Origin of the sequence: Embleya sp. NPDC005575 (genome assembly GCF_040605455.1) — a bacterium.
Taxonomy (GTDB): domain Bacteria; phylum Actinomycetota; class Actinomycetes; order Streptomycetales; family Streptomycetaceae; genus Embleya.
Genome location: NZ_JBEXCV010000029.1, coordinates 1 through 55046 on the forward strand (window position 1 = coordinate 1; position 55046 = coordinate 55046).

Annotated in this window: 54 protein-coding genes, 1 tRNA gene and 1 pseudogene (1 of these 56 running past the window's edge); 28 read left to right on the forward strand and 28 right to left on the reverse strand. The window is 70.5% G+C overall.

Going from position 1 to position 55046, the window contains the following annotated elements:
- Positions 1–683: 683 nt before the first annotated feature.
- The 4 genes from ABZS54_RS12780 to ABZS54_RS12795 all read left to right on the forward strand — a co-directional run bounded on the left by ABZS54_RS12780 (position 684) and on the right by ABZS54_RS12795 (position 3598).
- Positions 684–953: a hypothetical protein gene (locus ABZS54_RS12780; RefSeq protein ID WP_355534087.1), complete on the forward strand. Its 270-nt coding sequence runs from the start codon at positions 684–686 to the stop codon at positions 951–953.
- 102 nt (positions 954–1055) lie between these two features.
- Positions 1056–1508 carry a hypothetical protein gene (locus tag ABZS54_RS12785; protein WP_355534089.1) on the forward strand — a complete coding sequence of 151 codons (453 nt, stop codon included), beginning with the start codon at positions 1056–1058 and terminating at the stop codon, positions 1506–1508.
- 130 nt (positions 1509–1638) lie between these two features.
- Positions 1639–2688: a 5'/3'-nucleotidase SurE gene (locus ABZS54_RS12790; RefSeq protein WP_355534091.1), complete on the forward strand. Its 1050-nt coding sequence runs from the start codon at positions 1639–1641 to the stop codon at positions 2686–2688.
- 40 nt (positions 2689–2728) lie between these two features.
- Positions 2729–3598, forward strand: a complete 870-nt coding sequence (locus tag ABZS54_RS12795) for a fused MFS/spermidine synthase (protein ID WP_355534092.1) — start codon at positions 2729–2731, stop codon at positions 3596–3598.
- 28 nt (positions 3599–3626) lie between these two features.
- Here ABZS54_RS12795 and ABZS54_RS12800 read toward each other — a convergent pair whose 3' ends face one another.
- The 6 genes from ABZS54_RS12800 to ABZS54_RS12825 form a co-directional block, all read right to left on the reverse strand.
- Positions 3627–4268 (reverse strand): ABC transporter permease subunit, encoded by a 642-nt coding sequence (locus tag ABZS54_RS12800; protein ID WP_355534093.1) that lies wholly within the window; start codon positions 4266–4268, stop codon positions 3627–3629.
- A complete protein-coding gene (locus ABZS54_RS12805) occupies positions 4205–4783 on the reverse strand; it encodes an extracellular solute-binding protein (protein WP_355534094.1) in 579 nt (192 codons plus the stop codon). The genes ABZS54_RS12800 and ABZS54_RS12805 overlap by 64 nt, the downstream gene beginning before the upstream one ends.
- A gap of 25 nt (positions 4784–4808) precedes the next feature.
- Positions 4809–5486 carry a phosphonatase-like hydrolase gene (locus ABZS54_RS12810; RefSeq protein WP_355534095.1) on the reverse strand — a complete coding sequence of 226 codons (678 nt, stop codon included), beginning with the start codon at positions 5484–5486 and terminating at the stop codon, positions 4809–4811.
- Between the two features lie 96 nt (positions 5487–5582).
- Positions 5583–6707, reverse strand: coding sequence for a TIGR03364 family FAD-dependent oxidoreductase (locus ABZS54_RS12815; RefSeq protein WP_355534096.1), 1125 nt, complete (start codon positions 6705–6707; stop codon positions 5583–5585).
- A gap of 142 nt (positions 6708–6849) precedes the next feature.
- A complete protein-coding gene (locus tag ABZS54_RS12820; RefSeq protein WP_355534216.1) occupies positions 6850–7521 on the reverse strand; it encodes a GntR family transcriptional regulator in 672 nt (223 codons plus the stop codon).
- A 93-nt stretch (positions 7522–7614) separates the two neighbouring features.
- Complete coding sequence (locus tag ABZS54_RS12825) at positions 7615–8778, reverse strand: glycosyltransferase (protein WP_355534097.1); 1164 nt, start codon at positions 8776–8778, stop codon at positions 7615–7617.
- Positions 8779–8949: 171 nt separating this feature from the next.
- On the opposite strand from ABZS54_RS12825, the gene ABZS54_RS12830 reads away from it, so the two are divergent.
- The 4 genes from ABZS54_RS12830 to ABZS54_RS12845 all read left to right on the forward strand — a co-directional run bounded on the left by ABZS54_RS12830 (position 8950) and on the right by ABZS54_RS12845 (position 11371).
- Positions 8950–9195: a hypothetical protein gene (locus tag ABZS54_RS12830; protein WP_355534098.1), complete on the forward strand. Its 246-nt coding sequence runs from the start codon at positions 8950–8952 to the stop codon at positions 9193–9195.
- Positions 9196–9435: 240 nt separating this feature from the next.
- Positions 9436–10344: an LLM class F420-dependent oxidoreductase gene (locus ABZS54_RS12835; protein WP_355534099.1), complete on the forward strand. Its 909-nt coding sequence runs from the start codon at positions 9436–9438 to the stop codon at positions 10342–10344.
- Positions 10341–10814 (forward strand): NIPSNAP family protein, encoded by a 474-nt coding sequence (locus tag ABZS54_RS12840; protein WP_355534100.1) that lies wholly within the window; start codon positions 10341–10343, stop codon positions 10812–10814. Before ABZS54_RS12835 ends, ABZS54_RS12840 begins: the two co-directional genes overlap by 4 nt.
- Positions 10811–11371: a Dabb family protein gene (locus tag ABZS54_RS12845; RefSeq protein ID WP_355534101.1), complete on the forward strand. Its 561-nt coding sequence runs from the start codon at positions 10811–10813 to the stop codon at positions 11369–11371. The genes ABZS54_RS12840 and ABZS54_RS12845 overlap by 4 nt, the downstream gene beginning before the upstream one ends.
- A 3-nt stretch (positions 11372–11374) precedes the next feature.
- Here ABZS54_RS12845 and ABZS54_RS12850 read toward each other — a convergent pair whose 3' ends face one another.
- On the reverse strand, positions 11375–11644 hold the full coding sequence (locus tag ABZS54_RS12850; protein WP_355534102.1) for a DUF397 domain-containing protein: 270 nt from the start codon (positions 11642–11644) through the stop codon (positions 11375–11377).
- Positions 11645–11846: 202 nt separating this feature from the next.
- Between ABZS54_RS12850 and ABZS54_RS12855 the strand changes: the two genes are divergently transcribed.
- Complete coding sequence (locus ABZS54_RS12855; RefSeq protein ID WP_355534104.1) at positions 11847–12284, forward strand: ATP-binding protein; 438 nt, start codon at positions 11847–11849, stop codon at positions 12282–12284.
- Between the two features lie 50 nt (positions 12285–12334).
- On the opposite strand, the gene ABZS54_RS12860 is transcribed toward ABZS54_RS12855, so the two are convergent.
- Together ABZS54_RS12860 and ABZS54_RS12865 are read right to left on the reverse strand one after the other, a co-directional pair.
- The gene (locus ABZS54_RS12860; RefSeq protein ID WP_355534106.1) at positions 12335–15868 is read right to left on the reverse strand and encodes an AAA family ATPase; all 3534 of its coding nucleotides are present in this window, start codon (positions 15866–15868) and stop codon (positions 12335–12337) included.
- The gene (locus ABZS54_RS12865; protein ID WP_355534108.1) at positions 15865–17121 is read right to left on the reverse strand and encodes a DNA repair exonuclease; all 1257 of its coding nucleotides are present in this window, start codon (positions 17119–17121) and stop codon (positions 15865–15867) included. Before ABZS54_RS12865 ends, ABZS54_RS12860 begins: the two co-directional genes overlap by 4 nt.
- 196 nt (positions 17122–17317) lie before the next feature.
- On the opposite strand from ABZS54_RS12865, the gene ABZS54_RS12870 reads away from it, so the two are divergent.
- Positions 17318–17665 (forward strand): hypothetical protein, encoded by a 348-nt coding sequence (locus tag ABZS54_RS12870; protein ID WP_355534110.1) that lies wholly within the window; start codon positions 17318–17320, stop codon positions 17663–17665.
- A 22-nt stretch (positions 17666–17687) separates the two neighbouring features.
- Positions 17688–17759: transfer RNA gene (locus ABZS54_RS12875), tRNA-Val, on the forward strand.
- A 4-nt stretch (positions 17760–17763) separates the two neighbouring features.
- Here the strand turns inward: ABZS54_RS12875 and ABZS54_RS12880 are convergent.
- From ABZS54_RS12880 to ABZS54_RS12890, 3 genes are all read right to left on the reverse strand, one after another.
- Entirely contained in the window at positions 17764–18312 is a 549-nt protein-coding gene (locus ABZS54_RS12880) for a transglycosylase family protein (RefSeq protein WP_355534112.1), read from the reverse strand.
- Between the two features lie 212 nt (positions 18313–18524).
- Entirely contained in the window at positions 18525–18827 is a 303-nt protein-coding gene (locus tag ABZS54_RS12885) for a hypothetical protein (RefSeq protein WP_355534114.1), read from the reverse strand.
- 295 nt (positions 18828–19122) lie between these two features.
- Positions 19123–19701: a GNAT family N-acetyltransferase gene (locus ABZS54_RS12890; RefSeq protein WP_355534116.1), complete on the reverse strand. Its 579-nt coding sequence runs from the start codon at positions 19699–19701 to the stop codon at positions 19123–19125.
- 199 nt (positions 19702–19900) lie between these two features.
- Here ABZS54_RS12890 and ABZS54_RS12895 point away from each other — a divergent pair, with 199 nt between their 5' ends.
- The 3 genes from ABZS54_RS12895 to ABZS54_RS12905 all read left to right on the forward strand — a co-directional run bounded on the left by ABZS54_RS12895 (position 19901) and on the right by ABZS54_RS12905 (position 24842).
- A complete protein-coding gene (locus tag ABZS54_RS12895; protein ID WP_355534117.1) occupies positions 19901–22045 on the forward strand; it encodes a bifunctional glycosyltransferase 87/phosphatase PAP2 family protein in 2145 nt (714 codons plus the stop codon).
- Positions 22046–22171: 126 nt separating this feature from the next.
- On the forward strand, positions 22172–22603 hold the full coding sequence (locus ABZS54_RS12900) for an ATP-binding protein (RefSeq protein WP_355534119.1): 432 nt from the start codon (positions 22172–22174) through the stop codon (positions 22601–22603).
- A 274-nt stretch (positions 22604–22877) separates the two neighbouring features.
- The gene (locus ABZS54_RS12905) at positions 22878–24842 is read left to right on the forward strand and encodes a phosphatidylglycerol lysyltransferase domain-containing protein (protein ID WP_355534121.1); all 1965 of its coding nucleotides are present in this window, start codon (positions 22878–22880) and stop codon (positions 24840–24842) included.
- 91 nt (positions 24843–24933) lie between these two features.
- On the opposite strand, the gene ABZS54_RS12910 is transcribed toward ABZS54_RS12905, so the two are convergent.
- A complete protein-coding gene (locus ABZS54_RS12910; RefSeq protein ID WP_355534123.1) occupies positions 24934–26364 on the reverse strand; it encodes a WGR domain-containing protein in 1431 nt (476 codons plus the stop codon).
- 504 nt (positions 26365–26868) lie between these two features.
- Here ABZS54_RS12910 and ABZS54_RS12915 point away from each other — a divergent pair.
- Entirely contained in the window at positions 26869–28014 is a 1146-nt protein-coding gene (locus ABZS54_RS12915; protein ID WP_355534127.1) for an MBL fold metallo-hydrolase, read from the forward strand.
- 133 nt (positions 28015–28147) lie between these two features.
- On the opposite strand, the gene ABZS54_RS12920 is transcribed toward ABZS54_RS12915, so the two are convergent.
- From ABZS54_RS12920 to ABZS54_RS12935, 4 genes are all read right to left on the reverse strand, one after another.
- On the reverse strand, positions 28148–29071 hold the full coding sequence (locus ABZS54_RS12920) for a universal stress protein (protein WP_355534129.1): 924 nt from the start codon (positions 29069–29071) through the stop codon (positions 28148–28150).
- Positions 29068–30561, reverse strand: a complete 1494-nt coding sequence (locus tag ABZS54_RS12925) for an amino acid permease (protein WP_355534131.1) — start codon at positions 30559–30561, stop codon at positions 29068–29070. The genes ABZS54_RS12920 and ABZS54_RS12925 overlap by 4 nt, the downstream gene beginning before the upstream one ends.
- Before the next feature lie 84 nt (positions 30562–30645).
- A complete protein-coding gene (locus ABZS54_RS12930) occupies positions 30646–31656 on the reverse strand; it encodes a helix-turn-helix domain-containing protein (protein WP_355534133.1) in 1011 nt (336 codons plus the stop codon).
- Between the two features lie 436 nt (positions 31657–32092).
- Positions 32093–32638: a nuclear transport factor 2 family protein gene (locus tag ABZS54_RS12935; protein ID WP_355534134.1), complete on the reverse strand. Its 546-nt coding sequence runs from the start codon at positions 32636–32638 to the stop codon at positions 32093–32095.
- 168 nt (positions 32639–32806) lie between these two features.
- Here ABZS54_RS12935 and ABZS54_RS12940 point away from each other — a divergent pair, with 168 nt between their 5' ends.
- On the forward strand, positions 32807–33589 hold the full coding sequence (locus ABZS54_RS12940) for a glucose 1-dehydrogenase (RefSeq protein WP_355534136.1): 783 nt from the start codon (positions 32807–32809) through the stop codon (positions 33587–33589).
- A 24-nt stretch (positions 33590–33613) separates the two neighbouring features.
- Here ABZS54_RS12940 and ABZS54_RS12945 read toward each other — a convergent pair whose 3' ends face one another.
- Positions 33614–34219, reverse strand: a complete 606-nt coding sequence (locus tag ABZS54_RS12945; protein ID WP_355534138.1) for a DUF4291 domain-containing protein — start codon at positions 34217–34219, stop codon at positions 33614–33616.
- A 282-nt stretch (positions 34220–34501) separates the two neighbouring features.
- Between ABZS54_RS12945 and ABZS54_RS12950 the strand changes: the two genes are divergently transcribed.
- The 6 genes from ABZS54_RS12950 (at position 34502) to ABZS54_RS12975 (ending at position 40381) form a co-directional block, all read left to right on the forward strand.
- Positions 34502–35683, forward strand: coding sequence for an acyl-CoA dehydrogenase family protein (locus ABZS54_RS12950; RefSeq protein ID WP_355534140.1), 1182 nt, complete (start codon positions 34502–34504; stop codon positions 35681–35683).
- 8 nt (positions 35684–35691) lie between these two features.
- Complete coding sequence (locus ABZS54_RS12955; protein ID WP_355534142.1) at positions 35692–36666, forward strand: bifunctional MaoC family dehydratase N-terminal/OB-fold nucleic acid binding domain-containing protein; 975 nt, start codon at positions 35692–35694, stop codon at positions 36664–36666.
- A complete protein-coding gene (locus ABZS54_RS12960; protein WP_355534144.1) occupies positions 36666–37793 on the forward strand; it encodes an acyl-CoA dehydrogenase family protein in 1128 nt (375 codons plus the stop codon). The genes ABZS54_RS12955 and ABZS54_RS12960 overlap by 1 nt, the downstream gene beginning before the upstream one ends.
- Positions 37790–38239 (forward strand): MaoC family dehydratase, encoded by a 450-nt coding sequence (locus tag ABZS54_RS12965; RefSeq protein WP_355534146.1) that lies wholly within the window; start codon positions 37790–37792, stop codon positions 38237–38239. The genes ABZS54_RS12960 and ABZS54_RS12965 overlap by 4 nt, the downstream gene beginning before the upstream one ends.
- A complete protein-coding gene (locus ABZS54_RS12970) occupies positions 38236–39417 on the forward strand; it encodes a lipid-transfer protein (protein ID WP_355534148.1) in 1182 nt (393 codons plus the stop codon). Before ABZS54_RS12965 ends, ABZS54_RS12970 begins: the two co-directional genes overlap by 4 nt.
- Positions 39418–39574: 157 nt before the next feature.
- On the forward strand, positions 39575–40381 hold the full coding sequence (locus ABZS54_RS12975) for a glycoside hydrolase domain-containing protein (RefSeq protein WP_355534150.1): 807 nt from the start codon (positions 39575–39577) through the stop codon (positions 40379–40381).
- Between the two features lie 67 nt (positions 40382–40448).
- Here ABZS54_RS12975 and ABZS54_RS12980 read toward each other — a convergent pair whose 3' ends face one another.
- Positions 40449–42104 carry a long-chain fatty acid--CoA ligase gene (locus ABZS54_RS12980; RefSeq protein ID WP_355534152.1) on the reverse strand — a complete coding sequence of 552 codons (1656 nt, stop codon included), beginning with the start codon at positions 42102–42104 and terminating at the stop codon, positions 40449–40451.
- A gap of 336 nt (positions 42105–42440) precedes the next feature.
- Here ABZS54_RS12980 and ABZS54_RS12985 point away from each other — a divergent pair, with 336 nt between their 5' ends.
- Positions 42441–42758 carry a hypothetical protein gene (locus tag ABZS54_RS12985; RefSeq protein ID WP_355534154.1) on the forward strand — a complete coding sequence of 106 codons (318 nt, stop codon included), beginning with the start codon at positions 42441–42443 and terminating at the stop codon, positions 42756–42758.
- Between the two features lie 240 nt (positions 42759–42998).
- Here ABZS54_RS12985 and ABZS54_RS12990 read toward each other — a convergent pair.
- Positions 42999–43703, reverse strand: a pseudogene (locus ABZS54_RS12990) (response regulator); the annotation flags it as partial.
- A gap of 182 nt (positions 43704–43885) precedes the next feature.
- Between ABZS54_RS12990 and ABZS54_RS12995 the strand changes: the two are divergent.
- Positions 43886–44458 (forward strand): hypothetical protein, encoded by a 573-nt coding sequence (locus tag ABZS54_RS12995; protein WP_355534156.1) that lies wholly within the window; start codon positions 43886–43888, stop codon positions 44456–44458.
- Between the two features lie 333 nt (positions 44459–44791).
- Here the strand turns inward: ABZS54_RS12995 and ABZS54_RS13000 are convergent, their stop codons facing one another.
- Both ABZS54_RS13000 and ABZS54_RS13005 read right to left on the reverse strand, forming a co-directional pair.
- Positions 44792–44992 (reverse strand): DUF397 domain-containing protein, encoded by a 201-nt coding sequence (locus ABZS54_RS13000; RefSeq protein ID WP_355534158.1) that lies wholly within the window; start codon positions 44990–44992, stop codon positions 44792–44794.
- Positions 44992–45789, reverse strand: a complete 798-nt coding sequence (locus ABZS54_RS13005) for a helix-turn-helix transcriptional regulator (protein ID WP_355534160.1) — start codon at positions 45787–45789, stop codon at positions 44992–44994. Before ABZS54_RS13005 ends, ABZS54_RS13000 begins: the two co-directional genes overlap by 1 nt.
- 360 nt (positions 45790–46149) lie before the next feature.
- Between ABZS54_RS13005 and ABZS54_RS13010 the strand changes: the two genes are divergently transcribed.
- From ABZS54_RS13010 to ABZS54_RS13020, 3 genes are all read left to right on the forward strand, one after another.
- A complete protein-coding gene (locus ABZS54_RS13010) occupies positions 46150–46605 on the forward strand; it encodes an ATP-binding protein (RefSeq protein ID WP_355534162.1) in 456 nt (151 codons plus the stop codon).
- Positions 46606–46734: 129 nt separating this feature from the next.
- Positions 46735–47160, forward strand: coding sequence for a hypothetical protein (locus ABZS54_RS13015; RefSeq protein WP_355534164.1), 426 nt, complete (start codon positions 46735–46737; stop codon positions 47158–47160).
- Positions 47161–47194: 34 nt separating this feature from the next.
- Positions 47195–47974, forward strand: coding sequence for a radical SAM protein (locus tag ABZS54_RS13020; RefSeq protein ID WP_355534166.1), 780 nt, complete (start codon positions 47195–47197; stop codon positions 47972–47974).
- A gap of 351 nt (positions 47975–48325) precedes the next feature.
- On the opposite strand, the gene ABZS54_RS13025 is transcribed toward ABZS54_RS13020, so the two are convergent.
- Together ABZS54_RS13025 and ABZS54_RS13030 are read right to left on the reverse strand one after the other, a co-directional pair.
- The gene (locus tag ABZS54_RS13025; protein WP_355534168.1) at positions 48326–48856 is read right to left on the reverse strand and encodes a GNAT family N-acetyltransferase; all 531 of its coding nucleotides are present in this window, start codon (positions 48854–48856) and stop codon (positions 48326–48328) included.
- 220 nt (positions 48857–49076) lie between these two features.
- Positions 49077–49856: an SDR family oxidoreductase gene (locus ABZS54_RS13030; protein WP_355534170.1), complete on the reverse strand. Its 780-nt coding sequence runs from the start codon at positions 49854–49856 to the stop codon at positions 49077–49079.
- A gap of 110 nt (positions 49857–49966) precedes the next feature.
- On the opposite strand from ABZS54_RS13030, the gene ABZS54_RS13035 reads away from it, so the two are divergent.
- Positions 49967–50176 (forward strand): hypothetical protein, encoded by a 210-nt coding sequence (locus tag ABZS54_RS13035; RefSeq protein WP_355534172.1) that lies wholly within the window; start codon positions 49967–49969, stop codon positions 50174–50176.
- Between the two features lie 177 nt (positions 50177–50353).
- On the opposite strand, the gene ABZS54_RS13040 is transcribed toward ABZS54_RS13035, so the two are convergent.
- The 4 genes from ABZS54_RS13040 to ABZS54_RS13055 form a co-directional block, all read right to left on the reverse strand.
- A complete protein-coding gene (locus tag ABZS54_RS13040) occupies positions 50354–51340 on the reverse strand; it encodes an acyl-CoA dehydrogenase family protein (protein ID WP_355534174.1) in 987 nt (328 codons plus the stop codon).
- 6 nt (positions 51341–51346) lie between these two features.
- The gene (locus ABZS54_RS13045; protein ID WP_355534176.1) at positions 51347–52534 is read right to left on the reverse strand and encodes an acyl-CoA dehydrogenase; all 1188 of its coding nucleotides are present in this window, start codon (positions 52532–52534) and stop codon (positions 51347–51349) included.
- Positions 52535–52783: 249 nt separating this feature from the next.
- Positions 52784–53692: an SDR family oxidoreductase gene (locus ABZS54_RS13050; RefSeq protein WP_355534178.1), complete on the reverse strand. Its 909-nt coding sequence runs from the start codon at positions 53690–53692 to the stop codon at positions 52784–52786.
- A 284-nt stretch (positions 53693–53976) separates the two neighbouring features.
- Positions 53977–55046 carry the 3' portion of an amidohydrolase family protein gene (locus tag ABZS54_RS13055; protein WP_355534180.1) on the reverse strand. 196 nt of this gene lie beyond the right edge of the window, so only the last 1070 of its 1266 coding nucleotides appear in the window; its start codon lies off the right edge, out of view; it ends in the stop codon at positions 53977–53979.

The window sequence follows — 55046 nt, forward strand, 5'->3', positions numbered from 1 at the left end:
ACGCTGTTGAGTTCTCAAGGAACGGACGCTTCCTTTGGTGCGGAGTCAACCGCGCCCTCCGGGCGTTTAACGTTCAAGGTGTTTCATTGTGTTTCCGTGTTTCTTTTGTTTCGCTTTCGCGTCTCCAGCTTAGCACACCGTTTCGGCGGCTTCGCTTTCCTCGCTTTCGGCTTCCACCGCGTTTCCGCGCTTTCCGCCTTCCGGACTCTAGCAGATCCTGCGACCCGCTTTTCGTCCTTTGCTTTCCGCCTTCGAAACTTTCGTTTCCCCGGCTTCCGGCTCTTCGAGCTTACCAGGTCTTTCGACCCGCTTCGCTCACCGCTTCGGCTTCGAAAATTTGTTCTTCCCGCTGCTTTCTGCGACGCCCCGAACATTAGCGGATCGCATTTCCCACCGTCTAATCGGCGGCAATTTGCGTTCCGGCAATCTGCGGGGACACCCGGGCACGGAACGACGCGTGTGATGCGCATGCGCATCACACCCGGTTCAAGTGATCGGAATGGCCACCCCGGGACCAGCCAGCGCGGGCGCCTAGGCTCGCGTCTGTCTCAGGTCTCCCTGTCGGGCAACTTGGAGGACCCTACCGGGGCCCGGGGCCGACCGCAAACCGGCTCGCGGGGGCTCCGTTTCGGGTGTTCGAACCGGAGCAGACTCCCGGCATGGTGACCTCTACCGCACGGCGAGTGAACCCGATCGCAACGGTCGTCAGCATCGTGGCCGCAGCGATCGCAGTTGTCATCGTCCTGCACATCATTTTGTTCGTCTTCGAGGCCAATCCTGCCAACAGTGCGGTGGAGACCATCGCCGACTGGTCGGACTGGCTGACCCGCTGGGCGAAGGACCTCTTCACCCCCGACAACGACAAGGCACGGGTCGCGGTGAACCAGGGGCTGGCCGCGGTGGTCTACCTCGCCGCCGGTGCGCTGATCTCCCGTCTGGTCGGCCGGGTCTGAGCGCGAAGGCAGTCGGCTCGATACTTCCGTACGGTGGCGGCGCACCACTCGTAATGATTGGTGTGGAGTACCGAACTGCACCGCCGCCGACCGGAGGGCCCCATGTCCCTGCTCACCCCGGACAGCCTGGGCGATCTCCTGGGCTTGTTCGATTTCGGGAACGGGTGTGTCACCCGAGTACAGATCGACGACCCGTTCAGCCCGGGCGGGGCCACCGCACGCGTTCTGGTCGACGCCCGGGACCGGGAGCACGGCTGGCCGTGGATTCCCGTCGAGTTCACCCTCTCGGGGCTTCGCGACTACCGGGTCGAACACGGCAAGGGTTTTTCCGGAATGCTCTATTTCGACCCGGTGCTCTCGCGATTCACCGATGAGACGTACGGCGATCTCTTCTACCTGGACTTCGATCCGGTGGACGGGCCCGGAGCTTACGAACCCGTCGACGCCGGCGACGTCGTCGGGCGATCCCAGTGCTTCTTCGCTGCCGAGACCTGCTCGTGGCGGGCCCTGCCGCCCACGGAGAGTCCCCGACTCAGACTCATTGGTAACGCTTAGATCTCAAACCTTTGACTCAGTAGGTTCTGCTTCTACGTTCACTCGCACCGGGATCGGCCGCGAGTGTTCGAGTCGTGAACACTCGACCGTCGATTCCTCCGTATTCGGTACGAAGTCGAGTCGAGGAACCATGAAGCTTCAGCGGAAGCGCTTCGCCGCCCTGCCCGCCGCCCTCGGTGCGGGTGCCCTGCTCCTGGCCCTGACCGGGAGTGCCGACGCGGCCCCCCGCCACGGCGATCACCGCCCGTCCGTTGCCGGGATGCGAATCCTGCTGAGCAACGACGACTCGATGCAGAACGCCAAGGCCGACGGGGCCGACGGCCGAGGCGTCTACGAGGTACGCCGGGCGCTGTGTGCCGCCGGGGCGGATGTCGTGGTCATGGCGCCGTGGCAATTCATGAGTGGCTTCGGTACCGCGGCCACCGGTAGCGGCGCGCTCACCGTGTCCAGGCGCACCGCGCTACCGGCCGGCTTCGAGGGCGACTGTGCCCAGGCCCCGAGCAAGGGAGCCGTCTTCGGCGTGTGCAAGGGCGACCTCCCGTGCGGCCCGACCACCCCGAGCGCCACCCCCGTGGACACCGTGCGGCTCGCCCTGCGCGGCGGGCTCGCCGCCAAGGTTGGCTGGGACAACGGCCCCGACCTGGTGCTCACCGGGATCAACTCCGGGCCCAACGTCGCCTCGGTCACCAACGACTCGGGCACCCTGGGTGCCGCCATCGCCGCGATCGACAACGGCAAACCGGCCATCGCGCTCAGCGGCGGCTTCGACATGGAGTCGTTCAAGGTGACCCCGGCCACCTACCGGGCATTCGCTGACTTCCTGCCCTCGTATGTGGCGCAGCTCAAGGATCGCAAGGCGCTGTCGGACGCATACGTGATCAACATCAACCACCCGAACGTGGTGCCGGGGAAGCAGCCCGGCCGGCCGGTGTGGACCGAGATCGGTACCGAGACCGTGGTCGCGATCCGGTATTCGGCCACGCCCGACAGCGACACCTTCACGATCGGCCAGGGCGACTGCGAGGTGCCCGGCACCTTCTGCCGTCCCGAGACCAAGCGGCACGCCGACTGGGCCGAGCTGAACAAGGGGAACATCACCGTCTCCGCGGTGACCGGCGACCGCACCCTGCGCGGCGGCGCGGACGACAGGCTGGAGCGCTTCGTCAAGACCGGCCGCTGATCCTTCACAAGAGGGCACGGACCGGCTCGATACTGGTCGGATGGCAGACAAGCAGCGTCGACGCGGTCGCGCCCCCGAGCCGGTCCGCGCCGAGGTGGGCTCCGGCAGCGTCGAGTTGGAGCCCGATCCGGATCGGGCCGGGGCATGGACGCTGCGCCTGCACGGGTCGCCGCAGTCGCACGTGGATCTGGGCGACCCGACGTGGTTGGAGTTCGAGTACGTGCGTCGGCTCGGCCACGTGGTCGACCTGATCGCGGACACCGGCAAGCCCTTGCGGGCCTTCCACCTCGGTGGTGGCGGGCTCACCCTGGCCCGTTATGTGGCGGCCACGCGGCCTCGGTCGCGGCAGCAGGTGGCCGAGTTGGACGCGGAGTTGGTGGAGTTCGTTCGGCGGGAACTGCCGTGGGAGAAGAACTGGCAGATCCGGGTGCGCACCGGCGATGCCCGCGAGGTGGCGGGCAGGGCACCGGACACGGCGTTCGATCTCGCCGTCGTCGACGTGTTCGCCGATTCGCGGGTGCCCGCGCATCTGACGTCGGCCGAGTTCGTCGGCGAGGTGGCCCGGACGCTGGCCCCCGGCGGGGTGTACGCGGTGAATCTGGCCGACGGCGGCCGGCTCGACTTCGTCCGGTCGCAGGTGGCGACGGTGCGCTCGGTGTTCCCGAATCTGCTGCTGATCGCCGACCCCGCGGTGCTGCGCGGGCGGCGGTTCGGCAATGTCGTCCTGGTCGCCTCGCACGGCGAGCTGCCGGTCGCCGAGCTGGCCCGGCGCACTGCCGCCGACCCGTTCCCGGGACGGGTCGAGCACGGCTCCGCGTTGGCCGACTTCCCCGGCGGGGCGGCCGTGGTGCACGACGCCACGGCGGTCGCGTCGCCGGCTCCGCCCGCGCGTACCTTCGGCCGGAACTGAACCCACACGCACCGCGTACGACGAACCGCTACCGCCGCCGCTTGCGCTCCTCCACCCGGCCCTTGAGCAGGCCGACGAGCAAAAGCACGATCAAGGTCGCGACCAGCAGCACCACGGTGACCGCGGAGCCGAGCAGCACCTTGCCCCGGTCGGTCAGGGTGAAGACCGAGACCGGCAGCGTCCGCCACTCGGCCGGGTAGACCATGATCGTCGCGCCTACCTCGCCCATCGACAGCGCGATCGCCAGGCTCGCCGCCGCGGTGATCGACGGGAGCAGCATCGGCAGCCGTACCCGCAGCAACACCCGGGCGGCACTCGCGCCGAGCGAGGCGGCCACGTCCGCGAAGGCCGCGTCGGTTCGGTCGAGCCCGGCCGACACCGTGGCGTACGCGAACGTCACCACCAGCACCGCGTGTGCCGCGATGACGATCCACTTGGTGCCGTTGAGCAGGATCGGGCCGTCGCTGAAGGCCACCAGCATGCCGAGGCCGACCACCACCGACGGCACCGCGACCGGCAGGTGGAAGACCGCGTCGGTGAGCCGGCGGACGAAGCGCGGCGCGGTGCGAGCGGCGATCGCCGCCCACGTTCCGACCACGATCGCGATCAGCGACGCGCCCAGCGCGGTCTCGATGCTGACCACGAGGCTGTCGTGGTTGGTGCCCGCCATGGCCTCGCGAATGTTCTCGCTCTCGTCGGCGCGGGCTTGGCCTGGTCGGGGTTGTAGATCCAGGACGCGTAGTTGTTGACCACGGCCACGAAGCGGCCCTGCGCGTCCTTCGAGGTCGCGGGCACCTTGTCGGCGCCGGCCGGCGCGTACGCGGTGAGCAGGTTCGCCTGCGCCGCGCGCTGGATGAACGGCGGCAGCGTGATCGCCACGTCGGCCTGCGGGTTGCCCTTCTCCTTCTCCATGCGCGTGACCACCTCGCCGGAGCCGGACTCCACCAGGTTGACCTTGATCCCGGTCTTCTTCTCGAAGTCCGCGAAGCGCTTGGTGTACCAGTCGGCGAGTCCGTCCACGGAATAGACGGTCACGCTGCCCGAGCCCTTGGCCGGGGCGCTGCCGGGGGCGGCGTTCGCGGCGGGCCCGGTGTCGTCCGAGCCGCTCCCGCCGGTCCCGCCGCAGGCGGTCGCGGCGAACACGACCACGGTGGCGGCGGCGGTGAGGCCGAGGATGCGTCGCATGGGAATCGCCCTTTCGAAAGACGAATCAGCCCTGGAGCAGGGCGGGGAGGTCACGGATGGAGCCGAGTACGTGGGTGGCGCCGGCCGCTGCGAGCGCGGCCCGCTCGTGTGCGCCGGTGAGCACACCGGCGGCGATGGAGGCACCGGAGCGCAGTCCGGTGAGCACGTCGAACGCGGTGTCGCCGACCACGGCAACCGCCCGCAGGTCCTCGACGCCCAGCCGCAGCACCGCGGTGAGCACCATGTCGGGGTAGGGCCGGCCGCGCCCGGCGTCGGCCGGGCACAGGGTCAGGTCGGCGAGGTCGGTCCAGCCGAGCGCGGCCAGGATCGCGTCCTGGGTGGGCCGACCGAATCCGGTGGTGAGGGCGACCTTGACGCCCGCCGCACGCAGTGCGCGGATCGCGTCCTCGGCGCCGTCGATCGGCGCGCAGCGGCCCTGGGCCACCAGGTCGGCGTAGGCCGCCTCGAACGCGAGGTTGGCGGCCTGCGCGCGCTCCTCGTCGCCGTCGAGCAGGGCCCGGAAGACGGTGATCTTGCTCTCGCCCATGGTGTCGTGGACGTAGGCGAGCTTGCGCTCGAAGTCGGCGGAGCCGATCTCGACTCCGACCGCGCCGATCGCGCGGGTGAACGCCTCGACGACGAGGCCGTCGTCGGTGACGGTGGTGCCGGCCATGTCCAGGACGGCGAGTTGATAGTGCGTCATGAGTAGTGCTCCGGTTGGGCTTTCGGCGATGGGTGGCGGACGCGGGCCGGCGCGACGGGTCCGGTGCCGCGGCCACGGCACCGGACCTGCCCGGCCTCAGAGGCCGGCGAGGTTCGCGGTGCGTTCGGCGATGGCGGGCGAGCAGGTCATCCCGCGTCCGCCGGGGCCGGTCACCAGCCAGGTCGCCGGGGCGACCTGCTCGCGGTGCACGACGCGGGTGGTGTCGGTGGTCTGCGCGTACACCCCGGCCCAGCGGCGGCGCACGGCCGGCAGCGGGCGGCCGAGCAGTTCTCGGGCCACCTCGACCAGGTGCTCGTAGGGCGCGGAGTCCACGTCGAACGTGAACGGCTCGTCGTATTCGTGGGTGTCGCCGATGGTCAGGCCACCGTCCAGGCGCTGGACCATCAGCAGTTGCATGCGGTGTTCGGCGGGCACCGGCGCCTGCGGGCGGGCGCTCTTCAGCGCGTCCAGCGCGGTGCCGGCGTAGGCCGGGTAGTAGCGGAAGCTGTCGCCGTCGGCGACCGAGGTGGTCAGCCGCTCGTCGAGCGGGTCGGTCTGCATCATCTGCAGGCGCACCCGGCGCACCGGCAGCTCGGGGGCCAGCTCGCGGACCAGACCGGTCAGCCAGGCGCCGGTGCACAGCAGCACCAGGTCGCCCTCGTGGGCGTGTCCGTGGTCGTCGCGCACGCCGGTGCCGCTCGGCAGCAGGTCGCGCACCTCGCGGCCGGGCAGCCAGGCGTAGCGTCCGCCGGCCGCGAGGTGCGCGCGCAGCGCGGGCAGCACGATCCGGGACTCGACCGCGCCGTCCCGCTCGCACCACAGCGCCGCGTCGAAGGTGCCGCGCAGCGCCGGGTTGTGCTCTCGGGCCTCGCCCGGGGTGAGCAGCTTCAGGCCGCGTTCGGCGGCGTCGGGGAGGGCGAGGGCCGCCTCGGCCACCGCGACCTCCTCGGCGCCTCGGCACACGGTGAGCGAGCCGTTGGGCCGAAAGCCGGTGCCGGGCACGTCGGCGCCGATCCGCTCCCACAGCTCCCGGGCCCGGAGCGCGGTGCCCAGTTCGTCGCCGCCGGCCCGGCCACCGATCCACACCAGGCCGAAGTTGCGCACCGAAGCACCGCGCGCCTCGCGCTCGCGCTCGATGTGCACGACCTCGTGACCTCGATCGATGGCCTGCCAGGCGTGCATGGTGCCCAGCACGCCACCTCCGACGACGATGACTCGCACGGGCTTCCTCCACGTTCTCGGGGGCGAATACGACCAGCTTGGGAGCGGTCGATGCCGAGCATGCGGAGGCGGTGTGTCGCCCGCGTGAACAGTCCGTTAAGGTCCGAACCTGTTATCTTTCCGTTATCAAAGCCCATGGGGCCTACGCGCGCAGGCGCGTGGCGAAACCCATCCGGTCCCCCCGAAACAGCGCCCGGACCCGCTCGATGGGCACCCCCTCCGAGTCGTAGGACGTGCGCATCACCAGCAGCATCGGCAGCGCCGGGTTGGTTTCCAGGAGCAGCGCCTCGCGCGGCGCGGCCAGCACGGTCTCCACCGTCTCGTCCATCTCCGCGAACACCACGCCCAGATCCTTTTGCAGGCACCGGTACAACGAGCCCTCCGGGCGCAGGACGTCCAGCAGGGTGGGAAAGCGGTCCAGCGGCAGGTAGGTGCTCTCCAGGCCGATCGGTTCGTCGTCGGCGAGCAGCACCCGCTCCAGGTGCACGGTCAGGTCGCCGGTGCGGATCCGCAGTCGGTCGGCCAGGTCGGGCTGCGCGACGTGGTGTTCGAGAGTGACGACGCGCCGGCCGGGGGCCAGCCCCATCGAGCGCACCGCCTCGGTGTAGCTGCCGAGGCTGACCGGCTGCATGAGCTTGGGCGGCGCGACGTAGGTGCCCCGTCCGCGGGCGGCGCGCAGGCGGCCCTCCATCACCAACTCGCCGATCGCCGATCGCAGAGTGCTGCGGGCGACGCCGTAGGTCGCGGCGAGTTCGCGTTCGGAGGACAACAACGCGTCCTCGCCCAACTCGTCCATGAGTTGGAGCAGGCTCATCTTCACCGTGTACGACTTGGGGACGCGGCCGTGTTCGGGGACGCCGTCGCGATAGGGACGGGCCGTGGAGTCTGGGCTGGGCACGCACGGAGCCTATTCGGCCGGCGCCGGGTACGTGCGCCCCTTCCAGGCCGCACCCCGCCCGCGGGCGTGCCGAACCGCCGAGTGCACGGTCATGCCCAGGTAAAGCGTGGCCGCGAACGGCAGCAACACCGCCGAGGCGGCGGGCCGTCCGTAGTAGCGCACCATCGGCACATAGGTCGCGGTCATCAGTGCCCACACCGCGAGCCCGCACAGCGCGAGCGGGGCGTGTGCGCCGGCGATCCCGGCGAACAACGCGACAGGTGCGGCCAGATAGATCAGGGCCAGGCCCACCACCGTGCCCGCGAGCAACAGCCAGGAGTGCCTCAGCTGGGCGAACGCACTGCGCGCGACCATGTTCCACAGGTCGGCGAGCGCCGGGTAGGGCCGCACGCTGTCCACGTGGTCGGCGGGGTCCGCGAGCACCAGTCGAATCCGGCCGCCGGAGCGCTTGACCGCGGTGCCCAGTGACACGTCGTCGATCACCGCGTCCCGGATCGCCGCCACGCCGCCGGCTCGCTCCAGGGCGGTGCGCCTGACCAGCACACAGCCGCCCGCAGCGGCCGCGACCCGCGACTTCGGCCGGTTCACCCGGCGGAACGGGAAGAGCTTGCCGAAGAAGTACACGAAGGCGGGCACGATCAGCTTCTCCCACCGGGTGTGCGTGCGCAGCCGGGCCATCACCGAAAGCAGGTCGAGCCGGTCCCGCTCGGCCTCGCCGACCAGGCGGGCGAGCGAATCGGGCGCGTGCGCGATGTCCGCGTCGGTGAACAGGATCCAGTCCACCTCGCCGACGGACTCGACCCCGTGCCGCAGCGCCCACAGCTTGCCGGTCCAGCCCGCGGGCGGCTCGCCCGGCGAGGTCACGGTCAGCGGCACCCGGCCGGCCGCACCCAGCCGCCGGGCCAGCTCGCCTGTCCCGTCGGTGCTGCCGTCGTCGATCAGGAGCACCCGGGCCCGGCCGGGAAAGTCCTGCGCGAGCAGCGTGGGCAGGCTGACGTCGAGCACCGCCGCCTCGTCCCGGGCGGGCACGATCACCGCCACCGACGCGGTGTCGGCCGCCGGCCCGGTCGAGCCCGCCAGGCGCACGTCGGTGCGCCAGAACCAGCCGTGGCACAGCGTCAGATAGAGCCAGGCCAGACCGGACACGGCGGTGATCCACAGCAAGACGTCCACATCGGAAGCCTGCCGGCTCGTCCGCGCCACTCGGGCGCTCCGTCCGGGTGAAAGTCCGCGCGCGAACGGAGTCCTCGTCTCAAGAGCGTGCGCGCGCGCCCCGATAGCGGGTACGGGAACTGTTCTCGACAGCTGAGTGAACTACCCATCGGCAGAAGGGCGGTGCCCGTCATGGGCGACGCGACGACGAGGACCCAGGAGCATGTTCGCGGCGGGGCCACCCGCTGGCAGCAATTCGAGGTCGGTACGCGCGTGCGCGTGCAGGTGGGTCTGAGCACCGGCCACATCGGCGAGGTGTGCGAGGTCTTCGCGGACGCCCATCGGCCGCCGTTGTCCCCGTACCAGTGGTACTCGGTGCGTTTCGCCGACGGCCTGCGCCCGCTGTATCGCCACGACGAACTCGTCGAGCTCTTGTAGGTCCGCTCGACTCCGACCGGCCCCATCCTTCGGCCCTGCCGGACAGCCCTCACAGACCGCGTGCGCCCGCGCCCCGATGGCGGGCGCACGCGGAATGCCACACACACACGCCATGCGACGGGCCGAAAGACGAGGCCAAGGAGCCCTTCGGCCGCGTGTCCAACGACACCGTCGGTCGGGTCTTGCGCTTGCACGCCCGCCGAGGCAGGGTGCGGGCACGGGATCTGAAAGGGCGTCAGAATGACGATCAAGCTGGGCGTGATGGCGCCTTTCGCGGACGGTCTGATCACCTCCGGCGGCTTCCTGCGCGACTTCGCCGGGACGCTGGAGGAGTGCGGCGTCGAATCCGTATGGACCGTCGAACACGTCGTGGTCGCCGAGGACTACGAACCCCTGTACCCGTACTCGGATTCCGGTCGCACACCCAGCGCCGCCGGCGTCGTGCCGATGCCCGACCCGCTGGAGACCATCGCCTTCCTCGCGGGCGCGTCGCGCACGTTGCGGTTCGGCACCGCGATGGTGGTCGCCCCGCTGCACAGCCCGGTGGTGCTGGCCAAGCGGGTCGCCACCATCGACCGGCACTCGGCCGGCCGGTTGATGCTCGGCCTGGGCATCGGCTGGCAGAAGGAGGAATACGCCGCGGTCGGCGCGTCCTTCGCCGAGCGCGGCGCCCGCCTGGAGGAGTGCGTCGGCGCGATGCGCGCGCTGTGGGCCGACGCTCCCGCCACCTTCCGCGGCCGATTCACCACCTTCGAGCGGGTGCACTGCCTGCCCCGGCCCGAACGCGGCGCGGTACCGGTGATCCTGGGCGGCAACAGCGAGCCCGCTGTACGCCGGGCCGGTCGGATCGGCGACGGCTGGTTCCCGTACACGATCGCTGCCGAAGAGTTCGAGGTGCGTGCCGAATTGTTGCGCGCGTCGGCGCTTTCGGCCGGCCGGGCCGAGGATGCGGTCGAGATCACCGCGTGGCCCGGCTCGTGCGACCGAGACCTCCAGCACGACCCGAACTGGGTTCGCCGGTTCACCGACGCGGGTGCGAGCCGCCTGGTGTTCGCGCCCAACCCGGCCGAACTGGCCGGGCCGGGTGGGCTGGACACGCTGCGCGAGCGGATCGCGCAGTACCGCGAGAGAGTGCTGGACAAGCTGTGAGCACCGCCGACTCCGCCACCGAGACGGTGAACATTCTCGACCAGGTCACGCTGACGAACGATCAGGTGGCGCTGTGGTTGGGCCAGTTCCATGATCGCTACCTGCCCGGCGCGCAACGGCGCGGGATGCGGCTGGAACGGGTCTGGCGCTCGCCGGCGGGCCGCGGCACGACCACCGTGCACATCCTGTGGGTGCTGCCCGGAATCCGCGCCTTCTACGCGATGCGTGGTGCCGCGGCGGCCGATCCGGACGTCGCGGCGTTCTGGGCGGCCACCGACCGCTACGCGTCGGCCCGGCAACGTCGAGCGTTGCAGCCGGCGATGCCCGGACCCGTTGACGCGCCGGATCCGGGCCCGGCGGCCACGGCTGCGGCCGACACCACCGAGTCGGGCCGCGCCGAGACGAATCCCACCGCCGCGGCCCCCTCCGGGCCGGGCCGCACCCCACGCCGCACCGGAGGGCACGCATGACACGTTGGGTAGTGCTGGCCGCGGCCATGCCCGGGTCCGGTCTCGGCGGGATGCGCTCGGCCGGACCGGATCTGCCCGGCAGCGTCGGCGGGCGCGGCTTCTCGTGGGATCTCGACGCCGACGCTGCTCCCGAACTGCCCGCGGATGCCGAGGCGGTCGCGCTGCGTCCGGTGCGCGCCGGGTTCGTGCCGCTGACCGGGCCCCGGATCAAGCGCACGCTGCTGTTGACCGTGCGTAGCGGCACATCCGCCGACGTGCTCGCGGAGTTCGAGGCGGACCTGATGGCGATGCCGGACCACATCGCGACCATCCGCTCGTGGGCGCTCTCCAGGGTGGCGGGGCGGGCCGGGACGGCGGCGCCGTGGACGCATGTGTGGGAGCAGGAATACGCCACGGTCGAGGGACTGACCGGCGAGTATCTGCTGAACCCCTATCACTGGGCGCACGTGGACCGCTGGTTCGACGGCGAGGTGCCGGGGTCGATCGTCGAACCGGGGCTGGCGCACGTCTTCCGCCGCAGCGATCCGCCGGTACTCACCGCATGCGGTTCTGACTGATCGTCAATTCCGACGCCCGACAAGGGCAACCAACAGGTGCGTCCATTCTCGGTCGGTGAACCGCAGGACCTCGCAGGCGCGTTGCTTGGAATCGCGAACCACCACCTCGCAGGGGTGCCGATTCACCACTTCGACGCAGTTCCCCTGAACGCTGCTGTAGGAGCTCCGTCGCCACGTCGGTGCGTGGGTTTCCTCCAGCAAGGTCGCCATCGGCCCGTCACCCCTGACTCGTCGAGGCCACGCCGACGGGCGACCAGAACCCGCTTCCTCCATGTGAGGGCCAGGGACATCGCCCGATCGGGTGAACCGTGTACACGCGGACACCGAAGTGGCGGCGAGAGTTGCACCACCGGGTTTCGTGGAGCATCCTACCGAGCACCCTCACTTTACGCGCTTACAAGATCACTTAAAGCGACGGGACGGGGCGGGGCCGCTTGCGGGGGCAAACGCAGCCCACGCAACAGGAGGTAGCTGCATGACCACCCTGGCCGATCCGGAAGTGGCGGATGCAGAGGACGAGGTCAGCCCGACCATCACGCTGCCGGCGATGCCCGCGTGCGTGTCCGCCGTGCGGGAACATGTCCGCGTGGCACTGACGGTCTGGGACCTCGACTCTTTGTCCGACATCGCCGTACTTCTCGCCTCCGAACTGGCGACCAATGCCGTACGCCACGCGGGCCTGGGACGCCCGTTCAGCGTCGTGGTCCGCCGAGATCGCGCCCCCGACGGCGCCGCATGCGTATGGATCGAGGTGCACGACACGGACTCCCGGGCACCGCAGGTGGTCGAGGCCGGCGACGACGACACCACCGGCCGCGGCCTGCTGCTGGTCGAATCACTTTCGGACGGCTGGGAGTCGGTCCCCGAACCCGGCGGCAAGTGTGTGCGCTTTCGGCTCGCGATGACCGCCTGACCCCGCCCGCCCGGCGCCCACCGCCACACTCGACCGGCGCGCTCTGCGGCTCACGCCACCGGTGGCCCGCCCGCCGCCGACCCGGCGACGTACACCGGCAGTTCGTGCACGTGGGCACGGCCGGGCGCGAGCGTGTCCACGGCGAGCCGGCCCAGGTGCGGGTGGTGGGTGAACAGCACCACCTGGAACCGGTCGGCCATCGCGTCCAGCACCGCGAGCATCGCCCGCGTGCGCCCGTCGTCGAAGGTCATCGCGATGTCGTCGAGCACGATCGGCATCGCCCGGCCGGCATCCGCGTACGCGTCCAACGAGGCCAGTCGCAGCGCCAGATAGAGCTGATCGCGGGTGCCCTCGCTCATCTCGTCCACACCGATCGACCCGGCCGCGAAGGCGGCGTCGAAACCGTGTCCGACGGCCGACGAGGAGCCGCCGGCGCGGCGCGCGCGCAGCACCGGGGCACCCTTGCGGCCGTCGGTCTCCACGAGCAGCCGATCGAAGCGCCCCGCGGTGAGCGCGGTGAAGACCTCCTCCGCCCGCGCCAGCACCGGGGCCTGGTTCTGTTTGCGGTAGTCCTCCATACAGCGCAGCAGCACCTCGCGGGCCAGCCGCAGCCGGACGAACTCCTCGGTGTCCTCGGCGATCGCCGCGACCGTGCCGGCCGCCTCCTCCTGCGCCCGGACGGCAGCCGTCGACTCGCGTTCCATGTCCAGCACGATCTGCCGGCGCCGACCCAGCGCCTCGCCCGCCGCGGCGTACGCCGCCTCGGCCTCCTCGACGCGGCGCGCGGCGTCCTCGATCTCCACGTCGAGTTCCTCGGGCGCGTAGCGCGCGGCCTCCTGTTCGACCTCCGGCGACAACAGCTCGCGATGCTCGGCGAGTGCCCGCTCGACCTCCCGCACCCGGGCGGATCGTCCCACCGCGCGGCGCAGTTGCTCGGCGTCGGCGGCGCCGGCCGCGGCGACCAGCGCGGCGAGTTCGGCCGCGATGTGCTCGCCGGCCTCCCGCCCGGCCGCCACCGCGTGCTCCAGCCGGGCGATCCGCTCGGCGAGCCGGTCACGGGCCTCCTCGGCGCTGCGGGCCGTAGTGAGTTCCCCGTGCAGCGCGAACACCGCCGCGAACGGCGGCCGGCCGTCGACCTCGGTCGGCACCGGGCGCCCGCAGGCGGCGAACACCTCGGCCACCCGCGCACCGAACCCGGCCACCCGGTCGGCCGCGCGGACCCGACGCAGTTCCGCCTCGGCCGCGTGGCCGACCGCCGCCGCCACCTTGGCCAGCGTGCCCACCGCGGCGGCGACCGCGTCGGGGTCGCCCTCGGGCAGGTCCAGGCCGTGCACCAGGTCGTGCCAGCGCTGCTCCCACGCGGCACGCTCGTCCCGGGCCCGGTTCGACTCCGCATCCGCCTCGGCGAGTTCGGCCTCGGCCTCGCGCACGGCCGCGAGCGCGCTCTCGCGCACCCGCGCCGCGTCGGCGAGCGCGTCGCGGCGTGCGTCGGCCTGTTCGATCAGCGCGGCCAGGGTGCTCGTCGTGGTCGGCGCGCCGGATTCGGCCAGCGCGGTGCGGAAAGCGGTCACCAGTTCGGCGGCCCGCTCGCGGCCGGCGGCCGCTCGGGCCCGCAGCGTGCGCGCCTCGACCTCGACCCGGGCCAGGTCCCGGATCGCGTCCAGCAACGCGGCGGCGTCGTGCGGATCCGGCGCGGGCAGTCCGCCGGCCACCCAGGCCCGTGTCCACTGCTCGGCAAGCTCGTCCCGGCGCGCGGTCGCCTCCTGCCGCCGCTCGGCCAGTCGGGCCAGCGTGCGTTCGTCGTGCTCGAGGTCCACCAGGAGCCGGCCGCGCCGGACCGCGTCCTCGGCCCGGCGGGCGATCCGCGCGGCGATCTCGTCCGCGGCCCGAACCGCCTGCTCGAACGCGTCGATCCGGTCGTCGGTCAGCGGCGGGCTCGCGCAGATCCGCGTCCACAGCAGATCGCGCTCGGCGCGGGCGGCGGCCCAGTCCGCGGGCGTGGGCGGCACATCGGCCGGCGAGAGCACGGCCAACTCGCGGCGCCGCGCGTCGTGCCCGGCCACCGCCGCGTCCCGGTCCTTGGCGATCGTGTGCAGTTCGTCCAGGACCCGGGTCGTCTGCTCGACGTGCTCGGCGACCCGCTCCCGGCCGGGCAGCCGCAGCCGCGCCGCCCGGTCGTCGGCGAACAGCGCCGGGTCGTGCAGATCGTGCCGGGCACGCAGATCTTCCGCTTCGCGTTCGAGCTCGGCAGCCCGCTGCTCGTCGCGGACGATGTCCTCGACCAGGCCGCCCGGCACCACCCGACGCAGCGCGCGCAACGCGGCCGGGTCGCCGGGCTCGGGGGTCAGGTCGCAGGTCGCACGGGCCGCGTCCAGTCGGGCACGACGATGCGCAACCTGCTCGGCGGCACCGGCGAGCCGGGCCTCGCACATCTTGAGCCGGTCGCGCAGCTCCATCACCCGTTCGCCCACGCCGGCCGGCACGTCGTACGCGGTGGGGTCGTCGAGGGCGCGATCCGGGCGCACCCGGAACAGCAGTTCGGCGGCGCCCGCCCGGGTCTGCGACGCCTCGGCATCGGCGTCGGCGGCCAGGTCGACCGCGTCGCGAACGGCCGCGACGTCCGCGTGCAGCGCGTCCACCTCGGCGGCGTGCGCCGACAACGCCCGGTCCACCACCACGTCGGCCGACTCTCGGCGAGCCTCGGCGAGGTCCCGCACGACTCGTGTGCCCTCCACCGCCGCCTCGCGTGCCCGCTCGTCCAGGGCGGCGAGTTCGGCCGCGAGGTCGGCGGCGACCGGCGGGCCCTCGGCGAGCAACTCGACCCGCTCGGCATCCAGCGCGCTCCTGCGGGCCAGCACCGGAAGCGCCTGCCGGATGCGATCCAGCCGGTTCGCCGCGGCCCGCGCGTCGCTGCGGTCCCGGCCGAGCCGGTCGCGCTCCTCCTCGGCGCGCCGGGCCTCCTTGACAGCCTCGCCGAACACCGAGGGCGCCAGGCCGTCGTCCTGGACCCGCTTGCGCAGCCGGCTCAACTCGGTCAGCCCGGCGTTGATCCGCTGGTTCTTGCCGCGTGTCTTGTACAGCTCGCCGGCGCGCTCCTCCAGGCGGGTCAGCACCTCGCCGAGCCGAGCCGAGGAGCGCGATTCGAACAGCGCCCGCCCGATGTCGCCCTCACCCCGGAGCAGTTCGGCCCCGCCCTCGCGCAACCCGGCGTGGTCCAGCGCGAACACGTGCCGGAAGTCGTCCCGGCCCACGCCCGCGAGCACCCGGGTCAGCTCGGTCTCGGCGAGCACCGTGCCGTTCGCGCGGGTGAGCGGGTTCTTGTCCCGCTTGTGCCGCACCACGTCCAGCACGCCCCCTTGCTCGTCGCGCACCAGGGCGCCGAGCTTGAGGTCGCGCATCGCGTGCACGAAGTCGTACGAGGTCTGCCGGTCCATCCCGTACAGAAGTTGCTCCAAGGCGTGCCGCACGGTGGACTTGCCGGCCTCGTTCGGGCCGCAGATCACGTGCACGCCCGGCGCGCCGAGCTCGATGTGCCGGTCGGTGAAGCAGCCGAACGCGATCAGGTCGAGCCGGTCGATTCTCATCCGGACTCCCCGTCGGTCCCGGTGACCAGCGCGGTGAGCAGGTCGACCGCCTGGTCGAAGATGTCCGCGCGCCAGGTCGGGTCCGCGGGCGCGATGCCTTCCTCGGCCACCTTGGGATCGAGCGTGCGCAGCCCCGGCACGGCCCGGACCAGCTGTTCCAGCGCGGTGGGATCGGCGCGCAGCATCCTGGCGGTGCGCGCGAGGTCCTCCACCAGCGTGGGCAACTCGACGCCCGCGTCGCCCAGGTCGCGATGCCGGGTCTCCAGCCGGACCTTTTCCAGCCACACCCCGGAGAACTCGGCGGCCAGGGCGCGGGTTTCGAACACGAACCGGCGTTCGTCCCGCCACAACGCCTCGTGCGCGTCGCTGGCGCCGACGATGCGGACCCGGGTGGCCAGCAACCGGTCGCCGGCCGCGGCCCGCTCCTCGGCCAAGTGCCGACGCACCGAATCCAGCACGTCCTCGACCCCGCTCGCCCCCGTCGCGTCCACCTCCAGCCGCGCCCAACGCACCACGTCCAAATCGCGGTGCTCGATCACGGCCCGGCCCCGGTCGCCGTCGACGGTGATCAGCGTCGCGCCCTTGGGCCCGGTCTCGCGGGCGTGCCGGCCCTGCACATTGCCCGGGAAAACGATCCACGGCTCGGCCTCGTGCACCACCTCGCGGGTGTGCACGTGGCCGAGTGCCCAGTAGTCGTAGCCGCGCGAGACCAGGTCGCCGACGCTGCACGGGGCGTAGTTCGCGTGCCCTTCGGCGCCGGTCAGCGCGGTGTGCAGCAGTCCGACGTTGAACATCCCGCCGCGCGGTGCCGGATAGCTCAGCGCGAGGTTGTCGGTCACGTCCCGGACTGCGAAGCCCTGGCCGTGCACGGCCAGGCCGAGGCCCTCGAACGCGACGGTCTCCGGACGCGCGGTGGAGAACCGGTGCACGTTGGCGGGCAGGCGCAGCTCGCGGGTGATCCGGCTGTCCGCGTCGTGGTTGCCCGCGACCAGCAGCACCGGGATGTCCGCCTCGGCCAGGCGGCGCATCTGCACGGCGAAGAACAATCCCGTGTGGTAGTCCTTCCAGTCGCCGTCGTAGATGTCGCCCGCGAGCAGCACCGCGTCGACCGCCTCGGCCAGGGCCAGGTCCACCAGGTTGACCACCGCGTGGCGGGCCGCGTCGCGGATCCGGGTCGCGGGCGCTCCCTCGTAGCCGGAGAGTCCCCGCAGCGGGCTGTCGATGTGCAGGTCGGCGGCGTGCAGCAGCTTCATCGAGCGGGGCGCCTCCGGTCGGCGGTCACACGGGCAGCCCAGGATAGGCACACGGCACCGACAGGGCGGCGGTTTCGGTCCGGTCCGGCAAAGGGTGGGGCCCGCCCCACCCTCGATCCGCCAGTCACCTACCTGGTTCGCGGGCGGTCGCCCGGCCAGGCTGGAGGAAACGCTGCACATCCGTCCTGGAGTCGCCGTGACAGTTCGCCACACCGACCGGAGCCGATCGGTCCCGACCGCTCGCGCCGCCTGCGCGGTCTGCGCGGTGGCCGGCGCGATCCTGTGCCTGGCGGCCGCCCACCGGTACGGGTTCTCCGCCGACCTGGACCTGGTCGGGCTGCTGCGCCGGCCAGCGCCGCCACTCACGCTGGTGTTCGGCATCTGCGGTCTGCTGGTGGCGCTGCGCACTCGCCCGGGCAGCGGAAAACCGGTTGAACCGGACCGGCATTCGGCGGCACTGTGGAGACTCCGCCGAAGGGCGGTGGGTACGAGCGGGCCGCCCCGTCACGGGGAGGGGGCGACCCACTCACGCACTACTGGTTAGGATGTGCACGAAACCTACGCAGGCTCGCGTAGCTCAGCGGGAGAGCGCCTCGTTCACACCGAGGAAGTCACTGGTTCGATCCCAGTCGTGAGCACCGATCATCCGATGATCCGCATCAATCGAGGGCCGCTCCTGCGAGCGGCCCTCGGCACGTCCAGGACGGTTCCCGGCAACAGTCGGTCCGGATCCGCGCCGATCACATCACTGTTCGCCGCGTACAGCGCCGGCCACCCGCCGATCACACCCAGGTCGCGCGCGATCGAGGACAGCGTGTCGCCCTCCTTGACCGTGTAGGTCGCCCCCAGCAGCCCGATCTGTCGGGCACACTGCGGCCACGCCTCCCAGCCCTGCAGCCGCAGGATCTCCTCGGCGACGGTGATCTGTTCCCGGCGGGTGGCTCGATCCGGGCGGGTGGCGTACTCCTGCCCGCCCGCCTCGGCCCACGTGCTCGGCATGATCTGCAGCCCGCCGTAGTAGCCGTTCCCGGTGTTCAGGTCCCAGCGACCGCTGCTCTCGCAGTCCGCGATCCGGTCCCAGATCCGGTCCTCGACCGCCATCGCGGGTGCGGCCGGCAGCACGACCAGCCCGGCGCCCACGACGCCGGCGAGCAGTAGCAGGACGGACGATCCGATCATCAGCTTGGCCATGTCGGCCGACAGTAGGCAGCGAACGCCCGAAATCGGCTGACCCGACCGACGGCAGGCCGATGAATCACCCGGGTGTCCCAACGCGGACACCGTCGCACCCGGGCCGGCCGCTCACGCGGGCGAAGCGGGCTCCGGCCTGCAAGCACACACGGGTCGGGAGAGGGGGTCCGGTGCCGTGACCGGAAACGTTCACCGATCCTCGGCGCCCGGCACTAGCCCAAGTCCGGCAGCAGGCCGGAGGGGATGTCCAGCCCCGAGGGGATCAGTCCGGACGGCAACAACCCCGAGGGCAGACCCGGTTGCTGGGGCGCCCGGGTGCCGGGGGTCTTGCTCGGGCTGTCCCCGCCGTCGTCCCCGCGGGCGATCAGGATGATCGCGGTCACCACGGCCGCCACCACCACGAGTGCGATCACCAGCGTGATCAGCGGGTTGCCGCGCCGGCCGCCGCGCTGAGCGGGCGGGGGCGGCTGCCCGGGTTGTTGTGGATAGGGCGGTGGCGGTTCGTGGTGCGACACGGCTTCGACTCCCCCAAGCGACCGGTGCCGGGGCCGAACTATCCCCGAACACCCATGCTGTCACGATCGGGACGCCCAGGCGCCGGTCCACCGAAGTCCAGGCAAACTCATCACCGAATCGGGGGAAATCCCGAACCGGCCCGGCGCGGGACGACCGTTTTGGATGTCCCACCGCCGGACACCCGGCACGGTGCACCACACGCCCGCAACGTCGATCGGCACGGATCCGCAGACGGATCCGGAGTCGGCACGGATCCGCTGTCGGCACGGAACCTCGGTCGGCGCGGATCTTCGGTCAGCACAGGTCCTTGGTCAGCAACTCGAACTCCAGATCGTCGCGCAGTGGCCTGCCGAACCGTTCGTTGCCGTACGGGAAGGGGGAAAACACGCCGGTTCGGGCAAAGCCGCGCCGCTCGTACCAGGCGATCAGTTCCTCGCGCTGGCGTATGACGGTCATCTGCATGCGCTTGGCGCCCCACTGCTCCACCGCGACCCGCTCGGCCTCGCCCAGTAGCGACCGGCCCAGGCCGCCGCCCTGCCGGCCCGGTCGGATCGCGAACATCCCGAAGTAGACGACCGAGTCCCCGCGACGCTCCAGCTGACAACAACCCAGCAGCACGCCGTCGCGCTCGGCGAGCCACATCACACTGTCGGCCCCCGCGACGACCGCCGCGACGCCGTCGACGTCGGTGCGCTGCCCCTCCAGGAGGTGCGCCTCGGTGGTCCAGCCCTGTCGGCTCTCGTCTCCGCGATAGGCGGACTCGATCAGCTCCACCAGGGCAGGGATGTCGGTTGGTCCGGCCTGGCGGAAGGAGATGGGGATGAGCCCCTCGGGGGATTCGTGCGTCCGCGTCGACGCGTCCTGCGGCACCATTGTTGTTTCTCGCCCCTCGTCGATTCGGCGATGTGTTCCATGCCGCCCCCGAGCGTACGGCGCGGGTTCCGCCAGGACCCCTCCGCTTTCGGTCACGCTCGGGCGGTGACAAGGTGTCCGAAGCGTGGCAACCGGATGGCCTCGCCATGGATCGAGAGCCATCGGGCGACAAGACATGGAAAAACGGGAGAAGTCGCACATGGTGAGGGCAGGCGTTCGCCGGCTGCTGGACATACGAAGGACCAGGCTCTCCCTGGCCCTGGTGGGTCTGTGGCTGCTCGCCGCATGCGTCGCCGTCCGACAGGCCAACGAGGTACTCGACCGACCTCAGGACCGCAGGCTGCCGGATCTGGACGCCTGGCTCGGCCCTCAGGGCGTCCTGCACCTGCCCGGCTCGCTCTACGACACCGACTCGCGCGGCACCACCTTCAGTGGCACTCCCTTCGCGGGTTGGGTGCTGCGCCCGCTCACCAATGCGGCGGAGAACGCGTTGGGCGTCGCGTGGACGATCGTGACGCTGCTGATCGTGGCCGCGATCGGGGTGCTGGTCGCGTACGCCCTCCCGGCGTTTCGCACGCGTCGTGCCCGACTGCTCGCGGCCCCGCTGATCATCAGTCTCCTGGTGCTGTCGCTGCCGGTGCGGGGCAACCTCTCGCTCGGCCAGCTGAGTCTGCTCCCGGTGCTGCTCGTGCTGCCCGCGTTGCTCAGACCCGCTCCGGGCAAGCTCGCCTCGATCGCCGCCGGTGCCGCCGCCGCGCTGCACCCGGCGATGCTGCTGTTCACCGTCTACCTGTGGATGACGGGCAGACAGCGGGCGGCCGCGAACACGGCCGGCACATTCCTGGCCGGCACCGCGCTCGCCTGGATCACCATGCCGCGCGACTCGTACACGTACTGGGTGCACCACGTCGCGGGCGCGGGCCTGGGCGGCGACGCCGACGCGCTGTCCAACCAGTCGCTGCACGGCCTGATGCTGCGGATCGGGCTCTCCGGGCCGTTGGAGATCGGGCTCGTGGTGCTGCTGTCCGCGGCGGTGTTGTGGTTCGGCCTGCCGCGCGCGGTGGCCTATGCCAAGGACGGGCAGGCCCTGCTCGGCATCGCACTGGCCGGCTGTGTGATGGTCGCGGTGGCCCCGGTGTCCTGGCAGCACCAGCAGTTGTGGATCCTGCTCGCCGCCGCCGGTCGCCTCGGCGCCCGGCAGACCGACCGCATGGTGTGGCCGGTCGCGGTCTTCATGATCATGACGTTCGACAGCAAGACGCTGATCTGGGACAAGTTGTCCGCCGTCCGGGTGATCGCCGACAACGGGCCGCTGCTGCTCGCGGTCGCCTCGGCGTGCGCGGTGCCGTTCATCACCAAAGCCTCGGCCAAGTGGACCCCGCAGGCGATGCCGCAGGGGGTCGCCACGCAGAGCCGGTTCTCCTGGATCCCGGCGCTGCCGTTCGGCTGGCGTCCGCTGTCCCGGCCGAACCTGCTGCTCGAACTGCTGATGATCCGGGTCGGCTACCAGGCCTACTCGTTCATCCGGGCGTCGGTGCCCGACCAGCGCCGAGTCGCCGAGACGCACGGGCAACAGATCATCGACCTGGAGAAGTTCCTGCACGTCGACGTCGAGCGGAGTCTGAACCACTTCGTGGCGAAGATCGGCTGGCTGGAGAACGGCATGAACTTCTTCTACGAGACGTTCCACTTCATCGTGCCGCTGACCATCCTGGCGATCCTGTACGTGCGCAAGCCCGCCGCGTACCGCTCGGCCCGCACCGTGCTGAGCGTGGCCACGATCACCGGCCTGGTCGGCTTCTGGCTCTACCCGCTCGCGCCGCCGCGGCTGATGCCCGGCTACGACTACATCGACACCGTGCACGGCGTGCAGGACCTGAACAATCCGGACTTCGGCGCACTCACCAAGATCTCCAACCAGTACGCGGCGATGCCTTCGCTGCACGTGGGCTGGTCGTTGTGGTGCGGCCTGATGATCCTGGCCATCGCACCCAAGGGCTGGCGCTGGCTGGGTCTGCTCTATCCGGTGTCCACCACGCTGGTGGTGATGGGCACCGCGAACCACTGGATCATGGACGCGGTCGGCGGCGCCGCCGTGGTCACCCTCGGCTTCGCGGTCCAGTACATGCTCACCGGGCGCTCGGCCTTCTCGGTCGAGCCGCCCGCCGTGCCCGTCCCGGCGCCGGCCGGTGCCGGGTCCGGCGGCAAGGCCGCCGAAGCGATTAACACAGCGGCACCGCCCCGGGCCGGCGAGTCGGTGGTGATCACCCGTTCGTTGGAATCAAAGCGGGATGATACCGATCCACGTGATGATTCCGACAAACAGCCTGCCAGTCATAAATAGTGATGAAACATGTTGCCATTGCCAACACTTTGCCAACAGCGCCCGCAACTCGATCGTGCTTCGAGCGGTAGTCACTGTGGTCGGTGCCGGAGGGGCCCGACCTTCAGCGACATCACGAGGAGCACCATGACGCACATCTCGCGCCGCGTAGCCCAGGCCGCGCTGCTCATCGCCGCAGGCGCCGCCCCGATCATCGGCGCGTCGTCCGCGCACGCGGCGGACCTGCCCACGGGTGGCCTCGGCGCGCTGACCCAGCCGGACGTCGGCGGCCTCGCCGACAAGGTCCCCGCAGCCTCCGAGGGCGCGGGCGACGTGGCGGGCGGGACTGCCTCCAAGACCCTCCCCGCAGCCTCGAAGACCGCAGGTCAGACGGCCGGCACCACTGCCGTCAACGCGAACAGGACGGTCGGCGAGACCGCCGCCACGGCCGCGCCCGCCGCCGGCCAGACGCTCGGGCAGGCGGCGCCCGCCGCCGGTCAACTCGCCAGTGGCGGCGTCCCCGCGGCGCCGTCCCTGCCCGCCGTGCCCTCCCTCGGCGGACTCCCGCTGGGCGGCTGATTCATTCGGTTGGAATCCCAGTGAAACCGGCGGGGCCGGTGCGGCGTGTCCATTGATGCCGCACCGGCCCCGCCGTCTGTCCGAACCGAGCTTCTCCACCATGGGGAGTAGCAAACGACCGGGTATCCCTCCGTGGGATGACGTACAAAGGGCCATCGTGCGCATCCAAACGACTTGGTGCATGTCTACGCTGTTGTGCGAGCGTTACGAAGAGTCGCAATCCTGGACATAAGACACAGGAGACCCTTCCACCACCCCACAATCGAGGAGCACGGTGTCTGCCACGACGCGGGCCGCCGCGAACGGCCACAACAAGAACGGCACCGGCACCCCGGCCGCCGAGCGCGTGCGCGGGATCTCGGCGGGGGTGTTGATCTGGTACCTGCGGATCGTGGCGGCACTCGACCTCGTGTCGGCGATCTCGGTCCCGCTGCGCGACCGGGTGCGCCACCACAACACCGACGAGTACTACACCCCGTTCCTGGTCACGTCCAGTTTCACGTCGGCAGCGCTCGCCGCCTTCCTCGCCATCATGCTCGGCCGACGCAAGCGCGCCGCCTGGGCGTTCACCGCGATCCTGCTGGTCCCCTCCACCGCCGTGTACATCTGGGCGCTGTGGTTCGACGACCTGCGCCAACACCCCTTCAACTGGTCCTCGACGATCATCAGCCTCGTGGTGTGCGTCGCGCTGCTGCTGAGTTTCGCCGAGTTCGGCGCCAAGGGTGACCGGGGCAACGTGCTCAAGGCCGGCCTGGTGCTGGCGGGCGGCGCGGTGGTCGGCGTGGTCCTGGGCTCGACCCTGGTCAACGCCACCGACCGGATCTCCACGTCGAGCATGGGCGACCGGATCCTGTACGCGGTGCTGCGCATGGTCACCCTGGCGCCGGACAGCGATCTGGGCTCGGTGTCGGTGCCGCGCTGGGTCGACGTCGTGATCAACGTGGCCGGCGTGGCGCTGTTCCTGCTGGTGCTGTTCGTGCTGTTCCGCGCGCCCAAGGGCCGCGAAATGCTCACCCCCGACGACGAGGTGCTGCTGCGCGAGCTGCTCGACAAGCAGGGCGAGCGCGACTCGCTGGGCTACTTCGCGCTGCGTCGGGACAAGGCGGTCATGTGGTCGCCGAGCGGCAAGGCCGCGGTCGCCTACCGGGTGGTGGGCGGCGTCTCGCTCGCGTCCGGCGACCCGATCGGCGACCCCGAGGCATGGCCCGGCGCGATCGACCGCTGGCTGGCCGAGGCCGAGGACCGCGCGTGGGTGCCGGCCGTGATGGGCGCCAGCGAGGAGGCCGGCACGATCTTCGCCCGGCACGGCCTGGACGCGCTGGAGCTGGGTGACGAGGCGATCGTCGAGGTGGCCGAGTTCAGCCTGGAGGGCCGCGCGATGCGCGGTGTCCGGCAGGCGTACAACCGGGTCAAGCGGGCCGGTTACACCACCCGGGTGCGTCGACACGAGGACATTCCCGAGGGCGAGATGCGCGAGCTGCTCGACCTCGCCGACCACTGGCGCGACGGGCAGACCGAGCGCGGCTTCTCGATGGCGCTGGGCCGGCTGGGCGACCCCGACGACGGGCGCTGCCTGATGGTCGAGTGCATGGACGGCGAGGGTCGGCTGCGCGCGGTGCTCAGCTTCGTACCGTGGGGTTGCAAGGGCGTCTCGCTCGACCTGATGCGCCGTGACCGGGACTCGGACAACGGTCTGATCGAGTTCATGGTGCTCGACGTGATAGAGGGCGCGAAGGCGTTCGCCGCGGCCAACGCCAAGCCCGCCAAGGGCAAGGGGAAGGGCCGGGCGCCGGAACCGGACGCCGAGGCCGCGCCCGAGCAGTCCTCACCGATCGACATCGAGCGGATCTCGCTCAACTTCGCGATGTTCCGCTCGGTCTTCGAGCGCGGCAACAAGCTCGGCGCGGGTCCGGTGCTGCGGCTGTGGCGCACCGTCCTGGTGTTCTTCTCGCGCTGGTGGCAGATCGAGTCGCTGTACCGGGCCAACGAGAAGTACCGGCCGATCTGGGAGCCGCGCTACATCTGCTTCCGCAAGGCCAGCGAGCTGCCCCGGATCGGCATCGCGGCGGCCCGGGCCGAGGGCTTTTTGACCACGCCCACGCTGCCCCAGCTGTTCGGCGCCCGGCACGAGCAGCGGGTCGCGGCGATGGCCAAGCGCAAGGCCGGGGAGGCGACTCCGCCGCTCACCGGGTGGACCGCCGAGCAGCGTGAGCCGGCCGAGCACAAGCAGCAGCCCTGATCGTCCGGTTCGACCACGCCGAAGGGCGGCGCTCCCACCCGGGAGCGCCGCCCTTCGGCGTTTCGGTCCGCGCGTCCGCCGCGCGTGCGGCTCAGACCAGCCGGCGGATCTCACCGCGCACGCGGTAGAAACCGCCGCGTTCGGCCGGGCGCACCGCGTCCACCACGTAGCGCGCACCGGCGACCCGCACGTTCTTCGGGAACTGCACGTTCCAGCCGCTCTCGTAGCCCGCCGTAACCACGTGCACCCGCAGCCGGCCGCCGCCCTGGTCGACGCACTCGACCACGACGCCGGTGCCCGCGTCGGTGGTGGTGGCCACCTCGGTGGTCGGCACCACGGCCTCGATCGTGGCCGCCTTGACGTCGCGCACCTGCGGGACGGTGCCGCTCTGGGCCGCCTCGATGGCCGCCTCGCTCACGTCGATGCAGGCCAGCGAGCCGTCCGTGGTGACGATGTACAGCCGCTCGTCGCGGTATTGCATCGAGTAGGCCGAGCCGCACGTGGTGCCCAGCTTCCACAGCCGCTTGCCGTCCTCGGCGAAGCAGTACACCGTCGAGGAGCTGTCGCCGGCGAACACGTACTTGCCGTTCTCGGCGGTCGCGCAGGAGAACACCGACGCGTCGCAGTCGTAGGTGGTGCGGATCGTGCCGTCCGACTTCGCGATCCGGTGCACCTTGTTGCCGGAGGTGCCCGCGTACACGTCGTCCTTCTCCTGCCAGCCGAAGAGCACGCTGCCCTTTGTCTTCTGGCTCCACAGCTCCTTGCCGTCGGCGGCGGCGAACGCCTGCACACCGGCGCTGTGTCCGTGGTAGATCGCGTTCTCGTCGCAACGCACCATCCACGCGCCGGTGCCGTTGGTCGCCGCGGCCCACAGCGACTCGTCCTCGTGGTCGATGGTGGTGCAGCCGCCGTTGGAGTCGGATACGCCCAACACGCCGTCGTGGATGTCGAGCCAGTAGATGTCGATGTTGTCGGTGATCTCGTAGGCCACGCGCGGGGCCTTGCCGCCGACGTCGTACACGTTGCCGTTGTCACAGCCGGCGTAGATCCACGAGTCGTCCGCGACGATGCACTTGACGCCGTTGGGCAGTTGGTAGCGGCCGGTCACCTCGCCGTTGTGGTCGAGGAACCACACGTCGCCGCGCTGGTTGCCGACCAGCACCCGCTCGGCGTCCACGAAGATGCCGAACGCCGAGGAGCCGGTGCGGTAGCGCCACAGCACGGGCGCCGAGTTGCGGGCCGTGGTCGGCCGGGACACGATCTCGCGGCGGGTGATCGAGCGTGGCTGGCGGACACCCTGGACGGCCGGTTCGTAGCCCTTGCGCAGCTTCGCGGCGACCTTCTTCTTCGCGTCCGCCTGGGCCTTCTCCGGGCTCACGTGGGTGGCCGTGCTCGTCTGGCCCTTGGCCCCGATCCGCCCGTACGTGACCGTGACGTCGACGCCGTCGACGACGACCTCGTAGTACTTGTGCGCGCCGTCGCCTTCTTCGGACAGCTCAAGGTAGGTACGGGTCTCGGACATGACGACTCCTCGGCTCCGCTGCTCAGTTCGGAATGCGGTGACTGTGGCGGCTGTGGTGGCTGTGCGGTGGGTTCGTGGCTGTGCTGGGGGTGTCGTGGTGCTGCCGCGCGGTCGGCGCGGCTGCGGGTCTCGCGGTTGTGGACATCCGCCGCGAGACTCGCGACGGGGCGCGGATACCGTGCCGTACAAGGGGACTGATGCGCCGTCATCCCCCGTGGCGATGGCAAGACCCTACTCACGCGAGCCGACAGCCATCGGGCCGGTGCGGCACTTCCTCGCTCACTCGCACGGCGCAACCCGGACCGATGGGTCCGTTGGTGGGCAAAGCGCTCCCGCTTCCGGCCGTCCCCTACTCCGAGCCGAGGAGCGGTGTGGGTGGAGCCCCTCCCCCGGGACGACGTTTCAGCCTCGGAGGCCGGGTTAATCTCCACTCATCCCGATCACCGGTCGCCGGTCCGGCCCCAGCACGGTCGGCCGAAGGCCCCGCTTGCCCGAGGAGTCCATGTGGCCGGGCACTTCCTCACGTCTTCGACTCCTGCGGTCTTCGGCGCCAGACCCGCCGGTGAGCGGTTGGCGCGCATCCGCAGATCCCCGCACTTCCGGGACGGTGCGTTCCAAAATCCCGTGCCGACCCGCCGAGGCAGCCCCGGCGCGGTCGGCAAGTTGTTGCGCGCGCAAAAGGCCGCGGCCGGGCTGCGTCGGCCGGCCGGCGCGATTCCGCTGGTCACCGCGTCCGCCTTGGACTTCGCCCGAGCGCCGCTGACCGGGCTGCGCGCCGGCTGGCTCGGGCACGCGACGGTGCTGGTCGAGATGGACGGCGTACGGGTGTTGTTCGACCCGGTCTGGAGTACTCGCTGCTCGCCGTCGACGGCGTTCGGCCCGGCCCGAATGCACGCGGTGCCGGTGCGCTTCGCCGATCTGCCCGACCCGGACGTGGTGGTCGTCTCGCACGACCATTACGACCACCTCGACATGGCCACCATCCGGGCGCTGGGCAGGCGCGATGCGGCGTTCGTGGTGCCGCTGGGGATCGGCGCGCACCTGGAGCGCTGGGGCATCGCCGCGGACCGGATCACCGAGTTGGACTGGCACGAGGCGGGCGAGGTCGCCGGGCTGACCTTCACCGCGACACCGGCCCGGCACTACTGCAATCGCGGCGCACGGGTGCTCGGCACCGTGCTGTGGGCGTCGTGGGTGGTTGCCGGGCCCGGGCACCGGGTGTTCCACAGCGGGGACAGCGGCTACTTCCCGGGCTTCGCGGAAATCGGGCGCGAGCACGGGCCGTTCGATCTGACGATGATTCAGGCGGGGGCGTACGCGGAGGCGTGGCCGGAGGTGCACCTGCATCCGGAAGGCGCGGTGCAGGCCCATGCGGATCTCGGCGGCGGCTTGATGTTGCCCATCCACTGGGGCACGTTCGACTTGGCGCCGCATGCGTGGGAGGAACCGGCCGAGCGGTCGGTGGCGGCGGCCCGGGCGCTGGGCACGGACCTGGTGATCCCGCGACCCGGTGCGCTGTTCGAGCCGGCGCTGGTGGACGGCGCCGAGGTGGAGCCGTGGTGGCGCGACGTGGCCGCGCAGCCCTCGCGGTGGGTGCGCGACGCGGCCGCGGAGCCGGCGGCATCGGTCACGGCGGTGCCTGCGGCCTGACCGGCGGGTCTGGGCGGGCGTCGGGGGCGGGCCGGATGCCGGTCGGGGGCGGTGGGCCCGGGTGGGCCGGCGGGTCGCGGTCGCGGGGCGGGTCGGGGCGGCTCTGTGGCGGGTGGTCGGCGGTGGGTGTCGGTCAGGAGGCGTCCCAGAGGTCGGCGCGGACGCCGCGTGGGAGAACCATGACCGGGGTGCGTGCGTTGCGGACGATCTTGTGCGAGGCGTCGCCGACGAAGACCCGCTTGATCGGGCCGACCCTGCTGGACGCGCAGATCAGCAGATCGTCCGCCCAGGTGACGGTGTCCAGCGCGGTCCGGACGTCGTCGCCCTCGACGGTCTCGCCGTCGGCCGGCACCTCGATCTCGGTCATCGCCGCCACGAGGTCCTGCCGGGCCTGTTCGCGCGCGGCGCGCAACACCTGGTGTTCGGCGACCTGGTGCTGTCTGCCGGAGTACAGCCGCACCGGTCGCAGCACCAGCGTGAGCAACCGCACATCCGCGTGCAGCCGGCGGGCGAACTCCACGCCACAGGTGAGCACTCCGGTCGGTTGCGGCTCGCGCTGGTAGGCGATCGTGCAGCGGGCGATGCCGGGCGGCGGGTAGTCGGCGAAGCCGCGCGGGGCCAGCGCCACCGGCACGGGTGAGCCGTGCAGGAGCTGATCGGCGGTGCTGCCGACGGCCACGCGCGCGGTCCGCCCGCCCGGGGCGGGGCCGATCACCACGAGTGCGGCGCGGTGTCGCTCGGCGATCCGGGCCAGCCCCCGGCCGCTGCCGCGGTTGTCGTCGATCGCCCGCTCAACCGGCAACTCCGGGGCCCGATCGCGAAGTCGGGCCTCCGCGTCGTCCAGCAGCCGATCGCTCTCCTCGCGCAGGAACGCGCGCCACTCCGCGTCCACGCCGCCGACCCCGGCGCCGGGCAGCGCGGGCGGGCGGACGTGCGCGAGAACGACTCCCGCGCCCAGTTGCCGGGCGAGCAGCATGCCCAACACCAGCGCGTCCCGGGCGCGCGGTTCCGGCTGGCAGCCCACCACGATCCGCATCCGCGCACCGTCGGCGCTCACCGGCCCGCCTCCACGCCCTCGGCGCCCTCGGCGCCCTCGGTACGCCAGCGCGAGTGCCGGTAGCCGTAGAGGAAGTAGATCGCCACGCCGACCGCCATCCAGACCAGGAAGACCTGCCACGTGGTCCCGGAGAGCCGGGCCATCAGGTAGATACAGAAGCCGACACCCAGGATCGGGGTGATCGGGAAGAACGGAGCGGTGAAGCCCCGCTGCAGGTCCGGCCTGGTCCGGCGGAGCACGATCACCCCGATGTTGACCAGCGCGAACGCGAACAGGGTGCCGATGCTGGTCGCCTCGGTGAGTTGGCCGAGCGGGACCAGCGCAGCGAGCAGGGCCACCCACGCGCCGGTGATCAACGTGTTCGCCACCGGGCTCTGGGTGCGCCGGTTCACCTTCGCGAAGATCGGCGGGATCAGGCCGTCCCGGGACATCGCGAACAGGATCCGGGTCTGCCCGTACAGCACGGTCAGCACCACGCTGGCGATCGAGATGATCGCGCCCGCGGACAGGATCGTGGACGCCCAGGAGCCGCCGGTGACGTCGGTGACGATCTTCGCCAGCGTCGCCTCGCTGCCCTCGAACTGCTGCCAGGGCAGCGCGCCGAGCGCGGCGAGGGCGACCGCGACGTAGACGACGGTGACGATCGCGAGCGAGATCAGGATGGCCAACGGCAGGTCCCGGCGCGGGTTCTTGGCCTCCTCGCCGGCCGTGGAGGCGGCGTCGAAACCGATGTAGGAGAAGAACACCTGGGACGCGCCGGCACTGATCCCGGCCACGCCGAGCGGTGCGAACGGGGACAGGTTGCCGTCGTCGAACGCGGTGAACGCGATGGCGCAGAAGAACGCGAGGGTGATCAGCTTGATGAAGACCATGATCGTGTTGGCCACGGCGCTCTCCGAGACGCCGCGCACGAGCAGGATCACCGCGAGCAGTACGACGATCACGGCCGGGATGTTGAACGTCCCGCCGTCGCCCGGTGGTTGGCTGATCGCGTCGGGCAGGCTCACCCCGAACGCGGAGTCGAGCAGTTCGTTGACGTACTGCCCCCAGCCGACCGCGACGGCGGAGATCGACACGCCGTACTCCAGCAGGAGGCACCACCCGCACACCCACGCGATGCCTTCGCCGAGCGTGGCGTACGCGTAGGAGTAGGACGAGCCGGACACCGGGATGGTCCCGGCCAGTTCGGCGTAGGACAGCGCCGAGAACAGCGCGGTGACCGCCGCGAGCAGGAACGAGATCACCACGGCCGGTCCGGCCTTGGGCACCGCCTCACCCAGGATCACGAAGATGCCGGTGCCCAGGGTCGCGCCGACGCTGAAGAAGGTCAGTTCGAGCAACCCCATGGTGCGTCGCAGCCCGGGTCCCTCCTCGCCCACCCCACCGGAGCTCTCCTCGAGGATGGCATCCACGGGTTTCGTCCGCAGCACTGCCCGACGCGACCGGGGTACGGCATGGCTGGCGGGCAATCCGGCCTCCCTGATGAACATGTACCGAGGAGGAACGGGTGCCCCGCCGTCCGGGTATCGAACGGTCCTTCAGCCATTCGGACCGGTTCGGCGGCGGGCCGGTACTCAGCGGCTCGCGGCGTTGAAGCCGTCCCCGGTGGGCCGGCCCCGGCCGCCGCGGAAGGCGGCGCGGTAGTCCCTGGGGGCGACGCCGACGTGGCGGGTGAAGTGTTGGCGCAGGGTCAGCGGCGAGCCGAAGCCGCAGTGGCGGGCGATGGCGGCGATCGAGAGGTCGCCGATCTCCAGGAGGCGCTGCGCGGCCAGGACGCGTTGGGTGGACAGCCACCGCAGCGGTGAGGTGCCGGTGCCGCGGACGAAGTGGCGGGCGAAGCTGCGCTCGGACATCCCGGCGAGGGCGGCCAGTTCGGCGACGGTCCAGGGGTGACACAGATCGTCGAGGACGCGGCCGCGCACGCGGCCCAGCGTGTCGCCCCGTTCGGTGGGCGAGGCCGGCACCGGGTTGCTGATGAACTGGGCCTGTCCGCCGGACCGGAACGGCGCGGTCACCATCGTGCGGGCGATCTCGGTGGCGGCGGCCGCGCCGTGGTCGAGCCGGACCAGGTGCAGGCACAGGTCGATGCCGGCCGCCGAGCCGGCCGAGGTCCAGACCGAACCGTCGCCGACGAACAGGACGTTGGCGTCCACCATGACCTCCGGATAACGGCCGGCCAGGTCTTCGGTGTCCAGCCAGTGGGCTGTCGCCCGCCGCCCGTCCAGCAGGCCCGCGGCCGCGAGTACGAAGGCGCCCGAGCACAGCGACGCGATCGTGGCGCCCCGCCGGTGTGCGGACCGCAGGGCTTCGAGCACGTCCTCGGGGAACACGTCCCGCCGCGGCTCGCTGCGGTGTTCGTTGCCCGGAACGACCACGAGATCGCACGCGTCGAGGCCGTCCAGGTCGTGGTCGGGGACGCAGACGATGCCGGCTCCCAGTTCCACACAGGTGCGCCGGGGGCCGCACACGCGCACCTCGAACGCGGGTACACCCCGGTCGGTGCGATCGATTCCCCAGATCTCGAAGGCCACCGCGTATTCGAACACCCGTACCGGGTCGAACAGCAGGATCCCCACGCGACGCATGGCGGCAACCTATCCCCGGACCGGGCCGTGGTCGGCGCGAAGGCCCGGGGACAGGCCGTCCTCGTTCCCGACCGTCCCCCGCCGTCGGCGGCCGGCCCTGTCGCTGCCCGCGCCCATCGGCCCCGTGACCGATGGGATCGAGCGACCGGATCGGCGTACCTCACATCCCGGGAAGAGCCTCGGGGCGGGATGCGAGCGGGGGCTTCCGGCTCGCCTTCGATCCTGGTCGCCGGCGTCGGGTCCCAGTGAGTGGCGGAAACGCCAACCATGAATGGATTCCTGCCACAACCCCTGCCGAGGGTCTGCACGGGCCTGCCAAGGATGTGCATAAGTTATCCACAGGCTGTGGAAACTTTTGGGGGATGGCGGGGATTCCTGTGGACAAGGCGTGTCCCATGGTGGGCCGGGCCGGCCGCGCCACCTCGGTGCCACGCCGTCAGACCCCCTTGCGCGCGGGCACCTCGTCCGGGTCGAGGCGGCGCATGTCGGCGAACCCGTCGCCTGTGGAATAGCTGTCCTCGCACACCACGAGCGCGTCCGCGTCGAAGCCCCACACGATCGCCATCTGCGCCTCGTACAGGTAGAACGCGTCGACGTCCGATACCGATCGACCCATCCGGGCCAGGGTCCGGCCCGGATAGGCAATCCGCAGCAACCCCTCGGTCACCACCGTGTCCTGATCCACCGTCAGCCGGTCGATGTGGTGCGCGAGTCGGCCACAGTCGTTCTCGACCACGGCACGATGGAACTCGCGGACCTCGGCGTGAGTCTTGGGGGCGCGATCCACCGGGGACGCCCCCCACTGGTGGTAGACCGCCCGCGGCGACACGGTGGCCATCAGCGCGTCCAGGTCGCCCTCGTGCTCGGCGCGCATGTGCGCGACCAGTGTGGTCAGGATCGCGCGTCGGCGCGGATCGACCTCCGCCGCCAGGCGCTTCTCGGCGAGTTCCCACGTGCGTCGCGCGTCGATGAGCCCGGTCATGTGTGTACCCTCCGCCGGCCGTTGCCTAGCCCCGACACCTTGCACCGAAGTAGTTGACTGTGCAATACAAATCTCCACACGTGTCGCACCGGCGAACCCGCCCGCGCGACATACCGGCGGTTTCGCCCGGCGCGGCGCACCGCGTTCCAGACGACGAGGTGGCAACGGATGAGCGACGCAGGCGCAGTACGGGACGCGAACGCGATGTTCGATCTGAGCGGTCGGGTGGCGATCGTGACCGGCGGCAGCCGGGGCATCGGCCGGGCGATCGCGCACGCCTACGCGGCGGCGGGCGCCTCGGTGGTGATCGCGAGTCGCAAGGCGGACGCATGCGACGCGGTGGCGAAGGAGATCACCGAGGCCGGTGGTCGGGCGCTCGCGGTGCCCACCCACTGCGGCGAACTCGACCGACTGGCCGCCCTGGTCGACGCGACCATCGCCCACTTCGGCGGCATCGACATCGTGGTCAACAACGCGGCGAACGAACTCGCCCAACCCGTGGGGGAGATCACCCCACAGGCGTGGGACAAGTCGTTCGCGGTGAACCTGCGCGGACCGGTGTTCCTGGTCCAGTACGCGCTGCCGCACCTGATCGCCTCCGGACGCGCGTCGGTGCTGAACGTGGTCAGCGCGGCGGTGTTCACCCGCGCCGAGGGCAAGGGCCTGTACGCCGCGGGCAAGGCCGGCCTGGTCGCCTTCACCCGCACGATGGCGGGCGAGCTCGCCGAGCACGGCATCCGGGTCAACGCGATGGCGCCGGGCGCGGTGGAGACCGACATGGTCCGCAAGACCGGCCCCGAGATGATGGCTCGGATGAAGGGTGCCGCGCCGCTGAACCGGATCGCCGCGCCGGAGGAGATGACCGGCCTGGCACTGCTGCTCGCGTCCGACGCGGGCAGCTTCATGACCGGACAGATCGTCAGCATCGACGGCGGGCTGACCGTGCACTGAGCCGAGCCTCGAGCCGATCGGCGCTCAGCCCTGTGGGGTGGCGCCGATCACCGGGACCAGCGAGTCCGGCAGCGGGTAGACCCGTTCGACCGGAATCGCTTCGGCCGCGGCGGCCGGGTCACCGGCGCGGACCAGGTCGTGCACCCGATGCGCGAGCGCGGTCACGTCGGTGATCCGGCGTGTCCACTCGTCGGCGTAGGCGCGCGTCGCCCACCCGGCCAACCCCAGCTGCAACGAGCGGTGCGCCAATGGGCGCAGGAGCAGGTCGCGTTCGGGGTCCCACTGGATCCGCACCGTGGTCGCGTGCAGCCGCCGGCCCCAGGTGTCCCGGTCGGGATACGTCGGGTGCTCGTAGTGGCTCAGGCAGGCACCGGCGAGCGCCGCCTCGAAGCCCTCGCGGCTGATCTCCAGGGCCAGCACCCGCTCCTGCCGCGGCTTGGTCGCCCAGCCGCAGCGGTACATCATCCAGGTGAAGCTGGGCTTGACCCAGGTCATCCGCTCCCGGCTCCAGGTGACCGGAAATCGCTGATCGCGGATGGCCGCGTCGGCGATCTGCGGCTTGTACGCCTGGTACACGGTCACGGTGTCGTCGGTATACGCCGCGCGGATCTGTCGGTTCGGTATTTCCATGCCCGCAGTGTGTCGGTGGCCACCCGGCCCGGACCACCCGTTTTCAGCGATCCACGCGAGGCATCGGAGAACGGATGAATCGGGCGTGACCCGACTCCGCAAAAATGCTTGATATTGACAAGCGATCCCGAGTCGGAGAGATTCGATGTTGCCGGGCGACACGCGTTCCCGGTCCATATCGATGTGCAGCGCGGGGCAGACCCGACCGCGACCCTTCCGTGCCCGGCGGGCGTCGACCCGCGTCGCGACCCACGCGATCCACGCACGTGAAGGAGCAGCGACGTGCATCTCGCCCCGACCCCAGCGCAGGACGCTCTACGGGCAGAGCTGCGGGACTATTTCACCCGCCTGATCACCCCCGACGTCCGGGCGGAACTCGACCGCGAGGGCGAGTCCGGCGGCCCCACCACCCAAGGGGTGCGCCGGCAACTGGGCTCAGACGGCTGGCTCGGCATCGGTTGGCCGACCGAATACGGGGGCCAGGGCAAGGGCCCGGAGATGCAGTTCATCTTCTTCGACGAGGCGTACCGCGCCGGCGCGCCGGTCTCCATGGTCACCCTGAACACCGTCGGTCCGACCCTGATGAAGTTCGGCACCGAGGCACAGAAGAGCTACTACCTGCCGAAGATCCTGGCGGGCGAGATCATCTTCGCGATCGGCTACAGCGAGCCCTCGGCGGGCACCGACCTGGCGTCGCTGCGCACCCGCGCGGTGCGCGAGGGCGACGAGTGGGTGATCAACGGGCAGAAGATCTTCACCTCGACCGCCCAGGGCGCCGACTGGATCTGGCTCGCCTGCCGCACCGACGTGGACGCGCCCAAGCACAAGGGCATCACGATGATCCTGGTGCCGACCACCGATCCGGGCTTCTCCTGGACCCCGATCGTCACCGTCGGCGGGATGACCACGACGGCCACGTACTACGACAACATCCGGGTGCCCTACGACAACCTGGTGTTCGAGGAGAACTCGGGCTGGAAGCTGCTCACCAACCAGCTCAACCACGAGCGGGTCGCGCTCGCGGCGCTGGGCATGCAGGCCGAGGACTTCTTCGCCGAGGTCCTGGAATGGGCCCGCGAGACCGAGATCGAGCCGGGCGTCAAGGTGGTCGACCAGCCGTGGGTCCAGCTGAAGTTCGCCGAGACCTACGCGCGCCTGTCCGCCGTGCGGATGTTCAGCTGGCGGCTCGTGCACGACGTGGGCAACAACACGCTCAACGCGGGTGACGCGTCGGGCGTGAAGTTCTTCGGCACCGAAGGTGCCATCGAGGTGTATCGCAACCTGATGGAGATCGTCGGCCCGGACGCGACGCTGCGACCAAAGTCGCCCGGCGCGTTCAGCGACGGCCTCCTGGAGGCGATGAACCGCCGCGCGCAGATCAACACCTTCGGCGGCGGCGTCAGCGAGGTCCAGCGGGAGATCGTCGCCATGGTTCGCCTTGGCATGACCCGAGTGAAGCGGTGAAGGACGACATGACCGACCCCATCAGCCAGGACAAGGCCGCCTTCCTCGCGGTCGTCAAGAAGTACGAGGGCATGCACGACGTCTCGGGCGTGCTCGCGCTCGATCCGGTCAACGGCCCGATGATCCGGCACTGGGCCGAGGCCATGGGCGACACCAATCCGGTGTACACCGACCCCGAGGCCGCCGCCCGAACCCACTTCGGCGAGGTCGTCGCGCCCGCGGCCATGCTCCAGGTGTGGATCATGCGCGGCATGCAGGGCGGCGCCCCGGCGAACTCGGCGACCGGCGAGTTGTACAAGCACTTCACCGACAACGGCTTCGGCTCGGTGGTGGCCACCAACTGCGAGCAGGAGTACGTGCGCCCGCTGCGACTGGGCGAGGTGGTGCAGTACGACCAGCTGATCGAGACCGTGTCCGAGGAGAAGACCACCGGCCTGGGCACCGGCCACTTCATCACCACGCTGACCAACATCTACGTCGACGGCGAGACCGGCCGCGAGCTGGTCGGCACACACCGCTTCCGGATCCTGCGCTACACCCCGCACAAGAAGAAGGCCAAGGCCGCGCCGCCCGCCGAGCGGCCGCTGCGCCCGCGCAAGGTGGTCAACAAGGACAATCAGGCGTTCTGGGACGGCGTGGCCGCCGGGAAGCTGCTGTTCCAGAAGTGTTCGGAGTGCGCGACGCCGCGCTTCCCGTTCGCACCCGGCTGCAACAAGTGCGCGTCGCTCGAATGGGAAACCGTCGAGTCGACCGGCAAGGGCGTCGTGTACTCGCACGTCACCATGCACTACCCGAAGTTCCCGGCGTTCGACATGCCGTACGCGGTCGGCCTGATCGAGCTGGAGGAGGGCGTGCGGATGCTCGGCAACGTGCTCGGCGTTCCGCACGACGAGGTCCGCATCGGGATGTCGGTCGAGCTGGAATTCGTCACCCACGACGCCGAACTGACCGTGCCCGCGTTCCGAGCGGTTGGGGAGAACTGATGGACTTCAACCTCACCGAGGACCAGCGGGAGCTGTCCTCGCTGGCCGAGCGGATCTTCGCCGACCAGTCCACCGACGAGCGGCTGAAGAAGCTCGCCCAGTCCGACGCGGACCTGGACGCCGAGTTGTGGGGCAAGGTCGCCGAGGCCGGTCTGGTCGGCGCGTTGATCGAGGAGCGGCACGGCGGCGGCGATCTGGGCCTGGTGGGCCTGGCGCTGCTGCTGGAGCAGCAGGGTCGGTTCACCGCGCAGATCCCGCTGCTCGACACCGTCGTGTACGGGCTGCTCCCGCTGCTGCGCTTTGGTTCGGACGAGCTGATCGAGGCCGACCTGCCCGCGCTCCTGGACGGTTCGCGGATCGTGGCCGGTGCGCTCGCCGAAGTCGGTGCGGGGTTGCCCGCCGTACCGAAGGTATCCGCCCGCCGGGACGGTGCCGGCTATCGCCTGGACGGCGACAAGCGCGCGGTGGCCTGGCTCACCGTCGCCCACCGCGTCCTGGTCACCGCCTCGCTCGACGGCGCGCTCGCGGTCTTCACCGTGGACGCGGACGCCGCCGGCGTGGAGATCGAGGCCGCGCCGACCACCGCGCCGTGGGCTTCCGGCAATCTGCGGCTGACCGACGCGCCGGGCCGGCTGGTCGGCACCGCCGAGGCCGGCCCCGAGGTCGCCGCGTGGATCGTCGACCGCGCGCGCGTCGCGCTGGCCGCGCAGCAGGTGGGCGTGTGCGAGCGCGGCCTGGCCCGCACGGTCGAACACGTGAACGCCCGCGAGCAGTTCGGCAAGCCGCTGTCCACCAAGCAGGGCGTGATGCTGCGCGCCGCCGAGGCGTACATGGACACCGAGGCCATCCGGGTCACCACGCTGGAAGCCGCCTGGCGCTTGGACCAAGGCGAGGAGGCCACCGAACAGGCCCTGGTCGCACGCTGGTTCGCCTCCGAGGCGGGCAAGCGTGTGGTGCACGCGTGCCAGCACCTGCACGGCGGCACCGGATCCGACATCGACCACCCGATCCACCGTCACTTCCTGTGGGGCCGTCAGATCGACGTGACCCTGGGCAGCGGCATCCAACAGCTCGCCGCGCTCGGCAAACTGCTCGCCCACGCGCCCGCCCAGGGAGGCAGCCGATGACCACCGAGAACCTCGTGAGCCGGACCCACGCGGAGGTATCCGTCGGCGACGAACTGCCGCCGCTGGCCATTGCGCTGACCCGCACGCTGATCGTGGCGACCGCGCTGGCGACCCGCGACTTCCAGGACGTGCACCACGATCCGCGACTGGCCGCGGACAAGGGCTCGCCGGACATCTTCATGAACATCCTGACCAGCAACGGCCTGGTCGGCCGCTACATCACCGACTGGGCGGGCCCCGAAGCCGAGTTGCGCAAGGTCGCGATCCGGCTCGGCGCCCCGAACTACCCCGGCGACACCATGACCCTCACCGGCACGGTGACCGCCAAGACCACCGCCGAGGACGGCACCCCCCTCGTGGAGATCGCCGTCGTCGGAGCCAACAAGCTCGGCAACCACGTCACCGGCACGGTCACGGTGAAGCTGCCGGAAGGAGCCGAAGCGTGAGCCTCAAGCACGCGGACAATCTGCGCGGCAAGACCGCCATCGCCGGGATCGGCGCGACCGAGTTCTCCAAGGAGTCCGGTCGCAGCGAACTGCGCCTGGCCGTCGAGGCGGTGGGCGCCGCCCTGGACGACGCCGGGATCGCGCCGTCCGAGGTGGACGGCCTGGTCAGCTTCACGATGGACACCAATCCCGAGATCGCGGTCGCCGCCGCGGCCGGGATCGGCGACCTGACCTTCTTCAGCCGGATCCACTACGGCGGCGGCGCGGCCTGCGCCACCGTCGCGCAGGCCGCGATGGCCGTAGCGAGCGGCGTCGCCGACGTGGTGGTCTGCTACCGCGCGTTCAACGAGCGCTCCGGCCGCCGGTTCGGCTCCGGCGTGCTCCAGCGCGACCCCACCGTCGAAGGCGTGGGCCTGGGCTGGAACATGCCGCACGGGCTGCTCACGCCGGCCTCGTGGGTGGCCATGTTCGCGCAGCGCTACCTGCACGTGTACGGCGCCACCACCGAGGCGTTCGGCCACGTCGCGGTCGCCGACCGCAAGCACGCGGCGAACAACCCCAAGGCGTACTTCCACGGCAAGCCGATCACCCTGGAGGACCACCAGAACTCGCGCTGGATCGTCGAGCCGATGCGACTGCTCGACTGCTGCCAGGAGACCGACGGCGCCCAGGCGATCGTGGTGGTCAGCGCCGAACGGGCCAAGGACCTGAAGCAAAAGCCCGCGATCATCAACGCGGCCGCCCAGGGCGCGGGTCGCCTCCAGGACCAGATGACCAGCTTCTACCGGGACGAGATGACCGGTCTGGCCGAGATGGGCGTGGTCGCCAAGCAGCTGTGGCAGACGTCGGGACTGACTCCCGACGACATCCAGACCGCGGTGCTCTACGACCACTTCACCCCGTTCGTGCTGATGCAGTTGGAGGAGTTCGGCTTCTGCGGGCGCGGCGAGGCACCGGCCTTCGTCGCGAACGGCGGCCTGGAGCTGGGCGGCAAGCTGCCCACGAACACGCACGGCGGCCAGTTGGGCGAGGCGTACCTGCACGGGATGAACGGCATCGCCGAGGGCGTGCGGCAGATCCGCGGCAGCTCGGTCAATCAGGTCGAGAACGTGCACAACGTGCTGGTGACCGCCGGTACCGGGGTGCCGACGTCGGGGCTGGTGCTGGGCGTCGAATAGGCGGGGCCGAGCCGAGGGGGCTCGAACATCCGCTCCCGGTGCGCTCGTTGGACCGCCCGGGTGACGCGTCGGCGCGTCGCCCGGGCGGTCCGCCCGCCCGGCCGGACGTGGTGCGCAGCGTGGTGGGACACCCGTCCCCGCCACGCCAGGAGGTCTCGTGCGCCCGCTGACCACTCGTCGGATCACCTCGACCGTGTTGCTCACCGTCGTGCTCGGCCTGCTGCCGGCCGGGCTCGCCGAAGGTGCCGGGGCGCGTTCGCAACGATCCCGGACCGTGAACGCGCTGGGCTTCGACACGTGCGAGACACCCACCGTGGAGACCATGCAAGTCTGGCGGACCTCGCCGTACCAGGTCGTCGGAATCTACGTCGCGGGCGACAACCGGGCCTGCAAGAGCACCCGGCTGACACGCGACTGGGTCAAGGCCGTACACCGCCAGGGCTGGGACTTCCTGCCCATCCAGGTGGGCCTCCAGGCGCCCTGCTCGCAGTCCGGCAAGCCGGGCCGGATCGACCCGGCGCACGCGGCACAGCAGGGGATCGCCGAGGCGAACGACGCGGTGGCCCGCGGTGCCGCGCTCGGGTTCAAGCCGGGCAGCGCCCTCTGGTACGACATGGAGGCGTACGACAACACCGACGCCGGTTGCCGAACCGCGGTGCTGGACTTCGTGTCCGCGTGGTCCGACCGGATTCGCGAACGCGGCTACGTGGCGGGCTACTACAGCAGCCTCAGCTCCGGCATCGCCGACCTGATCGACGCGGTCGACCGGCGCTCGGTCCCGGACGCGGTCTGGTACGCCCGCTGGGACGACCGCGCCGCCACCACCGGCGACGGCGCGCTGCCCGACGGGTACTGGCGCGGCCGGCGGGTGCACCAGTACACCGGCAACGTCTCGGAGACCCACGGCGGAAAGCGGATCGACATCGACCGCAACGCGGTCGACGGGCCGGTCGGGGTGCTGTGACCACAGGCCCCGCGCGGCGCGCCGGCCGACCCCGGAGCGGCCCGACCGGCGACCTCCGGGTCCGGGCTCAGCCCCGATCGAGTTCGCTGACCTCCAGCTCGCCCTCCGCGTACTGACGCCGGATCACCTTCTTGTCGAACTTGCCCACGCTGGTCTTGGGCACGGCGGTGATCAGGCTCCACCGCTCGGGCACCTGCCAGCGGGCCACCTTGCCCGCGAGGTAGTCGCGCAGCTGCTCGACCGTGGTCGTGGCGCCCTCGCGCAGCACGATCGTGGCCAACGGGCGCTCGCCCCACTTGTCGTCGGGCACGCCCACCACGGCCGCCTCGACCACGTCCTCGTGGCCCATCAGGGTGTTCTCCAACTCGACCGACGAGATCCACTCACCGCCCGACTTGATCACGTCCTTGGCCCGGTCGGTCAGCCGCAGGAAGCCGTCGGCGGTGATCGTGCCGACGTCGCCGGTACACAACCAGCCGTCCTGGAACCGGCCACCGCCACTGGCGTCCGCCGAGCCCTCGTCGCCGATGTAGCCACCCGCGATCCACGGCCCGCGCACCAGCAGCTCGCCGACCGACTCGCCGTCGAGCGGGACGTCGGCACCGTCCGGGCCGACCAGCCGGGCCTGCACCGAGGCGGGCAGACGCCCCTGCGAGATCCGGTACGCGAACGCCTCGTCGCCGGTCAGCCCGGCCGGCGGGCGGGCCACCGAACCCAGCGGCGAGGTCTCGGTCATGCCCCACGCGTGCACGATGCGCACACCGTGCCGCTCCTCGAACGCGTGCATCAGGCCGGGCGGGCAGGCCGAACCGCCCACCACGACCTCCTTGAGCGAGGACACGTCGGTCTTGTGTACGTCGAGGTAGTCCAGGAGCCCGGTCCAGATGGTCGGCACCGCAGCGCCGAACGTCGGCTTCTCCGCGGCGATCATCGTGGCCAGCGGCTCCGGCTGGAGGAACCGGTCGGGCATCAGGATCGACGCGCCGCACAACATCGCCGCGTACGGCAGACCCCACGCGTTGACGTGGAACATCGGCACCACCGGCAACAGCAGGTCCGCGGAGCTCAGGCCGAAGCCCTCCATCGTGCACACCTGCATGCTGTGCAGATAGGTCGACCGGTGGCTGTACACGACGCCCTTGGGGTTGCCCGTGGTGCCGGACGTGTAACACATCGCGGCGGCCTCGCGCTCGTCGATGTCCTCGGCCCAGTCGAACTCGGTCGGCCGGCCGGCGAGCAGGTCGTCGTAGCGGTGGACGTGCTTGCCGGAATCGGCGAGCGGGCTCAGATCGGTGTCGGCGCCGGTGACCACGACGTGCTCGACGGTCTTCAGGTGGGTCAGCAGCGGGGCGGCCAGCGCGGCCAGCGAGCCGTCCAGGACCAGCACCCGGTCGTCGGCGTGGTTCGCGATGTAGATCAACTGCTCCGGAGGCAGCCGCAGATTGAGCGTGTGCAGCACCGCACCCATCGACGGGATCGCGAGGTAGCACTCCAGGTGCTCCTGGTTGTTCCACAAGAAGGTGGCGACCCGCTCGTCGCCGGTGATCCCGAGCTCGCGCAGACCGTGGGCGAGTTGCGCGGACCGGCGACCGACCTCGGCGTAGGTGGCCCGCCTGGGCGCACCACCGGTCCAGGTCACCACCTCCGAACCGCCGTGCACCGTGGTGCCGTGTCGCATGATGCGAGCGATTGTCAAGGGCACGTCCTGCATCGTGCTGAGCACCGTGTGGCCTCCCTGCATTCGCCGGACGGGAACCGGTCGAGGTGAGGGGATTCTTTCTCGCCGATCGGGTGATTGTCAGCCCCCGGGGCCTTCGGTTTCGCACCCGTGTCGAGCGCCGACCCACGCACCGTCACGATCCGCGGTGCGCCCGTACGGGTGAACCAGGCGTGGCGATCGGCCGATCGGAGCAGCCAAGCGGAAGAATGCGACGGCGTCCCGTTGATCCGGATGACGCATCGTTTTCGGCATAACGCCGCGAGCAGCCGGTAATTCCCGTTTTTCCGCTCTTCCGGAGGGGGACCGGCGAGCCCTCGACTTCCCGTTGGAAGGCGCCCCATGTACCCGTTGGAGGTGCGACCCGAACCGCACCGACCGTACGACGTCGTGTTGCCGGACGCGCTCGGCCATCCCGTGCTGGGCTTCCGGGACGGCTATTGGTTCCGACTCGATCGGGACGGACCGCCGCGCCCGCTGTGCGCGCGCACCGCGATCATCGGACATCCGGAGTCCGCCGGGCCTATCGTGCAGGTCATGTGTTGGTGGATGCGCGAACACCACGACCACCCCCAGGCGATGGACCTCGCCACCGAACTGGCGCTGACCGTCGGCGAGATGAGCCGGCGGCTGCACGCCCAGGGGCCGGCGGCATGGTGAGGCGTTGCGGTTCCGTGCGGATACGGCGGGTGCCGTGCGGCCCTCGGGTGCCGGCGATCCGGGTGCGTACGTGTGCGATTCCCCGCTGCCGGAGCGGTCCTCCGCGTCGGTGCGGATGACCGGGACGTCGTGTGGGTGGGCCCTGGGTCGCGTCCGGGTGGTCCGCCCGAATGGGTGACCCGCGCGGGTGAGGCGCGGGTCACCTTTCGGCGTCGGGTCGGTTCTTTGTCGCCGGGTCGGCTACGAGGGCGACGCGATCTTGCCAAGCAGGTCGACGATGCGCTGCTGAACGTCCTCACGGGTGGAACGCTCCGCCAGGAACAGCACGGTCTCGCCGGTCTGCAGCCGGTGCAGGTCGTGTTCGACCAGGTCGAGCGTGGTGTAGACGACGATCGGCGTCGAGTGCAGACGCGCGTTGTTGCGCAGCCAGTCGACCACGCCCATCCGGCGCCGGCGCACCAGCATCAGGTCGAGCACCACGAGATTGGGCTCGACGCTGGACGCCTTGGACACCGCCTCGCTCTCCGAGGCCGCGTGCACCACGTCCATGCCACGCCGTTCCAGGGACGCGGTGAACGCCGTCGCGATGTCCGGGTTGCCCTCCACCAGAAGCACGCGCGATGCGTGCCCGGCGCTGTCCGCCGGTGCGAGCGAACGCAGCAGTACGGCCGGGTCGGCGCCGAACGCCGCGTCCCTGGTGGCCTGCATCAGCCCGGCGGTGACCAGTACCGGGATCTGCGCGGCGGTCGCGGCGGTGCGCAGCGACTGGAGTGCGGTACGGGTGATCGGGCCGGTCAGCGGATCCACGAACAGCGCGGCCGGCTGCACCGGGACGCTCGCGTCGACCTCCTCGCGCGAACGCACCAGCAGCGGACTCCAGCCACGCGCGGTCAGCGCGCCCGCCGTCGCGGAGTCCGGCTCGGGCCAGACCAGCAGCCGGCGCGGCTGTCCGTCCGGCGCGGGCGTGACCATGGTCGGCAGGTCGGCCCCGGACATCGCCTCGGCGTCACCGGGCGGCCCGCCGCCGCCTCCCGCTTCGCGAACCTCTCTTATCCCCGCGCGCCGGCCCCCCGTGTGTGTGTGGCGCCCCCGCGCCCGCACGTCGCCGGTGTGGTTACGCTGCCCTGATGAGGCCGGATCGGGTCGACTGGAGCAACGCGCTGACCGCAGCCGGGGCCGTGTTCGCGGCAACCGCGGCTTGGGCAACGTTGCAGACTTTGCGAAAGCAGCGGCAACAGCTCGACCATCAGCGGTCGTTCATGGCCGAACAGGGCCGCGTCCTACAGCTCCAACGAGACCAACTGCTGGCGTATGCCAAGGACCGAATTGATCAGGCTCGCCGCATCATCGTCGACAGCAAGTACGCCGACGTGCTCGGCGATCCCGCTGCCGACGGCAATGGATCCCGCACCGTCACGGTCACCAATCCGACCGACTATCCGATACGCAGCGTTCGCGTGGACTTCGGCGTCACCGACCGTGCGGAGTGGGCGACCATCCAGATCGAAGGACAGTACGGAGCCACGCGATCGAGGTATCCGATCGACGTCCTTGTTCCCAGAGGCGTGGCTGTCTTTTACAGCGGCGTATTGCTTGCCAACGACATCTACTACTACTCGCCTCAAGTTACGTTCACCGACTCCCTGGGCCGGCAGTGGAAAGTGACCGAGACCGGGCAGCCATGGCTCGTCATGAGCTGAGGCACCGCGGCGCAACAACGGCAGCACTCGCCGGCCGCACGGTCGGTCGGTCTTCGAGGCATCCGTCACCGGGAAGGCGCATCGGGCCGACCCTCGTTCGCAGAGGCGGCAAACAACGTCCCGAGCCGGCCGCTCCACTCGATGTCCAAGCCGGGGCCTTCCAGCCTCCTGGGCGGCAACGCATCGCCGTGAGTCGAGCAACTGCGAGCCGCCCGCAGTGACCGCATCGTCGTCCTGCTCCACAATGAGATCCACAGGAGCCGTACTCCTATTGCCAGGTGCCTACGAACGTGCTCCGCGCACTCTCACCGGCCACGACGACAGGACGATGCGTCACCGCTTCAGCGCCTCCAGCAGCGACGTCCAGGCCGAAGCGTCGAAGAGGTGCATCGGACCGCTGCGCACCTTCGAGTCTCGAACGAAGGCGTAGCCCTCCTTGTTCGCCGCCTCGACGCATTGGCTCGATCCGTTCCCGCTGCTGTAGGTGCTCGTCCGCCAATACACCGACGTGCTGTTGGTACTGATCTTGACCATCACAGTCTCTCTGCTATCCGACTTATCAGGGCTCGAGACTCCTGGGGTGGCAACGCACCACCCATGAGTCGGGCAAACGCGTGGCTGTAGGCGGCCACGTCCTCGTCCTGCTCCACAAACAAGCCTGCTGTAGCCGTGTCCTCATAGACAACATCCGGCAGGTCACCTTCGAAGGTCAGGTGTGTAAAGGGACCTGCGGCTGCGGAGTAGACGCCCGACTCCAGTCCCAGCACCTGGAGTTCCACATTCGGTCGGCTGCTCTGCTCAACCAAGTACAGCAACTGCGCCTTCCGGACGGCGGGCGGCGCCATTCCATGCAAAAGCGCCGCTTCTCCGATGACGACCCACAGTGTGAAGCCAGTACGGTCGAGCACCGTCTGTCGTTGCCTACGCACCTCCACAAAACCGTCGACGTCGCTTCCCGTGGTACGGGCGCTGCCCAAAATCAAGGCCCGTGCGTAGTCCTCCGTTTGCAAGAGCCCCGGGATGAACGTCTCTTCGTAGGTTCGCAGCTCCACGGCCTCGGCCTCCAAGCCGAGGAACGCACTGAACGTGTGGTGCAGACCCCGATACTTCACCCACCAACCACGCTCTCGCGCCTGCTTCGCGAGGGCAACGTAATCCTCGACGGTCGCGGCTTCGGTAACGCCGTACAGCGACAGCATCTTCCGCAGGTCGATCGGACGTACGCCGCTACGAGCAGTCTCGATGCGACTCACCTTGGAATGGTCACATTCCAGGTGCGCGGCCACATCCTCTTGATCAAGACCGGCCTTCTCGCGCAGCGTCTTGAGCACTCTCGCAAGCTGACGCCGCCTCACGGTGGGCACAGTGTCCGCCATGGCCAAACCTCCCGTCGGTGCGCAAGAACCGTAGTCACGATCAGCGTCCCATAGAGGCGAACCGCACAAATCAATCCGCAACTTGCGGAAATAGTAGGCGTGGGTCATGCTGTCCAAGACCGGGCGCTTACGCACCGTGCAGATGGATGCACTCCGCGCAGGCGGCTGTACCCCCCTCTTCGCTGAGAACATGCGCGAGCGTCCCCTCCTCGCGATCGGCGACTGTTCGAGCCGGAGCCAGATCGGCACCGCGCATCCCTTCGCCGGGTTTCCAGTACTGCCGCCCATCCACTGCGCGCAAGCTCGGGAGCGCCCATGCATCCGATCTCCTTGAAACAGAACTTCCCGTTGACCGACACTTCCGTGAAGCTCACACGCGACTGCGTGCGGCGCTTTTGCGTGGATCGACAGATCCCCACTCCTGCCGCCGACTCGGCCGCGCTGATAGCCACCGAGCTGGCGACCAACGCCGTCCGACACACGCAACAAGGGGCCACGCGTGCCGAGTTCACCCTCGTTCTGACCCTCTGCGGCAGGAAGCTCGACATCGCGGTGTGGGACTACCTGCCCTCGCCGTGCCCCCGGCTCCAGTCCCTCGCGGACATTGCGCTCGACGCCCAAAGCGGCCGTGGACTCGCCTTGATCCAGAGCGACGCGGCCGGATTCACCTGGTCGCGCATGACGAGCGGCAAGCTCGTCTCCGCGTGGATCGAGGTCGACACCGACAGGCCGGCACATGCCCCGGCTGGTGCGCAGACCCCGCTCTTCTGACCGCGCAAAACCCGACCACCGGGTTTCACCCCATCCGCACTCGCAGCGGGACCGGGCTCACTCTCTGCCGACCTGGGAGAAGGGCAGTCCCTTCACAGCAACTCCCCCCACCACGCAAGGAGTTCGCCCATGCACTACCTACTGAAGCCCATCCGGGTGGAAGCCGACAGACCGACGACCCGCAACCCTTACGCGCCCTACCTCGTCGCCGCCGGCGAGACCTTCGACGTGATCGAGGTCGACGAAATCCTCGGCCGCGCCACCCTCACCGTCCTGCGAGAACGCGGCCTCGATCCCGGTCCGGTCATCTTCGACCGCCGCCATCGCCGGATCGGCTTCCTCGTCCCGCCGGACGCCACCAATACCCTCCCCGCCCGCGAACGGCGAACCGGCCCCCGCCACCACGGCCGCGGCTCATGGATCACCATCCCCCGACCCAACGCCCTCCCCGGCGACCCCATCATCTGGCTCGTGGAGCCACCCGACGACACCCGAACCCCCTGCACCCTGCGCTGCGTCCGCCGAGCAATCCACCAAGCTGCCCGAACCCTCTGACCCGACCTCGCCCCCGACCGCCGACCGGAGCCCCATGGTCACCATCGCCCTCGCCGTCCGACCCCCACCCACGCCCCGCATCAGGCACATCACCCTGGAACTCGACACAGCCCACAACCCGGCCCGTCACGCCGCTGCCGCTGCCGTCGACCTCATCACCAGGCCCAGCCAGGCAACAACGACAACGGCAACGACGGCCACCACCACCGACAACTGGCGAAGCGTCCTCACCGAAGCGGCTCACCTCGCCGTCGAGACAGTGCAGTTCGCGGGGGCGGAGCCCACCGCCCACCCCGACTTCACCGACCTCCTCCGACACGCCCTCCGCGCCGGACACGACATCGAGGTCCACACCGACCTGCTCTACATCACTCGCGAGCAATGGACCCTGTTCACTCACGAACGAGTCAGCCTCGCCACCACCCGGTACTCCGACGACCCCGCCCGACACGACGCAATCACCCATCAACTCGGCAGCCACATCCGCACCCGAACCAACATCGTCACCGCCCTCGGCCTACACATCCCACTCCGCGTCGAACTCCCGACCGCCCTCCCCAGCCAACGCACCCACTCCGCCCGCGCCGAACTCGCCCTCCTCGGCGTCCGCGAGGACCGCATCGGCAACTCCGAGATCCCGCCCCTCACCCACAGCCCCCGCAACCCGCCCGAACCCGAGCACCCCCACCCGTGGGAGCACGTCGTCGTACAAGCCAACGGCGACGTCACCCTCTCCCCCGTCAACCGCGCACGCATCATCGGCAACGTCCGCCGACACACCTTGGCCACGCTTCTCGCCGACAGTTCCCCGTGAGCAGCCTCCGGTACCGCTTCGACGGCAAGCAGCTCATCGGGCGCGCGAGCAGCACACTGTCGTCGGCCAAGGCGGGGGTGCCGTCGGGGCCGATTCGCGGGCCCTCCGGCCCAATGCGGGACGTCATGACCGTGACGGTAGCCCGCACAGCAGCACGCTCACGAGGCAATTGCGCACCACGTCGTAGGAGGCCGCGTCGTTTGATGCCGAAGGGACAGGAGCCGAGGAAGACGGCGGTAGCAGATCAGCCTTCGGCGGCGATGGCACCGAAGGCTGGAACGTACGGCCTGGGAAACGCGTACGGCATCGCCCTCGTAACGGCGGTCCAGGCGGCACCCGGCCCGCCCGCCCTTATCGAGCGAGAGGCGACCCGTCGCTTGCGGTCCGACGGCGGACCAACACGCGGGTGGTGCTGCCGTCGTCCTCTTCGATGTCCCGAACAAGCTCGAAACCGATTCGGTCCAGCAGGGTCAGCGAGGCCTTGTTCAATGCAGCCACGGTGGCGTAGACCTCGGTCAGTCCGAGAGTGCCGAAGCCATGGGCAACGATCGCCTTCGCCAACTCGGTGCCCAGGCCGACTCCCCAGGCCGCCGGCGCCAGAGCGTAGACGATCTCGTGGCCCCCTACGACGTCGGTCGGCTTGATCTCGGCATGCCCGACCAGGAGTCCGTCCCGACGAACGGCCCAGACATCGAACAGGTCCCGGGCATAGACCTTCGTGAAGACCCGCCCGAACAGGGCCCGGTCCGCTGCTTCGGAGGCAGGGCCGTCACCCATCCATTGCGACAGCCTGGTGTCCTGGAACAGAGCGACGAAGCCCTCTTCATCCTCGGGAACGTACGGCTCCAGGAGCAGCCGCTCGGTGCGCAGAGTCGGGGTCACGGACGGTGAGGCTACCCACGCGACATCCGGTCGGCAAACCACTTTCGCCCGCACCGATTTCGAGCAGCACCCTGTATCGGCGAGGCAACTCCCGCCCCCTCAGGGCAAATACGTCTGGGAGGTCTCGCCGAGTGCGCCGTCCCGGTGGTCCGGGACGCGGTAGAAGGTGCGGATGACCACCGAGCCGTCCTCTGAGGCGGATGAACGGGCCGGCCGGCCGTCAGACGCCGTAGCCGCCGTCCACATCCAGCTTCTGACCGCTGATGAAGCCCGCCCGGTCGGAGGCCAGGAAGCAGACCGCCTCGGCGATGTCCGCGGCCCGGCCGAATCGCCGCAGCGGGATGTTGCGGCGCGCGACGTCCAGCGCGCGCTCGTCCAGGTCGCCGCTGTCGATCAGCCGCGCGGCCATGCCGTCGGTGAGCATGCCCGGGCCGACGCTGTTCGCACGCACCCCGAACCGGCCCTCCTCGGCCGCAATGCCGCGCACGATCGCCTCGACCGCGCTCTTGGTACAGGACGACAGGCCGTCCCGAACCGGGAATCGGCTCGTCGCCGCAGTGGTGACCGCGACCAGGCTGCCGTTGCCCGCCGCGCGCAGGTGCGGCAGCGACGGATGCACCAGATTGAAGAACGCGGCCGCGTCGCCGTCGAGTTGCTCGCGGTACTGGGCGGGCGTGACCCGACTCAGGTGCAACATCGGTACGTGCGGCCCGGACGCATACACAACCGCGTGGACGCCACCGAACTCCGCCGCCGCCGCATCCACGAAGGTCGCCACGGCGTCCGCGTCGGTGAGATCGACCTGCCACGCGCGGGCCCGACGGCCGTGCTCGGACCGGGCCTGCTCGGCGACGGCCTCGGTCGCGGCGGCCCCGTTGCGATAGGTGACCGCCAGGTCCGCACCGCGCTCGGCGAACATCCGACAGATCGCGGCACCGATCCCGCCCCCGGCCCCGACGACCACGACCGCCCCGGCCCGACTCTCGAAGTCGCGCTCCATGACTGGCTCCCCGCTGCTGCCCGAGCTGATCTGACGATCAGTCAGGGATATCTCCAGACCCGAGAACTGTCAATGGACCACCACTCTGATCAGCACAAACACCAAAACTGATGACCGACATCACGCAACTCACCACCCCCGAACCCAGCCGACCCGAGTACACGATCGTGGGTGGTGAGCAGATCGCACGTGCCCACGCCGAGATCGCCCGGGGGGCGGGCGACCCGATCAGGCATATCCGGGCGGTGCGAAACCCCGAGAGACGTCCCCGGCGGATCAGCCGAGGAGCGACCCGCAACACCGCAGCGGTCGGATCGTGACCGGCGCCAACCCGAACCGAACCCGAGAGGCCCTCACCTGTTCAACCCCCGACCGAGCCACCCCAGCCCGGCCGGCGCTTGAGGCCACCCCAACCACACCAAATGCTCACCGGCCAAACAAACGCCGGCCGAGCCCATTCCAGCCCGGCCGGCGCTTGAGGCCCCGCAAGCCCACGGCTAGAGCGTCGCCGCCAACGCCTCTTCGTTCTCCTCCGCCCCGCCGAACTGCGTCGAGTGCACCCAAGCCCGCTTCAGATACAGATGCACGTCCACCTCCCAGGTGAACCCCATCCCCCCATGCACCTGCGTGGCGTCCTTGCCGTTCCGCGTCGCCGCGTCATCACCCATGACCTTCGCCGTGAGCACCGCGACCTCCGGATCGCCCACGGCCGGGTCGTCCAGCGTCACGGCCGCCGCGTACACCGCCGCCCGCGCCAGCTCGGTCCGCACCAGCATGTCCGCGCACAGGTGCTTGACCGCCTGGAAGCCGCCGATCACCCGCCCGAACTGCTCCCGCTCCTTGGCGTACTGCGTGGCCAACTCGGTGAGCCGACCCGCGATCCCCAGCTGAAGTGCCCCCGTGAGCACCGCTCCGATTCGGCGCCACTGCTCCGCGACAAGAGCATCGGCCACCAACTCGCCCGCCGGCAGCTCGTCCACCGAGGTCACCGGAGTGAACGGATCCACCGGATGCGCAACCCGCACCCCCTGCACGGCGGACGGGTCGACCAGCCGGATGCCCTCGTCGGTCAGCACCAGCAGACAGTCCAGCGCGTCCAAGTGCTCGACCAGCAACGGCCACGAGTCACCCTCGACCAACCCGACCACCGCATCGCCCGCAGCCGCGTCCGTGCCCAGATCCCCGGGTAGCGAAGCCGCCAGGTGCGTGGCCACCAGCGGCCCGGGCAGCAACACCCGACCCGCCTCCTCGTACACCAACGCCGCCTCGGCCACCCCGAGCCCGACGCCGCCCGCCTCCTCGGCGATCCGCAACGAGAAGAACCCGGTGTCGGCCAGTTCGCGCCACAACGCGCGGTCCACCATCCCGGGCACCGGCGCGTTGTCCACCAGCGCCCGCATCCGCTCCCGCCCGAACCGACCCTCGCAGAACTCCCGTACCCCGGACCGCAGATCGCGCTGGTCCTCGCTCAGCTGGAAATCCATGCCCGATCACCGTTCCTTCGGCAGGCCGAGGATGCGCTCGCCCACGATGTTGCGCTGGATCTGCGACGTGCCCGCCGCGATCGTGTACGACAGCGACGACAGCCGCTCGTCCATCAACGAGCCGCTGGGCAACCCCGCGACGTCGTCCACGGCCAGGGCCGCTCGACCGAGCAGTCGGTGCGCCAGGTCGTACACCTTCTGCTTCGTCTCGGAGAACCGCAGCTTGAACACCGAACCACCCACACCCGGCACCCCGGACCGCTGCGCCTCGGAGACGTTCCACTTGGTCAACGCCCACAACGCCTCGAACTCGGCGGTCAGATGCCCGAGTTCGCGCCGCAGCGCCAAGTCGTCCCAAGCACTCGCCTGACGCCGCGTCACCTTCTTGGCCAGCGCCGCGAGTTCGCGCAGCAGCCGCTGGCAGGCGACCACCTCGCTGACGAACGCGGTGCCGCGCTCGAACGACAGCGTGACCATGGTGACCCGCCAGCCGTCGTTCTCCTCGCCGACCCGGTTGGCCACCGGCACCCGCACGTCGTCGAAGAACACCTCGGCGAACTCCGAGGTACCCATCACCGTCTCCAGCGGACGGATGGTGATGCCCGGGGTGTCCATCGGCACGATCAGCCAGGTGATCCCCTTGTGCTTCGGGGCATCCGGGTCGGTACGCACCAACATCTCGCAGTAGTCCGCGACTTCCGCGTGCGAGGTCCAGATCTTCGAGCCGTTGACGACGTAGTCGTCGCCGTCCCGGACCGCCCGGGTCCGCAGCGAGGCAAGGTCGCTGCCCGCACCCGGTTCGGAGAAGCCCTGGCACCAGACGTCGTCGCCGCGCAGGATGCCCGGCAGATACCGGCGCCGCTGCTCTTCGGTGCCGGCCGCGTCGATGGTCGGTCCCGCGTGCAGCAGGCCGACGAAGTTCGCACCCACATACGGCGCGCCGGCCCGCTCGGTCTCCTCCAGGAAGATCAGGTGCTCGGTCGGCGTGGCCCCCTTGCCGCCCGCCTCGACCGACCAGTGCAGGCCCGCATAGCCGGCCTCGAACAACAAGCGCTGCCATGCCGTGTCGTAGGCCCGTCGACCCGGCCAGTCGTTGCGGTCGGGCTTGGCCGGCAGCAACGGGATGGCCCGGTCGAGCCACGCGCGCAGTTCCGCGCGAAATCTCTCCTCGGCCTCGGTATACCGGAGGTCCATGGTTCTCGACTCCCTGTCGGACGAAAGGTCGAATGCTCGGGCAACCGAAACGGCCTGCCGGCCACAAGACCGAAAAACCGAAAGCCGGAAGACCTGAAAAGCCGAACGGCCGAAGGGCCGAACGGCCGGAAGCAGCCCGCAAGCCGAAGGGCCGAAGCAACCCCCGGCCCGAACGGCCGAAGGCCCCAACGCCAAAGCCCCGAAGGCCGAGGCTCAAGCCGAAGCCCAGGCCGTAGCCGTAAGCCGAACTCAGGCTCCATAAACAGGCGTCGGCGACGGCGCCTCGTCGAGCAGCTTCGCCACCACCGGCCCGAGCTCGGCCGGCTCCCAGCGACGGCCCGCGCTCGCCTCCGGCCCGTGCTGCCAACCGGTCGCCACCGAGACCTTGTCGCCCTCGACCTCGAACACCCGCCCGGTGACCTCGCGCGACTCGGCCGAGCCGAGCCAGACCACCAGCGGCGAGATGTTCGCCGGGTCGTAGAAGTCGAAGCTGCCGTCCTCGGGCTTACGCACCATGTCGGGCATCGCCTCCTCGGTCATCCGGGTACGCGCGGCGGGCGCGATCGCGTTGGCGGTCACGCCGTACCGACCCATCTCCACCGCGGCGATCTGGGTCAGGCACGTGATGCCGGCCTTGGCCGCGGCGTAGTTGCCCTGCCCGACCGAGCCCATCAACCCCGCGCCGGACGTGGTGTTGATCAGCCGCGCGTCGATCGTGTTGCCCGCCTTGGCCTGCGCACGCCAGTACGCACCCGCGTGTCGCATCACCGCGAAGTGCCCCTTGAGGTGGACCCGGACCACTGCGTCGAACTCGTCCTCGCCGAGCGAGACCAGCATCCGGTCACGCAGGAAGCCCGCGTTGTTGACGACCACGTCCAACCGGCCGAACGCGTCGATCGCGGTTTGCACCAGCCGCTCCGCACCCGCCCAGTCCGCGACGTCGTCCGCGTTGATGACCGCCTTGCCGCCCAGCGCCTCGATGTCGGCCACGACCTGCTGGGCCGGCCCGAGCGAACGCCCGTCGCCCTGGCGCGAGGCTCCGATGTCGTTGACCACCACGTGCGCGCCCTCACGGGCGAACGCCAGCGCGTGCTCGCGCCCGATGCCGCCGCCGGCACCGGTGACGATGACGACGCGCCCCTCGCAGATCCCACTCATTCCAGGCCCCTCCGGTGTGCTGACGACGTGTGCTGAAGACGTGTACTGACGACCAGCCGACGACGTGCCGACCACATGTGCCGGCGCGAGTCGAAATACCTCGGAAGCGGCCCGCCGGGAACCCGACGAGCCGCCCCTTGCCGCTGAACCAAAACGCCGACGACCCGAAACCCCGACCGTTCCCGACGAGGAGGTCGACAAGAATCCGACCGAAGCCGGTTCGGACCGCGACCGCGACCCGGATCAGAGAACCGGACCCGGGTCGGGCCGCGACCCGAGCCCGATCAGACCGCGACTGTCGCCACCCGGTCCTTGTCGAAGTCGAGGTCGAGCATCCGGATCGCGTTCCCCCGGATGATCTTGTAGACCGTCTCCTCGCCCAGCCCGGCGAGGTGCTCCTCGGCGATCTTCTTGGTGTGCGGCCACGTGGAGTCGACGTGCGGGTAGTCGGTCTCGAACGTGACGTTGTCCTCGCCGATCACGTCGAGCGAGTTCACCCCGTGCCGGTCCCGGAAGAAGCACGCGAACATGTTCCGCCGGAAGTAGTACGACGGCGCCTCCGGCAGCACCTCACCGGTGAGCGCCCACGCCCGGTGCTCCAGCCAGACGTCGTCCATGCGCTCCAGGGCGTACGGGATCCAGCCCATCTGCCCCTCGGAGTAGGCCAACTTGATCTTCGGGAACCGCGCCGGGATGCCCGCGAAGATGAAGTCGGCCATCGAGGCCATCGCGTTGTTGAAGCTGAGCGACGCCTGGACCGCCGCAGGGGCGTCCGGCGAGGCGGCCGGCATCGTCGAGGACGAGCCGATGTGCATGTTGATCGTCACGCCGAGGTCCGCACAGACCTCGAAGAACGGGTCCCAGTAGCCGGTGTGGATGCTGGGCAGGCCCAGGAACGCCGGAATCTCGCTGAAGCACACGGCGGTGACGCCGCGCGCGCGATTGCGCTTGATCTCCTCGACCGCGAGCTGCACATCCCACAGCGGGATGATGATCAGCGGGATCAGTCGGCCTCCGGAGTCGCCGCACCACTCCTCGACCATCCAGTCGTTGTAGGCGCGCACACACGCGAGCGCGACCTCCTTGTCCGCGGCCTCCGAGAAGGTCTGGCCGCAGAATCGCGGGAAGGTCGGGAAGCACAGCGAGGCTTCGACATGGTTGACGTCCATGTCCTTGAGCCGCTCGGCCGGGTCGTACAGCCCGGGGCGCATCTCGCCGCGCGTGATGCCTTCGAGGGTCATCTCGTCGCGGCTGAAGCCGACGGCGGCGATGTTGCGCTTGTACGGGAAGCGCAGGTCCTCGTAGAACCACCAGTCGGCGGGCGGCCCGTCCGGGTCGGTGGTGATCTTGTAGC

Bases quoted from the DNA above. Each gene is read 5' to 3' on its own strand.
- ABZS54_RS12785 (WP_355534089.1), top strand. From the start codon at position 1,056: ATGTCCCTGCTCACCCCGGACAGCCTGGGCGATCTCCTGGGCTTGTTC.
- ABZS54_RS12790 (WP_355534091.1), top strand. From the start codon at position 1,639: ATGAAGCTTCAGCGGAAGCGCTTCGCCGCCCTGCCCGCCGCCCTCGGT.
- ABZS54_RS12795 (WP_355534092.1), top strand. From the start codon at position 2,729: ATGGCAGACAAGCAGCGTCGACGCGGTCGCGCCCCCGAGCCGGTCCGC.
- ABZS54_RS12800 (WP_355534093.1), bottom strand. From the start codon at position 4,268: ATGGCGGGCACCAACCACGACAGCCTCGTGGTCAGCATCGAGACCGCG.
- ABZS54_RS12805 (WP_355534094.1), bottom strand. From the start codon at position 4,783: ATGCGACGCATCCTCGGCCTCACCGCCGCCGCCACCGTGGTCGTGTTC.
- ABZS54_RS12810 (WP_355534095.1), bottom strand. From the start codon at position 5,486: ATGACGCACTATCAACTCGCCGTCCTGGACATGGCCGGCACCACCGTC.
- ABZS54_RS12820 (WP_355534216.1), bottom strand. From the start codon at position 7,521: ATGAGCCTGCTCCAACTCATGGACGAGTTGGGCGAGGACGCGTTGTTG.
- ABZS54_RS12830 (WP_355534098.1), top strand. From the start codon at position 8,950: ATGGGCGACGCGACGACGAGGACCCAGGAGCATGTTCGCGGCGGGGCC.
- ABZS54_RS12835 (WP_355534099.1), top strand. From the start codon at position 9,436: ATGACGATCAAGCTGGGCGTGATGGCGCCTTTCGCGGACGGTCTGATC.
- ABZS54_RS12845 (WP_355534101.1), top strand. From the start codon at position 10,811: ATGACACGTTGGGTAGTGCTGGCCGCGGCCATGCCCGGGTCCGGTCTC.
- ABZS54_RS12850 (WP_355534102.1), bottom strand. From the start codon at position 11,644: ATGGAGGAAGCGGGTTCTGGTCGCCCGTCGGCGTGGCCTCGACGAGTC.
- ABZS54_RS12855 (WP_355534104.1), top strand. From the start codon at position 11,847: ATGACCACCCTGGCCGATCCGGAAGTGGCGGATGCAGAGGACGAGGTC.
- ABZS54_RS12860 (WP_355534106.1), bottom strand. From the start codon at position 15,868: ATGAGAATCGACCGGCTCGACCTGATCGCGTTCGGCTGCTTCACCGAC.
- ABZS54_RS12865 (WP_355534108.1), bottom strand. From the start codon at position 17,121: ATGAAGCTGCTGCACGCCGCCGACCTGCACATCGACAGCCCGCTGCGG.
- ABZS54_RS12880 (WP_355534112.1), bottom strand. From the start codon at position 18,312: ATGGCCAAGCTGATGATCGGATCGTCCGTCCTGCTACTGCTCGCCGGC.
- ABZS54_RS12890 (WP_355534116.1), bottom strand. From the start codon at position 19,701: ATGGTGCCGCAGGACGCGTCGACGCGGACGCACGAATCCCCCGAGGGG.
- ABZS54_RS12895 (WP_355534117.1), top strand. From the start codon at position 19,901: ATGGTGAGGGCAGGCGTTCGCCGGCTGCTGGACATACGAAGGACCAGG.
- ABZS54_RS12900 (WP_355534119.1), top strand. From the start codon at position 22,172: ATGACGCACATCTCGCGCCGCGTAGCCCAGGCCGCGCTGCTCATCGCC.
- ABZS54_RS12910 (WP_355534123.1), bottom strand. From the start codon at position 26,364: ATGTCCGAGACCCGTACCTACCTTGAGCTGTCCGAAGAAGGCGACGGC.
- ABZS54_RS12925 (WP_355534131.1), bottom strand. From the start codon at position 30,561: ATGTTCATCAGGGAGGCCGGATTGCCCGCCAGCCATGCCGTACCCCGG.
- ABZS54_RS12930 (WP_355534133.1), bottom strand. From the start codon at position 31,656: ATGCGTCGCGTGGGGATCCTGCTGTTCGACCCGGTACGGGTGTTCGAA.
- ABZS54_RS12935 (WP_355534134.1), bottom strand. From the start codon at position 32,638: ATGACCGGGCTCATCGACGCGCGACGCACGTGGGAACTCGCCGAGAAG.
- ABZS54_RS12940 (WP_355534136.1), top strand. From the start codon at position 32,807: ATGAGCGACGCAGGCGCAGTACGGGACGCGAACGCGATGTTCGATCTG.
- ABZS54_RS12945 (WP_355534138.1), bottom strand. From the start codon at position 34,219: ATGGAAATACCGAACCGACAGATCCGCGCGGCGTATACCGACGACACC.
- ABZS54_RS12955 (WP_355534142.1), top strand. From the start codon at position 35,692: ATGACCGACCCCATCAGCCAGGACAAGGCCGCCTTCCTCGCGGTCGTC.
- ABZS54_RS12960 (WP_355534144.1), top strand. From the start codon at position 36,666: ATGGACTTCAACCTCACCGAGGACCAGCGGGAGCTGTCCTCGCTGGCC.
- ABZS54_RS12965 (WP_355534146.1), top strand. From the start codon at position 37,790: ATGACCACCGAGAACCTCGTGAGCCGGACCCACGCGGAGGTATCCGTC.
- ABZS54_RS12985 (WP_355534154.1), top strand. From the start codon at position 42,441: ATGTACCCGTTGGAGGTGCGACCCGAACCGCACCGACCGTACGACGTC.
- ABZS54_RS12995 (WP_355534156.1), top strand. From the start codon at position 43,886: ATGAGGCCGGATCGGGTCGACTGGAGCAACGCGCTGACCGCAGCCGGG.
- ABZS54_RS13000 (WP_355534158.1), bottom strand. From the start codon at position 44,992: ATGGTCAAGATCAGTACCAACAGCACGTCGGTGTATTGGCGGACGAGC.
- ABZS54_RS13010 (WP_355534162.1), top strand. From the start codon at position 46,150: ATGCATCCGATCTCCTTGAAACAGAACTTCCCGTTGACCGACACTTCC.
- ABZS54_RS13015 (WP_355534164.1), top strand. From the start codon at position 46,735: ATGCACTACCTACTGAAGCCCATCCGGGTGGAAGCCGACAGACCGACG.
- ABZS54_RS13020 (WP_355534166.1), top strand. From the start codon at position 47,195: ATGGTCACCATCGCCCTCGCCGTCCGACCCCCACCCACGCCCCGCATC.
- ABZS54_RS13030 (WP_355534170.1), bottom strand. From the start codon at position 49,856: ATGGAGCGCGACTTCGAGAGTCGGGCCGGGGCGGTCGTGGTCGTCGGG.
- ABZS54_RS13035 (WP_355534172.1), top strand. From the start codon at position 49,967: ATGACCGACATCACGCAACTCACCACCCCCGAACCCAGCCGACCCGAG.
- ABZS54_RS13040 (WP_355534174.1), bottom strand. From the start codon at position 51,340: ATGGATTTCCAGCTGAGCGAGGACCAGCGCGATCTGCGGTCCGGGGTA.
- ABZS54_RS13045 (WP_355534176.1), bottom strand. From the start codon at position 52,534: ATGGACCTCCGGTATACCGAGGCCGAGGAGAGATTTCGCGCGGAACTG.
- ABZS54_RS13050 (WP_355534178.1), bottom strand. From the start codon at position 53,692: ATGAGTGGGATCTGCGAGGGGCGCGTCGTCATCGTCACCGGTGCCGGC.